Raw genomic sequence first — 49412 nt, forward strand, 5'->3', positions numbered from 1 at the left:
ACGCCCATCGGTCACAGGCGACCACCGCCTTCATCGCAGCCCACCCGCAGGATTATGCGGCAGCCTATCTGCCGGCCTATGCGCCGGAGCTCAACCCAGAGGAGCAGTGTAATGCCTGTGTCAAGCGCGCCATGGAGAACGCACTGCCCGGATCAGTCGCCGATCTCCATCGCATGGTCCGCCGCGAATTCAGCCGCCTTCAGCACCGACCTGAGATGATCGTCAGCTTCTTTCGCCACGCAGGGCTCTCCGTTGCAGGAATTCCGTGAAAATCATTAGGGAGCCGCCTTCGCATCTGTTTCCCCAACGCGGAGCCTTCCGTGCTCGACGTCGGACGAACGATCGGATGGCGGAAAGCGACGCCAGAGGATGAGCCATGTACAATTGGCGCCGACCCATTCTAGCTCTCTATGATTCACACCTCACGAAGAATCCGATACCAGGGTACGTTGTCAATCTGGACACATTCCATCGCTAGCCCGCCGAGCGGCGTCGGGAGGTCCAGATCCGGCACCTCACCGAGCTGTTGCGTCACGCAGGGCGTCGCGTTCCCTCCTATCGGGAACTCCTGCACAACGCCAAGGTCATTCGAGACGATGTGGTGGATCTATCGCAGTCTCTCCGGGTTCATCCTTCGCCAGATTATGGCCCTAGAGGAACTCCGCTGACGCAGGACGATCGGTGCCGGATGTGAGGCGTGTGACATGCCCGTGCTGTCCCCAGCAGTTCCAGAAGCGAGCCAGCCCGACCAGGAACCCTAACCCATAGGAGACATGCAGAATTGCGAATGCGGCCATGAGCGAAGGCAGCATGGTAACACCTGCATTCCGTCCTGCCCAGACGGACGCGGTCAGATTAGCGACCGCATAAGAGCCGGCTGTCAGAGCAAGCATCCAAAGGCCGACGCTCGTGAAGGGCGACAGAGCTGTCGCGAACAGCAAGGTCATCACGAAGAGTGGGGGAATGAACTGCCGCGCCCGCATCTGGCTCGGATGCTTTTGCATGACACGCACCTTCCAGTACCCATACTGATAGTACTGGCGCCACAAGGAGCGAGGCGTGCTGCGATTGTAATAGCTCGACTTGACGTACGGGCTGATCAGTACCGATCCACCATGCTCCCGCAGGCGGTAATTGAATTCATCGTCCTGGTTTCGAACCTGCTCCTCATCGAACAGGCCAATCTCCTCGAAGACACGGCGCGGCCAGGCACCCAGATAGACAGTGTCTACCCACTGCTCTTGCGACGCGAGACGCCACCGCCCATGCCCGACGCCGAAGGAAGTGCCGGTGGCCAGCGACACTGCTTCGCCGAAACGGCCCTGGCATATCGGCTCCGTGCCACCTCCGACATTGTCTGCGCCGGATGTCTGCAGGGCGGCGACACACTGCGAAACATAGTCAGGAGCGATGAACGTGTGACCATCGATCCGCAGGATCACATCCCCGGTCGACCGGGCGATTGCGAGGTTGAGGGCCGAAGGAGCAATCCGAAGCGGGTTATCCAGCACCACGATACGGGTTTCCGGGTGGTCCGCAGCCAGCCTGCCGATGATGGCTCGAGTATCGTCCGTCGACTGGCCATCGGCGATAATGATCTCTATCAGCTCGGACGGGTAATCCTGCGCGAGAATAGCGTGGAGACACTGTTCGATATGCTTGGCCTCATTGCGGACAGGCATGATGATGCTGACACTGACCGGTCGAAACGCGCGACCCATGTCAGCTTTGAAGTCGTTCGCCTCTCTCGATAGAGGCACTACGTTACGCATTTCGAACTCCCTGAATTCATCCAGCTCTCGCGCCCCGGAATGGCCTTGATGAGAGAACTGCTATTGTTTCGGGACCTTGCCCTACAGACAACCGTCCGGTGGAAGATCGTTTCAGCAGGACACGTTGAACGTGCGCATCCAGGTTTCGAGAGACATGATGCGAAATAGCCCTAGATATGACTCCTTGTTCCCCGTATCGACCCGCGAGGAGGCGTGCCATTGCCTCAGGGCCGCCGAATTGATGTACTTCTCGCTGCGCATGGTACCTTTGACCAATTCGTTGATCCGAGGTTTGAGATCATCGGAGAGCCAAATTCGATCGGGTGCCGCGAAACCCAATTTGCTCTTTCGCAATCGTACCGACTCCGGCATCAAGCCCTTCATCGCTTTGCGAACAGCGAATTTGCTCCAACCGTTATTCACCTTCAGATGATCCGGAAGCGAGATTCCGTGCTCGACCAGGCGATGATCCAGGAGCGGGACCCGTGCCTCAATCGAAAACGCCATCGACGAGCGATCTTCGAATCGCAGTAGCTGGGGAAGCGTGTCAACGAGGATGTCGTCGAGTTGGATCCGCTGCATCAGCGTGCTGGAACCATTCGTTTCGGCGTTTCTATGACCGAAAGCGTTGCGCCACCATCGTGTAGCGGGTGAACTCTGATCTGAGACGGCGCTGCTCCAATCGGCTCGAATTACATTCTTCATGACCGAGTCGACGTTCAGCAACTGGCGCAGGCCCTTTGGGAGATAGCGATATCCGTTACGCAAGTCGAGCACGTAACGGTCCCCCTGGCGCATCATCGCATAGAGCTCGCTCGACAACCTCGGGAGGCGGCCGGATCGGAGGAGAGAAGCCATATATGCATAACGGAATTTGGCGTAGCCTCCGAACACCTCGTCGCCACCCTGTCCGTCGAGGAGGACTTTGACGCCGGCCTCCTTTGCCGCTCTCATAACCCTCCACTGTGCGTAGAAGCTCAGACTGCCGCACGGCATGTCCTGATGCCATGTCAGTCGTTCGAAATCCGCCCAGAAGTCCGAAGCAGACGGGAACACGAGCTCTGATTTGGCCCCAACCGAGTCGGCGATGCTCCGAGCGAAACTCCGTTCATCAAGTTCCTTGTATTCATAACAGGAAGTGAAGGTGTGAAGCCTGTCGCCGATTGCTCCCGCGGCTTCCGGATTCTCGCGCGAAATTTTGCCGACCAATGCGACGACGGCCGATGAGTCCAAACCTCCGCTGAGACAGCTACCGATCCGAACATCGCTGATCAGATGCTTTCGAACGCTGTCGACAAGGAGTTCCTGCAGACGTCCGATTTGATCCTCATCCGACAAGTCGTACCGCGTGTTCGGAGTCAGCTGATAATAGGAGCGCGGTGTGAACTGATCAACGCTCAGATCGATGTCAATGCAGTGCGACCCTGGAAGGGCCTTGATATCGCGGAACATGGTCCGTTCGCTGTAGTCGCAATTGCCATGGGTGAGGAAGCCGAGGACCGCCTCATCGTCGGCCACTGCCTCGACTCCGGGAAAAGCGAGAAGCGCTTTGATCTCTGACGCGAAGATGAAAAAGCCGTCCTTCAAGGCGTAGTAGAACGGCTTGATACCAAACCGGTCGCGGGCACAGAACAGTCGTCTCTGATTTCCGTCCCAGATCGCGAACGCGTACATTCCCTCTATCCGCGAAAGGCAATCCTGTCCCCAGTGCACGTATGCAGTCAAAAGGACCTCGGTGTCTGTGCGGCTCTTGAACCGGTATCCGCTCTGTTCGAGTTCGGCCCGTAGCTCCAGGTGATTGTAGATTTCGCCATTGAAGACAATCCAGGTGCGGCCATCGCCGGTTGCCATCGGCTGCAATCCGCGGTCCAGAAGATCAAGGATCGCGAGCCTCCGGTGCCCTAATGCAACTTGAACTGCATTATTGTGACCGTGTTGCGCAGTTTGTGGAACGAAAACCTGGCTTGACGTTTCGCCGTCGAACCATCCCAGCAGGAACCCTTCTCCATCGGGCCCTCTGTGGGACTGAAGGTCGTTCATCCGCTGCAAAACGCTAACATCGATGGGCTCTCCGCTGAGGCTAACAACGCCTAAGATGCCGCACATCAGTATTTCCTCCAGGATGGGTCGGGTCGGTCAAAGCAGCGGCGGCACCCGCAGGGGCTTTGGTTTACTTGCTCTCAGTCGAGACGAACGGGCGGTCGCCCAGCTCATAGATCGGGCGATCACGCTTCATGATGCCGCGATAGATCCGCATGAGCTTCTCTGTTATCACCTGTTCATCAAGTTCTCGAATCGCGTCACGACCCTTGACCCTTGCCCCATGGAGAAGAACTTTTTCAAGAGCGGCGGCGATCGTCTCAGGTTCGTGATCCGCAGCGATTTCACATCCGTCGATGCCGGCCAGCCGTTCGACCACATCGCCGACTACCACGGAGGCGATGCCGAGATTGCATGCAAGGGCCTCCTTGACGATCGTGGGAGATCCTTCCTGCAGGGATGTCACGACCATGGCGTCGCAGGCATGCATCAGCTTGATGATGTCGCCATGTGGCATGTTCCACCCGAGCACGAGCCTGGCGGGCAACCTTCTGTTGAGAGCATCGACCGCCTCGCGTGCCCGGTCGTAACGCTTCAATGGGTCCTTGGGATTGCCCACGAAGAGGACGAGCCGCTCATCGAGAGGGAGGTTCAGCTGCCGGCGCGCGTCGTCCTTCGACAATTCGGGCAAGGATGCGAGGTCGACTCCCGTCGGCAACATATGAGGTGTCAGGGAGTCAGGGAGGTTCTGCTTCATCTCGTTCGACACGATGATCACCGCATCCGCAAAACGAGCTGCGATCCTGCCGAGCCATACGAGCAACTTCCCTCGAAAGGTCATCTGTCCCGTCTTCGAAAGGTGGCCCAGCATGTCGACCCCATGAAAGGTGATGACGAGGGGCAATCTCTTCGGCCAAGGGATCAACGCGGCCTGACCGAACTGGGCGTGAACCAGATCATACTGCTTCCACCTCGATCGGTACTCCCACTGCAAGCGGCACCAAGCCTTGAAGTAGTTGAGGGGATTCTTTGCACCGCGAAAGAAGAAAACATCAACGTCAGCGCCTGCGCGCCTCAGAAACTTCACCTGCTGCACGAGAAAAGGAACAGCAAAGGGACTGTTTTCCGTCGGCCACTCGGACGTGATCATCAAGACGCGTATTGGTGCCTCCATGCAAAACTCCTGACCAAATTTGTTTCGAGATGTCCTTGAGCCGACCGGTCCTTCACCCGCGGAGCCGCGATGGTTCCGCTCGAAATTGCACTCTTCGACGCGTGATCGAACGCGATCCCGCAACGCCTTTCCTAACGACCGATCCTTGTCTCGCAGAGTGTCCAAAGCTCGCTCACAATGTGCTCCGGCTGAAACTTCCGTTTGATCGCGTCCCGTGCACGGTTTCCGAACGCTTTTCTTTTAGCGGAGTCAACTGCCAGCTGTTGCACGTACTGCGCCAGCTCACGGGCATCCATTCCGGCTATGAAGCCTGTCGTTCCATGCTCGACCACGTCATCAACGGCGCCAACGTTGGTTGAAACACACGGCACACCGGCGGCCATGGCTTCCAGGACAACGTTCGGCATACCTTCTCTGTCCGATGAAAGCAGGAAGATGTCCGCCGCGCAGATCAACTCGCGGGCTTCCCGGACCAGACCGAGAAATCGTATGGAATCCTGTAGACCAAGATCGTCTGCGTGCGCCTGGACGGCTGCAAGATCTCCCTGATCTCCTCCTGCCACGACGGCTTTGATGGCAACCTGCTGGACCACGTGATGCACGACATCGACGAAACGCGTGAAGTTTTTGGCCGGCTCAACGCGGCCGACACCGAGCACGAGCACGTCGTCGTCGGACAATCCCAATTTCCGGCGCCAGGACTCGCGATTGGATCGGACGTCGTCGTCGGAGAAGACTTGAATGGCATTCGGAACGTAGACAACTTGCTTCGATGATGCGCTCCGTTCCGAGATCTCGATTTTCGTCCGCAGTGAATTGCACACGGCTGTCGATATTCCTGCCAGGCTCGCCCATGCCCAGAGGGACCTCCAGCGTGATGGCAGGTCGGTGAACCCTGTGTTTCGGAAGGATCCGACCCGATGGGCCGCGAGCCCGATCAGAGCCAATCCATAAGCGTTCGTGTAGGAAGACCATGAGAAAAAGTGCTTCGCGCCTTGCGCAATGCAAAGCTTTCTGAACTGCCACATTTTCGCGAGTGGGCTGCCCGTCAGGAGCACGACCGGGATGTTCAGCTTCCGGATCGGCTCCTCCCAGAATCCGAGTTCTCCGGACACATAGACGGCCGGGCTCCAGCGGCTACGGTCACAATGCGACAGGAAGGTATAGAGCTGGCGTTCGCTGCCGCCATGCTTGAATTGCCCGATAATGATGGCGATCGGGCTCGGACGGGCTGCGGCGGAGCGCGCCTTCTCGAAGCCTCCGTTGCGCACACTAGGCATATCTTCCGCAGCCGTCGACAATGTTGTAACCCTCTCCCGTACCATTTTGGCTTGAGCGGTCGTGACGTTCGGCGCATCGTCGGGCAGATGTCGTCAACGTCCGCTCTTGCATTCGACCTTCGGTTTGCGATCTTGATCGCATGGACCGATCACGCTGCTTCGCAGACGGGCATCATTTGTCCGGACGGTGATCACTTCCTCCGCGTTTCGGCGAACATCAACCAAAGCCCCGGCAGGGTACCATCAAACCCGACTGCATGTAGTCTCTCTTCGGGAGTGCACCTAAAGAGCCGGCTCTCACCGCTGATCAAGTTCGGCGGGGCAGGGCGCTTTGCCTTCGGCTTCGGACGCAGAAGATGCCTGTTCGGCCGGGGAGGCTCGACCAGGCTTTGATCGCCGGTCCGGTCGCCCTGGCGCCGCTTGGCGACCACTGGGGGCTTGCTCGAGAGGGTGAGCGCGTCGGACCGAGCCGCGTGGCGGTGACCGCGGGTCACGTCGCTCCGGCGGGGCCCGAGCTGATGACGGGCGGGTTGGGAGAGCATGCGGGAATGCCGTTCATGCCGGGTCGGCCGCGAGGGCAGGTCAGGCGCTCTGCATTGCCATGGAGGAGTTTGAACCGCATAGGGATATTCCGCCGATGTCCCACGGACCATACGTTCACATCGCCAGTGGCGTTGAGTGTCGTGCCCGGTCTGAACGTACGGGATCATGGGGCGCGCCGGAGGCTAGCCGAAGGGCCTCGTGAGGCGGGCTGACATCTTGGCCGGAGGGTGCGAACTCGCGACTGACGAGCAACTGGCCAGCCATCGTTTCTGCGGACGTTATTCTGGGGTAATACCTGAGTTCGTTTCTGTTTTGCGGCCACATTGCTAAGATTTACGTGATTCATTGAGAGGCGCGAAGATCATGGGGAATTGGCGTAGACCTATTTTGGGGTTTTACGACACGCATGTCACACGCAACCCTGTTCCGAACCATGTTTCATTTCTGTCCGATTTTTATACATGGCCGATCACGCAGCGGCGCTCGACCCAAGCTCAACAACTCAAGCAACTTTTGATACATGCTTCTCGCAATGTACCGTATTACGAAGATTTGCTGCGCCAGACCGGGGTTGTCGACGGTGATCACGTTGACCTGACGCGTTTCTCGCGGATTCCGGAATTGACCCGCGATCATCTGCACAACGACTTTGAGCATCTGAGGAGCCGGGACTACCAAGGTCGATCTTGGTATAAGAACGGGTCAGGAGGAAGTTCGGGAATTCCCGTTATCGTCATGCAGGACCGGTATTATGATGAGATCGGCCGGGCGACGATAGAGTTGCAGTATCAATGGGCCGGGAGACAACCTGGTGAATCATTCGTTACGCTCTGGGGCTCTGAACGTGATGTTCTGCTTGGTACGACAGGGTGGCGGAATAAGCTTTCCAATTTCATCCGCAACCAGACCTTCCTCAATTCGTGGTGCATGAGCAAGGAAGACGTTGAATGTTACGCCAAGACGCTGCAACGGGTACGTCCCGTAATGATCGAGGCTTATGCCGAGAGCATTTATGAGATGGCGCGCTACATCAACGACAGAGGAATCAAGATTGCGGGTGTCAAAGGTATTATTACAAGCGCCGGTACGCTCTACCCATTCATTCGAATCGAAGTTGAGAAAGCCTTCGGCTGCCCTGTTCTCAACCGATATGGCTCGCGCGAGGTCGGTACGTTTGCCGGAGAGCGGGTCTCCGGCGACGGAATGGACGTCTTTACCTATACCCATCTGGTCGAGGTGGTGAACGATCGTGGCGAGCCATGCAAGCCGGGCGAAGAAGGTGACGTGCTTGTCACATGCATGACGAATTATACGATGCCGATCATCCGCTATCGCATCGGTGATCGAGCGGTGGTCGGCGCATTGACGGAATTTCCCACGCCGTCGGTGGAGAAACTGCAAACGGTGACCGGGCGCATCATGGATACCTTTGTGCGCGCGGACGGATCGACGGTTCCGGGAAATTTCTTCATGCACTTCCTCGGCAAGGTTCACAACGACGGATGGTTGAAGAAGGCCCAGGTTATCCAGACCGAGTATAACTCCATCCTCATCAAGTTGATCACCGAGATAACTCCACCCGCCTGCGCTCTGGGAGACATCCGCACCTCGTTCCAGCGGGTGATGGGGGACGACTGCAAAGTCGAATTCGAGTTCGTGGACTCGATCCCGCCGCTGGCATCCGGCAAGTACCGCTATGCCGTGTCCCTCGTTCAGCATCCCAGGATGTGCCATAATTATCCGCTGAGTTCTTTCGTGACCGAAGACAAGATGGCCTCCTGACCCGTCCTGCATGCGCTCAAGCCCTGTGGTGCGTGAACGTTGATGACAGTGCGGGATCGTCAAGCGGGTTTCGGAACGGTCGGCCGAGCGGCAGCCCACGGGGTAGATCCCAGCGGCAGGTCCTGCCCGGTCTCATGTCCCGGACACTGGGAAGACGAGGAGGGGAATGGCTGCGACAACCGGTAACCGGCACATCTCTTACGACAGGCAGTATCCGATGAACGCTCTGAACCGCCGCATACTCGCCGCCAGCGCATGGTTCTGCGTGCCGATCCTTGCCTACTTGTCACTTGTCCCAGATGAGTTCCAAACGCGTACCAGCGCGCCGGGTTACGTCGAGCACTTCGTCGCCTATTGTGGCGCCGCGGTCCTGTTCGCGCTCAGTTATCGTCAGAAGCGGATGCAGATCGCCTCTTCGCTGGTAGCCTATGGGGTTGCGCTGGAAGTGCTCCAAAGCCTGTCGCCGGGGCGGGAAAGCAGGGTCTTCGATGCATGCGTCAGCGGCGCGGGGGCCATCTTTGGCGTTGCCGCTGTTGCCCTGGTGGCGGGGCGATATTGGCAGCCCGCATCGAGATAGCCGTAGAACCCGCAGTGCCGGCCCGAGCCCGCAGCAAGGCGCATCCTGCGAGCGGTCGAAGGATGGCGCAGTCGCCCGCCAGTGCCCCGTCCAAAGGCAGGCAACCGATGCCGCGACGCTCGTCGTCCACAGGCGCTTTTGCGAAACATCGTATCACATTGATGAAATCGCCGCATGGCTGCTTGCTACCAGGCGATCAGTCCCTATAAACCTTATCGCTTCGCTTCTGGTTGATGTGATAGGGATGACCAAAGGGCCAGCACGTCAAATCAGGCCCTGTCACGCTGTTACGAACCATCGAAGGCCATAGATGGCACTGGTTAAGACGACCGATCTTCCGGGCAAAGCCACCCTCCGCCAGATTGACGGCGATACTCCGGTTGCAGTGGACCGACCCGGGTCTTCAAAACGGGTGAACGCATCGCGACGGGCCCATGATCGCGTCCGCGCCAGGCAGCAGAAGGCTGCCGAGCGCATCGGCGCGGCCACCGAGGAATTGGCCAGCGGCGTGACGGAATCGTCGTCCGCCGCGGAGGAGTTGCGCCGGGCGATGGAGCAAATCGCCGCCGGGGCCGAGGAGGCGGCGGGGGCATCGCAGCAATCCCTGTCGGCCATCATGAGCCTCGGTGCATCATTCGCGGAGTCCAGGCGCCACGCCGAGGCGACCCAATCCAAGACGGCCGGTCTCCAGATCCTCCTGATCGAAGCGGGGGCTCAGATCGACGCCTCGGTGGCGGCGGTCACGGCGAACGCAGCCCGTCAGCAGGCGATGGTCGATGTGATCGAACTCCTTGAGAAGCAGGCGATCGCAATCGGCGAGATCACCCGGACGGTGGGCGACATTTCCGATCAGACCAACCTTCTGGCGCTGAATGCCGCCATCGAGGCGGCTCGAGCGGGGGACAACGGCCGCGGCTTCGCCGTCGTTGCCGACGAAGTCCGCGCGCTGGCCAGCGCGTCAGAAAAAAGCGCCCAGGACGTCCAGACCCTGGCCGACGGCATCGCCACGGAGGTCCGGTCGGTCGCCGCGAGGATCAGGGGCGCGGCTGAAGCGGCAGCGGGCGAAGCCCGCACGGGCCGCGCCGTCGTCTCGGCTCTCGACCGGATTCGCGCCGACATGGCTCTCTTGGCCGAGGGCAGCCAGTCCATCCTGGCCGCCGCCATCGAGGCCGAGACGGCCATTCGCGAGGCGCAGCGCGGGGCCGAACAGGTGGCAAGCGCCGCCGAGGAGCAGGCCGCGGCGGCCGCGGAGGCTCAGCGTTCCGTGCAGCAGCAGAGCGTCTCTCTCGACCAAAGCCAGCAGACCGCACACGACCTGGCCGCCCTGGCCGATGATCTTCAGGCGAACACCGCAGGATCGGCGACCGCCCAGCAGGTCGCATCGGCGGCCGAGGAGCTCTCGGCCGCGATCCAGCAATTGTCCGGTGCCGCCGGCGAGATCATGACCGCGGTCGATCAGATCAGCCGGGGAGCGCAGATGCAGGCCGCCGCGACCCAGCAGACCAATGCTGCGATGGAACGGATCGAGCGCGCCACGGCTGCGTCTTTGGACGCCGCCGGCACGTCCGTCCAGCGCGTCGAGGCTTTGGCGGCAGCCCTCCAGGAGAACCGTTCGGCGACGCTGCGGATGGCCGACGGGGTCGAACAGGGCTTGCGGGAGACGCAGGCCGTCATCGACATGATCGGCGGCCTCAACGAGACCAGCCGACGCATCGAGAAGATCGTGGACAGCATCGCTCTCGTGGCGGTCCAGACCAACATGCTGGCCGTGAGCGGCTCCATCGAGGCGGCGCGAACCGGGGAAGCGGGGCGCGGTTTCGCGATTGTCTCCGGGGATATCCGCGTTCTGGCCCGGGATGCCTCCGAGAACAGCGATCGTATCAAGGAAGTGGTTCGCCAGATCCGGGATCAGATCATCGTCGTCCGACGCGATCTCGATCAAAGCGCATCGATTGCGGAGGCCGAGGTCGCCAAGAATACCCTGATGGCCGAGAGGTTGGGGGCGGTCGAGGCCGATGTCGGCGCGATCCGGCATGGAAGCGCGGCCATTCTGTCCGGAGCGGAGACGATCCTCGGTGCCGTTCGCGAGGTCAGGCTCGGGACCCAGCAGGTCGCGGCGGTGGCCGAACAGGCCGGAAACGCATCCGTGCAAGCCGCCACCGCGGCCCGGCAGCAGGCGCGCGGCGCAGAGGATTTGGCCGCCGCCATCGAGGAGATCGCCTCCCTGGCGGATGAGCTCCAGATCGCGGAGACATGACAGCATGGCCGAGACGGCCCCTTCGCCGGTCGACCAGGCGCTTCTGACGGTGGAGGTGGATGGCGAGCGTTTCGCCTTTCCCGCCTCCGACGTCGCCGAGGTGATACGCCGGCCGGCCGTGTCCCGCGTGCCGCTCGCACCATCGAGCCTGGTCGGGATCGCGAACCTGCGCGGCGCCGTCCTTCCGGTCGTTTCGCTGCGCAGCCTGATGGGACGTCCGCCAGGCTCCTCCGCCCATACCCGTGTGGTCGTGGTCGATCGCGGCGCGCCGATCGGCTTGGAGATCGACAAGGTGGCCTCTTGGCGGGCGAGCGGTGTCGGGGACGAGGCCGATGAGGCGACGAGCGCGCCCGCGCGCCTGATCGACCTCGACGCCCTGTTGTCCCGGGACTTCGGGCATGACCGCGGACGCGCGCATCACAGGCGTGAAGCCGCGATGTCGGAGCCTCGGGAATCGAGCCCGACGACCCCCGACGAGGTGGCTCTGGTCTGCTTTGCCGTGTCCGGCCAGGACTTTGCGCTGCCGCTGAATTCCGTCCATGAGATCGTGGCCGTTCCCCCCGGCAGTGTCGCGGTGCCCCAGACCGATTCCGTGATGCTGGGCGTCGTGGCCCGGCGCGGGCGCCTGCTGCCGCTCGTGTCGCTTCGTGAACTCCTCGGACTTCCCTCAGGCCGACACGATGATGCCAGATCGCGTGTCGTGGTCGCGCGGGTCGGCGACGCATTGGTCGGCTTGGTGGCCGACGGCATCAAGGAAGTCCTGCGACGTCCTTCAGGAGACCTGGAACCTGTGCCGGCAATCCTGATCCGCGGCGGGGCGGAGGCCAAAATCCAGCGCATCTGCCGCCTCGATGGCGGTCGGCGGCTTGTGTCGGTGCTCTCGACCGACAACCTTTTTCGCGATCAGGCGCTGGCCGAGCTCATCGCGCCTCAGATGGAGACGGATCCGGAGATGAGCAGCCCCGACGCTTCTCCCAATCGCGACGAGCAGGTCATCGTGTTCCAACTCGGAAACGAGGAATACGGGCTGCCGATCGCGTCGGTCGACGAAGTGGTCCGCGTTCCCGAGACCCTGTCTCGTCTGCCCAGGGCGCCGGCCTTCATCGAAGGCGTCATGAACCTGCGGGGCCGTGTCGTGCCCGTGATCGACCAGCGGCGGCGCTTCAAGATCGAAAGGGGCGGCGAACGCCGGCGCGAGCGGATCGTCGTCGTCACGATCGATCAGATGCAGGCCGGTTTCGTCGTCGATTCCGTCTCGGAGGTGCTCACGATTCCCCAGGACCAGCTTCGCCCGACGCCCGAACTCGCAGCCGGCGAAACCCAGACCGTCCACCGCATTGCCAACATCGAGGCGGAGGGGCGCATGATCCTCCTGCTCGATCCGCACGAGCTCCTGGACCGGGCGGAGAAGGACCTGATCGCATCCTTGAGCAGCGCTCATCCCGATCGGCCCGACCCGTGACGCGACTGCTGATCGTCGACGATTCTCCCCTGATGCGGCGCCTTCTGGGCACGGTCTTCGCCGCCGAAGGCGATTTCGAGATCGCCTTCGCGCGTAATGGAGTGGAGGCCCTCGAGCAGCTTGGCGAGTTCAAGCCCGATGTGGTGACGCTCGACATCCACATGCCGGAGATGGACGGTCTGACCTGCCTCGACCGTATCATGCTGGAGCGCCCATGCCCCGTCGTGATGGTATCGTCTTTGACCGAGGCAGGAGCGAGCGTCACCCTCGAGGCCCTGAACCTGGGCGCTGTGGACTTCATCCCGAAGCCGAAGCGGGCGGTTTCGCTGGAGATCGAAACGCTCGCCCCTCTGCTGATCGAAAAGGTCCGTGCGGCATCGCGGGCGCGCCTTCCCGGCAGCCTGAGGCTGGCTGAGCGGGTGCGATTGAAAAGCGGCCTGACCAGGAAGCCCGCCGGTGTCACCCGGAGGTCGTTCCGTCCGTATCGAGAGGTTCCGGCGGCCAGGAGTGCAACTCCGTCCGCGCGTGGACTCATGCTCGTCGGCGCCTCGACCGGCGGTCCACCTGCCCTGGATGCGGTGCTGTCGGGCCTCCCGTCCGACTTTCCGGTGCCGGTGGTGGTGGCCCAGCACATGCCCGGATCCTTCACCGGGCCCCTGGCCCGGCGGCTCGACAAGCTCTGCGCCTTGGACGTGGTCGAGGTCACGCAGCCGATGCCGCTCGAAGCCGGACACGTCTATATCGGGAAGGGCGACGCGGACGTCATCATCGGCATTCGCCCGAGCGGACCGATCGTCATGGCCGCGCCGTCGCTTCCGGAACACCGCTGGCATCCGAGCGTGGACCGCCTGGTCGACAGCGCCATGGAGCATTTCGCGCCGGCTCACTTGATCGGCGTTCTGATGACCGGCATGGGCAGCGATGGAGCGGACGCCATGACGCGGCTGCGGGAACTGGGGGGCCGCACGATCGCGGAAGCCGAGGAGAGCGCGGTCGTGTGGGGGATGCCCGGCGAACTCGTGCGCCGGGGAGGGGCGGAGATCGTGGCGCCCCTGGAGCAGATTCCCCGTTGCATCATCGACATGATCGGGCGCGCATGAGCAAGTCCTCGCCGCCGAACAGGTCTGCCGCATCCGGGAAGGCGTCGGAGGTCCGGCTGAGCCCGGACGAGATCCGTCGCCTCTGCGAGTTCCTCTATCGCAGGACCGGGATGACCTTCGGCGAGAGCAAGCGGTACTACATCGAAAGGCGCATCGCCGACCGGATGTCCGCCACCGACATGCGCACGTTCCCGGCCTATTTCTCGTATCTTCAGACCAGCGAGGTCGAGGTCGAGCAGCTGATCAACATCTTCACGGTCAACGAGACTTATTTCTACCGGGAGGAGCATCAGCTGCACTGCCTGGGCCGATCGCTCCTGCCCGACATCGTGCGAAACAGACAGCCGGGCGATCTCGTGCGGATCTGGTCGGTGCCGTGCTCGACCGGCGAGGAGCCGTACTCCCTCGCCATCTGGCTTCTCGAGAACTGGCGAATGGTGGATGCCTACCATATCGAGATCGTCGGCTCCGATATCGACACGGAGGCACTCCTGAAGGCCCAGGACGGCGTCTACGGGGAGCGCGCCCTGTCGCGTCTGCCGGCTCACGTCATCGACCGGTATTTCGAACCGCCTCGCGATGGTCAGCGCAGGTTGATCCGGGACCTGCGGGAATCGGTCAAGTTCACATCGGTCAATCTGGTGGACAAATCCTCGGTCGCGGCCCAGGGCCGGTTTGACGTCGTGTTCTGTCGCAATGTCCTGATCTATTTCGACGATGCCTCGCGGGAACTCACCGCCGACAGTCTCTACGACGCGCTGAATCCGGGCGGCTATCTCTGCCTTGGTCATACGGAGTCGATGAGCCGCATCTCGAAGCGCTTCAGGCTCCGCCGCTTCGAGGATGCGATCGTCTATCAACGACCGGAGGGCCGTGATGGATGATCTTCTGCAGCACTTCGTGGTCGAGGCGCGCGAACTGGTTCAACAGGCGAGCGACGATCTCCTGAACATGGAGCGCGAACCATCGGTCGCCGCGCACCTGGACGGCGCCTTCCGCGCGGTCCACACCCTCAAAGGCTCTGTCGGGCTGTTCGATTTCGCTCCCATGGGTCTCGCGCTCCACGCTGCCGAGGATCTGCTGGGCGCCCTCAAAGGCGCCCCGGCGAGGATCGACGCCGACGTGATCGACCTTCTCCTCGACTGTGTCGGGCAGACGGAGCGCTGGGTTTCGGCCATCGAGCAGACCGGGGTTTTGCCATCGGATGCCGCCGATGAAGGATACCGTCTTGCGCGAGCGCTCCGCTCCCAGCTCGAAGGGGAGGCTGCGCCGGATGGTCCGGCGATTGCGGACGCGGATGGCGGCTGGATCGAGGACCTTCTGGCAGCCGGTTCCCGCCGGGCCGAACGGACGCCCAACAGCCTCACCCTGACCGCCATCCGGTACACGCCACGAGCCGATTGCTTTTTCGCGGGCGATGATCCGCTGGCGCTGCTGCGATCGGTCCCTGATCTCGTCCATGTTCGGGCGAGCCATCAGGCGCCCTGGCCTCCGGCCGCCGAGATCGACCCCTTCGCCTGCAATCTCCGTCTCGAGGCTCTGTCTTCGGCCGGGTACGAGGCGGTGAAGGCCGTGTTCCGCTTCGTTCCCGATCAGGTGGTCATCTACGATGTGACGGGGTACGAGGCGGCCGCCGGGGTTGAGGCCGGACGTGACGGATCTGCAACGCGCGAGAGACGCTCCGCCACGGCGGGCACTTCGCGGACGTTGCGTGTCGATGCTGCAAGAATCGACCGGCTCGCGGATCTCGTCGGCGAGATGGTCGTCGCCAAGAACGGGCTGGCGCACATCGCGGCCATGGGCGATGGATCAGCCGCGAGAGAGGATCTCGTGCGCAGCGTCGCCGCATGCCAGGCGACCATCGACCGGCTCGTCGCCGATATGCACAGAGCCGTCATGGATGTGCGCATGATGCCCATGCGCGAGATCTTTCGGCGCTTCCCGCGCGCCGTCCGCGAGAGCGCCGGCCAGCTTGGGACGCTCGTGGAGTTTTCCATGGAAGGCGAGGACGTGGAGGCGGACAAGTCCGTCACGGAGGGACTGGCCGAGCCTCTGCTCCATGTCCTGCGCAACGCCGTCGCCCATGGGGCCGAACCGGAGGAGGTCCGCCTCGCGGCAGGAAAGCCCTCCAAAGTCAGGATTATCCTCCGGGCCCGCCGGGAGGGCGATCGACTCGTGGTCGAAGTGAGCGACGATGGGCGCGGCATCGACCCCGAACGGGTCCGTCGCGCCGCGCGCGAGCGAGGCCTCGCGCCGGCAGACCGGATCACCCTCATGAGCGATGCCGAAGTCACGGACCTGATCTTCGCGCCGGGGTTCTCCACCGCCTCCGATGTCACCGATCTGTCCGGCCGCGGGGTCGGCATGGATGCCGTTCGCTCGGCGATTGAGAGACTTGGCGGGCAGGTCGCCGTGCAGAGCAGGCCCGGGCACGGGACGACGATCCGCTTCTCCTTGCCCCTGACCGTGGTCATGACCAAGGTGATGACCGTGCGAGTTGGATCCGAGACCTACGGCATCCCCATCGAGGGCGTTCTGGAAACAGCCTATCTGCCCACCTCCCACATCATTCCCATCCAGGGGGCGGAGGCTTTCGTCCTGCGCGACCGGACCGTGCCCCTGGTCAGGCTGGCCGATCTGCTGCGGATCCCTCGCGCGCGGGATCGGGAAGGCGGAACGAAGGTTCTGGTCATGTGGGTGGGCGACGAAAGGGTCGGCATTGCGGTTGACGGGTTTGCCGGGCGCATCGACATTCTGATGCGCCCCATGGCTGGTCTTCTGGCGAGCCTCCCGGGCGTCATCGGCACGACCCTGATGGGAGACGGGAGCGTCCTGATGATCCTCGACATCCCGGAGCTGATCGGATGAGCGTGCGTCTGGCGGGCGATGCCATCGTGCTGGAAGGGCCCTGCCGTGTCGAGGACGCGGAGCCGCTGCTCCGGTGGCTCCAGGAGAAACCCGGCCGCGTCGTGGATCTGACGGATGCCGAACACCTCCATACCGCGGTGTTTCAGGTTCTCCTGGCCCTGAGGCCAACCATCCGGGGAGAAGGAAAGGATACCTTCGTCCGAGACTGGATGGTCCCGCTCCTGTCGGCGGCCCAAGCGCCCGGGGCCGCGAGGACGGAGGGCTGACCTGTTGTCATTCGTTTCGGATACTCTAAAAGAGCAAATAACCCTTTTCTCTCAAACAAGAGCTGGTCTGTCCGGACAATCCGAACCCGCTGGTGGAGCATGTGAGTGGCTACAACTGTTCTGATCGTCGACGACAGCAAGCTGGCGCGCATCGTCGCCGGCAAGGCATTGGCTGCGCTGCAGCCGGACTGGGACCGCATCGAGGCCGGCAATGCGCAGGACGCCCTCGACATCATCCGCCAGCGGAAGATCGATCTTGCCATGATCGACTACAACATGCCGGAGAAGGACGGCCTTGAACTCGCGGCTGAACTACGCGCCATTCATCCGACCATGCCGATTGCCGTCATCACGGCCAACATCCAGGACGAGGTGATCGCGCGGGCAAGGGAGGTCAATGCCACCTTCGTCAGCAAGCCTCTGACGGAGGACGGGCTGCGAGGATTCATTTCCGGAGCGGCGCTGCGGATGCGATCGGGCGGCACGCCGTCATGATGAACGACCAGATCTCTCTGACGGAACTCGAACACGATGCTTTGACGGAACTCGTCAATATCGGGGTCAGCCGCGCGGCCTCGAGCCTGCGCAAGATGATCGGCGAGGAGGTTCTCCTCTCGGTACCGTCCATCGAGATCATGGCACCTCATCACGCCGCCCGGCTGATCGGCGAGCGGGAGACGGACGATCTCGTGGCTATTCAGCAGCGCTTCGAGGGTGCGTTCTCGGGCCGTGCCCTGCTGATCTTTCCCGAGGCCACCGGCCTCGATCTCACCAAGGCGATCATCGGGAACGACGTGCCGCCGGACGAAGTCGCCGCCATGGAGCAGGAGGCTCTTGCCGAAACGGGCAACATCATCCTGAACGGCTGCCTCGCCACCATGGCCAATATGCTGAAGCGATCCCTCAGCATTTCTCTGCCCGAAGTGATCCGCGGCGATGGTACCCGGCTCTTCACCCTCGAACACAATCAGCCGGACGATGGGCTCGTTCTCTTCCTCTACATCAACTTCTCAATTCGGAATCGTGATATCCGGGGCTATATCGCCATGCTGATGGATCTGCCGTCGCTTGCCGCATTGAAGGAGCTCATCGCGAGCTTCATCGATCGGGTGATCGGAGACGAGGCTTAGGCTATGGCATTCACGATCTCATCCGCGAGACTCTGCCAAGAATGACCGCCCCGATCCTGTCCCAGCGCGAGGCCAAACAGGCGATCGACCGGGCCGCCGATGAGCTGCGGCGCGTGGCCGGGCCGGTCTTCGCCGCCTTCGAGAAGTCCGGGCTGCCCATGGTTGCCACGGATCCGCGGGTCTTCGACAATCCCATCGTCTACGTCAACGATGCCTTCTCCAGAGTGACGGGCTACGCTCCCGAGGAGGCGGTCGGCAGAAACTGCCGGTTCCTCCAGGCTCCCGACACGGACCAGAAGGCGATCGCGCAGATACGGGAAGCGATCACCGGCGGCCGGGCGGTCTCAGCGGAACTGCTTAACCGGCGCAAGGATGGTTCTCAGTTCTGGAATCATCTCTTCGTCACGCCCGTGTGCGATTCCACCGGCGAGCCCCAGTTCTTCCTCGCGACACAGGTCGATGTCACCGAGGCGCATCAGTCGCGGACGATGCAGGCTGCCTTCGAGGCGAGCCAGCGAGAGCTGGATCAGACGAACGAGCGGCTGCGCCAGACCCTGACGGTGGCCGGAAGCGGCGGCTCCTGGGACTGGGACATTCCCCAGGGACGCTTCACGGCGGACGCGCGATTCGCGGTTCTTCACGATCTCGACCCCGCCGCGGCGGAGAAGGGCCTTCCGGTCGAGGATTTCTTCAAGTCGATCCATCCGGACGACCGTCGACGGGTCCGCCTCGCCGTCGGGGGCATTCTCAATGGAGCGGAGATCTTCTCGAAGGAGTACCGTCTCCTCGGGTCGGACGGTTCGGTGAAATGGGCCCTTGCGAGAGGGCGCTGCCATTTCGACCACACCGACCGGCCGGTGCGGTTCACCGGGGTAGTCATCGACATTACCGAGCAGAAGCACGTCGAACAGCGTCTCCGGATCGCCCAGAGCGCGGGTGGCGTCGGAACGTTCGAGTACGTGGAGGGCTACGCGACCGTCAACGTCTCGGAGGAGTTCTGCCGATTGCTCGGGCTTCATCCGAGCAGTGCTCTTCCCATCCGGACCGTGAATGCTCTGGTCGAGCCGGGAGATCGTCCGATCGTCGAGCCGAGCTCCGGCGAAACCGCCTCCTATGTGGAGTTTCGAATCAAGCGCGCCGATGACCGGGAGCCTCGATGGCTGGCTCGGCGCGGCGAGTATGTGCGCGATGCGGATACGGCAGGCCTGCGATTCATCGGTGTCGTCTACGACATCACGGTTGCCAAGCAGTCGGAGGCGAGGCTTCGCGAACTCAACGAACGTCTCGAGAGCCGCGTGGAAGAGCGGACCCGGGAGCGTGACCGGCTCTGGAGCCTCTCGAGCGATCTGTTCAGCGTGTGCGACGCCGACGGATTGCTCAACGCCGTCAACCCTGCCTGGACGGAACTTCTCGGCTACCGGGAAGACGAGATCGTCGGAACCCGGATCGACACCTGGATCTATGATGAGGATAAGCCGGTCGGGAACAGCCTGCTCCAGGCATTGCAGAGCGGGCGGGCCGTCAAGGACATCGACATTCGGGTCCATGCGAAGGACGGATCGTACCGCTGGATCAACTGGACCTTCGCTCCGGCCGGGGATGTGTTCTACAGCGTCGGGCGCGACGTCACTCAGCGCAAGCAGCTCGAGGAGCAGCTTCGACAGAGTCAGAAAATGGAGGCCGTCGGGCAGTTGACCGGCGGCATCGCGCACGACTTCAACAACCTGCTGACGGGCATCGTCGGCTCGCTCGATCTCCTCCAGTCCCGCATGGCGCAGGGACGCCTCGAAAAACTCGATCGGTACATCGGTGCCGCGACGACGTCAGCCAATCGCGCGGCGGCGCTCACGCACCGCCTTCTCGCCTTTGCCCGGCGCCAGCCGCTCGATCCGAAGCCTGTCGATGCCAACCGGCTCGTCCTGTCCATGGAGGACCTGCTTCGGAGAACGATGTCGGAATCGATCCGGCTCAATATCGCCACGTCCGAGAACCTGCCGCTCACGATCTGCGATCCAAACCAGCTCGAGAGCGCGATTCTCAATCTGGCGATCAACGCCCGCGATGCGATGCCCGAGGGAGGATCACTCACGATCGAGACCTCCGTCTCCAACCTGGACCGCGTCTATCCGCTCTCCCAGCAGGATGTGGCTCCGGGGCTGTATGTGACGATCAGCGTGTCCGACACCGGTACGGGCATGCCCGCCGACGTCCTGGCTCAAGCCTTCGATCCGTTCTTCACGACCAAGCCGATCGGCGAGGGGACAGGGCTCGGTCTCTCCATGGTCTATGGCTTCGCCAAGCAATCCGAGGGACATGTCAGGATCTACAGCGAGGTCGGCAAGGGAACGTCCGTCAAGATCTATCTGCCCCATCACACGGGCGAGCTGGAAGGGGAAGCGCCCGCCTCCGTGCTGAGCGACGCCCATCGGGCGGAAGAGGGTGAGACCGTTCTCGTGGTCGAGGACGAGCCCGTCGTCCGATCGCTCATCCTCGAGGTGCTGGCCGATCTCGGGTATCATGCCCTGGAGGCGGTTGACGGTCCGTCCGGACTCAAAGTGCTCGAGTCGAAACAGAGGGTTGACCTGCTCGTCAGCGACGTGGGGCTGCCGGGCCTGAATGGCCGCCAGCTCGCCGATCACGCGCGCCTGATGCGTCCCAACCTGAAGGTGCTCTTCATCACCGGCTATGCCGAGCAGGCCGCCATCGCGTCCGGCTTCCTGGCGCCCGGCATGGAGATGATCACGAAGCCGTTCGCGATCGAAGACCTGGCGGTTCGGATCCGTCACATCATCGAGAAGGGCTCGGACAAGCGCTAGAGCCTCGTTCGCACGATGCGCTCGCCGGTGTTCCGATCGCGTTCACCGGGACAAGCCTGGCGATGACGTGGCGTGTGTGACCCGGTGCGAACACCCTCCGCACGTCATGGCCGGGCTTGTCCCGGCCATCCCGATACGGAGAGGCGCCGTGCCCCAAACAATCGGGATCACCGGGACGAGCCCAGTGATGACGTGGAGGATGAACTGCCCGGCTCGCACCACCCTCGTCGTCATGGCCGGCCATCCCGAATGTCCGAGGCTCACATCGTTGAAGCGGCGCATCGTTCGCTTCACGAGCGTGGCCCGCTTTCGTCCTCACACTGCGCGACGCGCTCCGCTTTGTTCGGCAAGCCGCCAGGATGAGGTCGCCCGGCGAGTGACATCCGTCAGGCCTTGCGCGGGTCTCCGTCACGGCGAGCTGCGGCGGACCCGCGCCTGTTTCTCGCCGGGATCTGCCTCGGCCAGACGCGTCTCGATCGAGGACGCTTCCTTTCTGAGCAGCGGGGCGATTTCGAGTTGCCGCTCCCGGCTCAGGCGACTTTCGGTTGCCGCGATGGAAAGGGCTCCGACCGGTCTGCCGTCGGGCCCGTGAATGGGAACCCCGATCGCCCAGGAGTCCGGAAGAAGCATTCCGGGGTTGAGGGCATAGCCTCTCTCACGGGTATCTCGAACGAGACTGCGAAGCACCGGGGGCGAGAAGGGCGGGTACTTCTCCGCAAGAACGTCCGCGTTGGCGGCCAGCACGTCCTCGACCTCCTCGTCGGGCAGGGCGGCCAGTAGGGCGAGGCCACCTGCGCCGACCCCGAGCGGATGCCGGTCTCCCGCATGAAGGGCGTGGACCCTGATCGGGAACGGACCTTCCTCTCTGTGGACACAGATGGAATAGACGTCGCGAGGCACCGAGAGAAAGGCGGTGTCGCCGGTCCGTTGGCTCAACCGGACGAGGGACCGCACGGAGATCGAATGGATGCCGAACCGGGCGCTCGCCAGCGTACCGAGAACGTGGATCTCCGGGCCCAGATAATACCGCCTGGTCTCGAGGTCCTGATCGAGCAGACCCGCGCGCGTCAGGGCGAGAAGCATGCGTCGCACGGTCGGCTTCGACAGGCTGCATTGCTCGACCATTTCGGACAGCCGGGCGCCGGAGGGCCCGGCGCGGCCCACGAGCAGCAGCAAAGTCGCGGCCCGGTCGATCGCCTGTGCCCCGTGGGACGACGGGTTGCTGATGCCCTGAACGGCGATCCTGGCCGAAATGCTCTTCTCGTATTCCAATATATGGACCTTCGATGGCGGCCTTCCCGGGATTCAGCCCAGGTGGCACTTTTTCATTGACAAGGGATCCTATCAGAGTGCCTGCTAGGGGGCCAATGAAAACGCCCGGCAAGCGGCGTGCCTGAATAATCGCAGGTCCGATATATGGACCTTGGTCTTGAGGAAACACACGGGTCCCGGGGACCCGACCAGGAGGGTTACATGATCTTGTCTCGCCGTCGGCTGCTCACTGTCGGTTCGACCGCTGTCGCGGGTGCAGTCGTTGGAGCGCCGTTCATCGCGCGGGCTCAGCAGGCTGAGTTCTCCTACAAATACGCGAACAACCTGCCGGATTCCCACCCGATGAACGCGCGGGCGCGCGAGATGGCCGCCGCGATCAAGGCGGAGACGAACGGGCGGTTCGATCTGCAGATCTTTCCGAGCAGCCAGCTGGGGTCGGACACGGACACGCTCAGCCAGGTGCGCTCGGGCGGCGTGGAATTCTTCACCCTGTCGGGCCTGATCCTGTCGACCCTCGTCCCGGCCGCGTCCATCAACGGGATCGGCTTCGCGTTTCCGGACTATGCGACCGTCTGGAAGGCGATGGACGGCGACCTCGGCGCCTATGTGCGCCAGCAGATCACCAAGGCGAACCTGGTGGTCATGGACAAGATCTGGGACAACGGCTTTCGGCAGACGACATCGTCCACGAAGCCGATCAGCACCCCGGACGACCTGAAGGGCTTCAAGATCCGGGTCCCGGTCTCGCCGCTCTGGACCTCCATGTACAAGGCGTTCGACTCGGCCCCGACGTCGATCAACTTCAACGAGGTCTATACGGCGCTACAGACCAAGGTGGTCGACGGCCAGGAGAACCCGCTGGCCATCGTGTCCACGGCGAAGCTCAATGAAGTGCAGAAATACTGCTCGCTGACGAACCACATGTGGGACGGCTTCTGGTTCCTGGCGAACCGGCGCGCCTGGGAGCGGCTGCCGGAGGATGTGCGCGCGATCGTCGCCAAGCATATCAACGCCGCGGGCGTGAAGGAGCGTGAGGACGTGTCCAAGCTGAACGGCAACCTGCAGCAGGAGCTCGCCGCGAAAGGCATGGTCTTCAATCAACCCGATCCCGGCCCGTTCCGGGAGAAGCTGCGCAAGGCGGGCTTCTACTCGGAATGGAAGGGCAAGTACGGCGACGAGGCCTGGGCGCTCCTCGAGCGTGCCGTCGGGTCCCTGGCCTAGCCCACTTGGGACCGGGATCCCTGCGCCTGCCGGCGCAGGGATCAGGCAATCGTGCGGCCGGAAGGCGCCTCGGCTTCCCGCATGCCGGAGAATCGTAGGGAACGTTCGGACATGACATCCTCCGCCCAGGCACTTCCCGCCACAGAACCGCTCATCGTCGCCGAGAGCGACGAGGTTCGGGCCGGATCGCGCTTCCTGAAGCCGGTCGAGATCGTCGCGTCCGGCCTGCTGGTCGCGATCGTCGTGCTTCTGCTGGCCGGCGTAGCCTCGCGCTACGTGTTCTCGCTCTCGGTCGTCTGGATCGACGAGGTCGCGTCCCTCTGTTTCCTATGGCTCGCGATGCTCGGCTCGGCGATCGCGCTCGACCGCAACGAGCATCTCAGGCTGACCCTGTTCCTGCACAAGATGCCGGAGCGTGCCCAGGCCTTCCTGGGGGCCTTCGCGCCCCTGGTGATCGCCACCTTCCTTCTCGTCCTGATGGTGCCGGCCTTCGACTACGCGCTGGAGGAATGGTACATCACGTCTCCCGCGCTGAATATCCCAAGCACCTTCCGCGTCGCGGCCATTCCGTTCGGAATGGTGGCCATGCTCGGGATCGTTCTGGCATACGCGCTGAAGAACGCGTCGTGGCGCGATCTCGTCGTGGCGGCTCTCCTAATCGCCGCGGTCGCTGCCGCGCTCTGGTTCTTCTCGCCGTCCCTCGTCCGAATGGGAAGCGGCAAGATCATCCTGTTCCTCGTCGTCTTCGTGGCCCTGTGCCTTGCCGCCGGGGTGCCGATCGCGTTCTGCTTCGGCATCGGCACGCTGAGCTATCTGGCCTTCGCCACCCAGGTTCCGATCTTCGTGATGATCGGACGGATGGACGAGGGCATGTCGGGCATCATCCTTCTGTCGGTTCCGATCTTCGTCCTCCTAGGCTGCATCCTCGATGCGACCGGGATGGGCAAGGCGATCGTCGATTTCCTGGCGTCGCTTCTCGGGCATGTGCGGGCCGGAATGTCCTACGTGCTGCTCGGCTCTCTCTTCGTCGTGTCGGGCATCTCGGGATCCAAGGTGTCCGACATGGCCACCGTGGCGCCGGCCCTGTTCCCGGAGATGAAGCGGCGCGGTCACAGCCCGCGGGAGATGATCGCGCTGCTCGCCACGGGCGCCGCCATGGCCGACACCGTTCCGCCCAGCATCGTCCTCATCGTCCTGGGATCCGTCGCGGGCGTGTCGATCGCGGGCCTGTTCACCAGCGGCTTCGTGGTCGCCATGGTGCTGCTCGCGGCCCTGGCAGTCCTGGCGCGCTGGAAGTCCCGCCACGAGAGCATGGAGGGCGTCCGCCGGGCGTCCGCATCCCTGATCGGCCGCACGCTGCTGGTGGCGGCGCCCGCGCTCGTCCTGCCGTTCCTCATCCGCAGCACGGTCGCCGGCGGCGTCGCCACCGCCACCGAGGTGTCGACCATCGCGGTCGTCTATGCCCTGTTCGTGGGAGTGGTTCTCTACGGCGGCATCGGCTGGCGCAAGCTCTACGGGATGCTGGTCGAGACCGCGGCGCTCACCGGGTCGATCCTGCTCATCCTCGGCACCGCTCTCGCCATGGCATGGGCGATCACGCAGGCGGGCGTCGCGCAGAGTCTCGCCTCCATCATGACGGGCCTGCCCGGCGGCTGGATCGCCTTCATGGCGCTCACCATCGTGGTCTTCATGATCCTGGGCTGCGTGCTCGAGGGACTGCCCGCCATCGTCCTGATGGCCCCGCTCATGTTCCCCATCGCCAAGAGCCTCGGGATCAACGACATCCACTACGCGATGGTCATCGTCACGGCGATGAATATCGGCCTGATGACGCCGCCGATCGGCATCGGCTTCTATCTCGCCTGCAAGATCGGCAACGTGTCGCCCGACGAAGCGATCGGGGCGATCTGGCCCTATCTCGTGGCGCTCATCGCGGGCCTTGTGATCATCGCCACCGTCCCGTGGATCTCGACGGCGTTCCTCTGACGCATCCCGCAACCTGCAAGGATGATGGACAGAGCCGTTCGACAAAGGAAAAACTCACCGATGGCACGCCATGGCTTGATCGGTCTTCGGAAATGCCGCCCATGACCGCCTCTCTTCCGAACCCTGCGGGAGGCGTCGTGCCCGTGTCGAAGCGGGTCATGAACCTCGCCAACTTCCTGCACCAGGCGGCCCGGCGCCACGGACCCGATATCGGCTTCGTCTGGGGCGAGGAGAGCTGGACCTGGACCGAGCTCGCCCGCCGCGTCGACGCCATGGCGGCCGCCCTTGCGGCGAACGGGATCGGCAAGGGCGACCGCGTCCTGGTGCAGTCGAAGAACTGCAACCAGATGTTCGAATCCATGTTCGCCTGCTTCCAGGTCGGAGCCGTCTGGGTGCCGGCGAACTTCCGCCAGACGCCCGACGAGGTGGCCTATCTCGCCCAGTCGAGCGGCGCCTCGGCGCTGATCTGCCATCGCGATTTTCCGGACCATGCGGCGGTCGTCCGCGAGGCCGCGCCCGGCATCCGGTTCGCGATCTCCATCGGAGCCTCGGGCTTCGGCGACGATTACGATGCGCTCGTGGAACGGCACGCCGGCGAGAGCGTGCCGCTGGCATCGGTGGAGCACGACGATCCGTGCTGGTTCTTCTTCACGTCCGGCACGACGGGACGGCCGAAGGCGGCGGTTCTGACCCACGGCCAGATGGCGTTCGTGGTCACGAACCACCTCTGCGACCTGATGCCCGGCACGACGCACCGCGACTCGTCCCTGGTGGTCGCGCCCCTGTCCCATGGCGCGGGCGTCCACCAGCTCACGCAGGTGGCGCGCGCGGCCAAGACCGTGCTGCTGTCGAGCGAGCGCTTCGATGTCGACGAGGCCTGGCGGCTCGTCGAGCAGTGGCGGATCACCAATCTCTTCACCGTGCCCACCATCGTGAAGCTGCTGACCGAGCATCCTTCCGTGGAAACGCACGACCATTCCTCGCTCCGTTACGTGATCTATGCCGGCGCCCCCATGTACCGGGAGGATCAGAAGCATGCGCTCAAGACGCTCGGCAAGGTGCTGGTCCAGTATTTCGGGCTGGGCGAGGTGACCGGGAACATCACCGTGCTTCCGCCGGCCCTCCACGAGCCGGACGATGGTCCCGACGTGAAGGTCGGGACCTGCGGCTACGAGCGCACCGGCATGCAGGTCTCGATCCAGGACGAGCAGGGGCGGGAGGTGGCGGCCGGACAGACGGGCGAGATCTGCGTCTGCGGGCCGGCCGTCTTCGCGGGCTACTACAACAACCCGGAGGCCAACGCGAAGGCGTTCCGGGACGGCTGGTTCCGGACCGGTGATCTGGGGCATGTGGATGAGCAAGGCTACCTCTACATCACCGGTCGCGCGTCGGACATGTACATCTCCGGCGGCTCGAACGTGTATCCGCGCGAGATCGAGGAGAGGATCCTCACACATCCGGCCATCGCCGAGGTGGCGGTTCTGGGCGTGCCCGATCGAACCTGGGGCGAGGTGGGCGTCGCGGTTTGCGTGACGCGGCCGCAGGCGAACGTGAGCGAGGGCGAGCTTCTCGCCTGGATGGACGGCAAGGTGTCCCGGTACAAGCTTCCGAAACGGATCTTCTTCTGGGAAGCTCTGCCGCGATCGGCCTACGGCAAGATCACGAAGAAGGATATCCGGGCGGAACTCGAGAAGCGCGGGTCCCTGCCGCCGGCCGAGCCGGCGCCGGGTACGACCTGACAGAAACCGCACCATCGTCGTCAGACCCGAGAGGAGAGAACCATGGCGCAGCCGCAGACAGTGCTCGTGACCGGGGGGGCGTCGGGGATCGGGCTTGCGGTGGTCGAAGCCATTCTCGCCGAGGGGTGGCGCGCCATCGTGGCGGATCTCGAACAGAAGAGCCTGGATCGCTGCAGGGAGGCACTCTCGCCGGCCAACAACTGGGTGCGGTTCGAGCGGATGGACGTGGCCGACGAGGAGGGAGTCGTCCGCACGATCGCGGCCTGCGAGGCGGAGTTCGGACCGATCACGGGTGTTGTCAACTCGGCCGGGATCGGTCGCGATGTGCCCGCCCTCGACACGAGCGTCGATCTCTTCCGCAGGATGCTCGAGGTCAACCTGATCGGCAGCTTCGTCGTGTCCCGCGAAGCGGCCAAACGGATGCGGGATCGCGGGAGCGGTTCCATCGTCAACATCGCGTCCGTGTCCGGCCTCGTAGGCAACAAGGGGCGCGTCGCCTATGGAGCCTCGAAGGGTGGCGTCATCACCATGACGAAGGTCATGGCGGTCGAACTCGCTTCCCTCGGGATCCGCGTGAATGCCATCGCGCCCGGGCCGATCGAGACACCGCTCGTCCAGGAGGTCCATACGCCCGACGTGCGCGCGGCCTGGATGACGACCGTCCCCCAGCGCCGCTATGGCTCGCCGGACGAGATCGCCGGCGCCGCCGCGTTCCTCCTCGATCCGCGAAAATCGAGCTACATCACCGGGCAGACCATCTGCGTGGACGGCGGGTTCTCCATCGCGGGCATTCTGGCTCCCAAATCGGATGCAGCCGCCCGCACCGGACAGGAGTGAGCGCACGATGGGCACGCGTCTGAAGGACAGGATCGCCATCGTGTTCGGCGCGGGATCCTCGGGACCCGGTTGGGGCAACGGAAAGGCGGCCGCCGTTGCCTATGCACGCGAGGGCGCGAAGGTGGCCTGTGTCGATCTCGTCCAGGACGCCGCCGAGGAAACGGCCAGCATCATCGGCCAGGAGGGCGGCGTCGCCCTGGCTGCTGCCGCGGACGTCACCGACCTGAGCTCCATCGGCAAGGCGGTGGAACGCGCGGTTGCCGAGTTCGGGAGGATCGACATCCTGCACAACAATGTCGGCGTGACGCACATGGGCGGGCCGGTCGAGTTGAGCGAGGAGCAGTTCGCGGCGGCCTTGAACCTCAATATCGGCCCGGTCTACCGGACCTCCAAGGCCGTCATCCCGCATATGCTTCGGAACGGCGGCGGCGCGATCGTCAACATCTCGTCGCTCGCGGCGATCCGCTGGACCGGCTATCCGTATTTCGCCTATTCCGCCACCAAGGCGGCCGTCAATCAGGCGACCGTCGCCCTGGCCATGCAATATGCCCGCCAGGGCATCCGGGCGAACTGCATCATGCCCGGGCTCATCGACACGCCGCTGATCTACAAGCAGATCTCCGGGCAATATGCCTCCGTCGACGAGATGGTGGCCGCGCGCAACGCGGCCGTGCCGCTCGGGACGATGGGTACGGCCTGGGACATCGCGAATGCGGCCGTCTTCCTGGCCTCCGACGAGGCCCGGTTCATCACGGGCGTCTGCCTGCCGGTCGACGGCGGCCAGAGCTGCGCCGTATCCGAATTGCGCTGACGCTTGATCCTGAGGTTGAGGATGGCCCCCAGACTCATTCATCACCCTGGCCCGGTCGCGCCGGCGCGCGTGTCCGCCGTCCTTGGTTCCGCGGTTCCGCTGCGTTTCACCCTCGAGCCGGGCCAGGCCGTGGATGCAGCCATCGCGAAGGGGTTCGCCGAGGCAGGGTGCGGCGGCGGCTTCGTCGAGCTCAGGGGCGGCCGGTGCGAGCCGTTCCAGTTCGTCATGCCGGCCGCCTCTCCGGATGACCTCCATGCGGCGTGGTACAGCCAGACCTTCGCCCCGGAGGGCGTGGTCGAGATCGAGCGCGCCGGCGTGATCGTCGGGTGGCGTGACGGAAAGCCGTTCATCCATTGCCATGGGATCTGGAATTCACGAGACGGCCGGCAGATGGGCCACATGCTCGGCCCGGCATCGATCGTCGCGGAGCCGATCGCCGTGACCGGGATCGGATCGCGGTCGGCGACCTTCGAGGCTCTGCCCGACCAGGAGACCAACTTCACCCTGTTCGAGCCGGCGACCTTCGATGGAGGAGATGCGGCCGGGGATCATCGTGCGCTGCTGGCGAAGGTCAGGCCCAACGAGGATATCAGCTTGGCGATCGAGGCGATCTGCGCGCAGAACGCGATCAGGACGGCGAAGGTCCATGGCATCGGCAGTCTGAACGAGGTTCGGTTTTCGGACGGAGCCCGGGTCGACTCCCACGCCACGGAGGTTCTCATCCGCCGGGGCAGGGTGGCCGACCTGGACGGCGCGCCGCGGGCCCATCTCGACATCGACGTCGTCGACATCCAGGGCAGGGTCTTCGAAGGTGAGATCGTTCGCGGCGACAACCCGGTCTGCGTCACCTTCGAGCTGGTCATCGAGCCGCTGGCGGATTGATTCCGTCGGGGGTCGGTCTCCAGCCTACTCGGCCGGCACCGGCTCCCGGCCTGTCCGCTCCGCATAGGCCCGTGCGAGCACCGCGCAGACCAGCAGCTGGATCTGATGGAACAGCATCAGGGGCAGGATGATCGCGCCGACCATGCTGGCCGGGAAGAGGATGCTGGCGATGGGGACGCCGCTGCCGAGGCTCTTCTTCGAGCCGCAGAACACGATGGCGACCTCATCCCGGATCGAGAACCCGAACAGCCGGCTCGCCATCGTGGTCGCCACGAGGACGAGGCCAAGCAGGACGCAGCTGATGAGGACGAGGACGATCATGTCCCCCGCTGCCAGCTGGTGCCACAGGCCTTCCACGGCCGCCTCGCCGAAGGCGTAGTAGACGACGAGCAGGATCGCCCCGCGGTCGACGAGGCTCGTGAGCCTCCGGCGCTTCTCCACCCATGATCCGAACCAGGGACGCAGCAGATGCCCGAGCAGGAACGGGACGAGGATCTGCAGCACGATCTCGCCGATGGCCCCGAACGACACCCCTGCCTGCGTCTGCATGAACAATCCCATCAGCAGCGGAGTGAGAAGGACGCCCAGAACGTTCGAAGCCGAGGCGCTGCACACGGCCGCCGCGACGTTCCCGCCGGCGATGGACGTGAAGGTAATCGATGACTGGATCGTGGAGGGGAGAAGGCACAGGTAGAGGATGCCGAGCGCGATGCCGGGCGCTAGATACGACTGGAGGTACGTCTTCGTGAGCAGTCCGAGGATCGGGAACAGGATGAAGGTCGCGGCGAACACCATCAGGTGCAGACGCCAGTGGACGGCGCCCTGCACGATGGCCTGACGCGACAGGCGCGCGCCCTGGAGAAAGAACAGAAGCGCGATCGACCCGACGATGACCATCTTGAGAATGGGCGCCGCCGCACCGGTCGCCGGAAGGATCGTCGCGGCGACGGCCGTCGCCACGAGCGCGATGGTGAAGCGGTCGGGCCGCAGGAGGGACAGGAAGGCCATCGGGCGTGCGCTCCGGGTTGGTCTCTAAAGCATCGGACCCAAAAGTGGACTTGCACTTTTGGGATCCATCCGATGCTTCCTTCTTGAATGAGAGCATCGGTCAGAACGGAAAACCGGATCCACTTTTCACTGGCGTGGCCCTTCGGGTCGCTGACGCGGCCCTCCGGGTCCGTCCGATGCTCTAAGACCGCGGTCCGAAGAAGCGCGCATCCTGCTCCCGGCGAAGCCTCATCAGGGGCGATGCCTCGGGCCATTCGAGATCGCTCATGCGGATTTCCTGACCCTTCGAGACCGGGTTCGCCAGCCGGCAATCGGCGGCGAGGTAGAACGGGGCAGGAGCGCTCGCGGCCAAAGGCCCGGCGGGCCGGAACTCGGCGGTGACGCCGGAGATCGTGTGGTGGTGCCCGCCCATCGCCAGCTCCGTGCCGGCCGGCAGGTCCTCGGCGGCGACGGCGATCAGGTCGTACCGCGGCTGGTAGTCGGACCCGTAGCCCGACATCCCGTGGATCGCCGCATCGAGAATGCTGCTGGCGGCCTCGAGGCCGAGCAGGTGCCGCGGCAGGAACACCATGGCGTTCGCCCCCGTCCGGCTGACAACGTGGCCCTTCTGGGCCAGCATGTCCCAACTCTTCGCGTCATCGCAGCGGACGACCACGAAAACGCCGCCCGCGAAGCTGATCTCGTAGGGCTTGCGCAGGCAGTGGAACACGTCGAGGCGCCCGTCGCCCGCGAGAATGCCGCCATCGTCCCGGCGCGAGAAGATGGTTGGAACCTCGCCGATGCGCGCGAGCGGCGCGTGGAGATCGAAACGGTCGGGCTGGAGGCCGGTGGCGTTCGCGACGACCATGAGTTCGCACAGATCCGGCACGGCGCGCTGCGGGAAGCCCGCGATGGCCTGGTGCCGGGCCGCGAGAATCTCCTCGATGTCCCGTCCGCCGAGGGTCCAATGGGCGTTCAGGTCCACGTTCTCGGCGGAGCGCTCGTTGCTGGCGAGATGACCGGAGGACGGATCGAAGACGAAGTCGTATTCGCTGGACTTGCCGGCGGCCACGATATGGAAGCCCATGATCTCGGCCCAGGTGGCGAGGCCGATGAGCAGGCTCGGCTGATCGCCGTCGACCGTCGTGACGACGCGGCCGCGCTCGGCCGCCAGAGCCTTGAGGCCGGGTCCGACCACGCTGTCGAGTTCCTTCGTGACGAGCGCGAGGTGCTTCTCGCTCTCGACCGAGAGCAGGGCATGACGGGCGGCCGCCCGAGGCTGTCCGGTCGCCTCGACGACCACGTCGAAGGGGAGATCGGAGACGAGCGCGAGGTCCTTCGTGGCGATGTAGTCGCCGCGCTCCCAGGCGGCCCGTGCGTCATGAGCCGACGCGCAGATGTGGATCCGGCGCGGATCGATGCCGGCGGCCTTCAAGCCCGAGGCCGCACTCTCCGCCGTGAGATCGACTGCGATGCGGGCGTTTATCAGGGGAACACGCTGGGCCTGCCCGAGGAAGCTCTGGCCGAAGCCGCCCGTTCCGACCACGCAGGTCTCCACGGGGCGGCCGGCCTTCGCATAGAAATCATGGTAGTTCATCGCGCATCTCTCCCGTTCCGGTAAGCGGTCGCCACCGGTCTCATGTGCCGCCGAATGGGTCGTTCTCGTGGGTCTTCGCCCTACCGAAGCATGGTCCAGGCCTTCAGGAAGAAGTCCGGGGCGCCGAAATTGCCGGATTTGAGGGCGAGGGCGAGGTCGATCCCGGCGAGGGACCGGGTCCAGGGCACGCCAGGGTCGATCTCGGGACCGATCGCCAGGGCATCGACCCCGAGGGCGTTCACGACGGCCCCGGACGTTTCGCCCCCGGCCACGATGAGGCGGGTGAAGCCGAGGCCGGGCAGCGCCTGCGCGATTTCCGCGAGGGTCTTCTCGACGATCTCTCCGGCGTTCATGCGCCCGAGCCTGTTCTGGACGGCCTGGACCTCCTCGGGCGTCGCCGTGGAGTAGATCAGGGCGGGTCCCGTCGTCGCCTGCACGTTCAGCCAATCCAGAGCCGTGCGGGCCGTCGTGGCGCCGGAGGCGAGATCGAGCGCGTCGAGGCGGAGCGCCGGGATCCCGGCCTCGATCGCGGCCTTGACCTGTCCCCGGGTCGCGCTGGAGCACGAGCCGGCCAGGATGATGCTGCGGCCGTCCGGGGCATCGAAGCCCGTCGACGCGGGTGCGGCGTCGCGCTCGCCGCGCCGGTAGGCTGCGGGCAATCCCATGGCGACGCCCGATCCGCCGGTCATGAGGGGAAGGTCCGCGGCCGCAAGACCGATGGCCCTCAGATGCGCGTCGCTCAGCGCGTCGACGATCACGATCTGGTGGCCGGCGGCCTTCTCGCGTGCGAAGGCGGCCCGGATGGCATCCGCTCCGGCTTCCACGTCTTCATAGGCGACGAGCCCGACCGTCCGCCTGGTCTGACGCTGCAGGACCCGCACGAGATTGGAATCCCGCATGGGGGTGAGCGGATGGTCCTTCATGCTGCTCTCTTGCAGCGGCACCCCGTTCACGAAGAGATGGCCCTTGTAGACCGTGCGGCCATTGGCCGGAAAGGCCGGGCAGGCGAGGGTGAAGTCGCTTCCTGTGAAGGCCAGGAGGGCGTCGGTAACCGGCCCGATATTGCCCTCGTCGGTGGAGTCGAAGGTGGAGCAGTATTTGAAGAACAGGTGCTCGGCGCCGGCCTTCCGCAGGATCTCCGCGGCAGCAAGAGACTGATCGATGGCCTCCTTGGCCGGGATGGTCCTGGATTTCAACGCCGCCACGACGGCATCCGCGCCCGACAGGTCGAGCTCCGCGCGCGGCGCCCCGATGGTCTGGATGGTGCGCAATCCCTCCCGGGCGAGCATCAGGGCAAGGTCGGTGGCTCCGGTCAGATCGTCGGCGATGCATCCGAGCTTCATGCCACGGCTCCCTGAGTGCTGGAGGAGGATGGATCCCGGCTCCAGGCGGACAGCCAGCCGAGGCCGTCTTCCGTGCGGCCGCGGGGCTTGTACTCGGCGCCGACCCAGCCGCCGTATCCCAAATCATCCAGGGTCCGGCAGATGGTGCGGTAGTCGACCTCGCCCTCGTCCGGTTCGGCACGGCTCGGCACCGCGGCGATCTGGACATGGCCGATCACGTCGAGGAAGTCCTTGAGCCGGCGTGTGAGATCGCCCTGCATGATCTGGGTATGGTAGCAGTCGAACATGATCTTCACGTTGCGCCGTCCGACCTGATCGATGATCGACGCGGCCTGCTCGACGGTGTGCAGGAAGTATTCCGGCTTGTCGCGATGGTTGATCGGTTCGATGAGCACGGTCATGCCGGCCTGGGCGGCCCTGTCGGCAGCGAGCTTCAGGTTCGCCACGAAGGTGCTCTCGGCTGCTGAGGCGGCATCCGGGGCGACCAGCCCGGACATGCAGTGGACGGCGGTCGCGCCGATCGCATGCCCGTAGGAAACGGACTGTTCCACGGCCTGCTGGAACTCGCTCTCGCGGCCCGGCAGGGCTCCGAGCCCGAAATCGCCCGCCGCGGCGTTCCCCACCGGGGTGTTCAGACCGAGCATGGTCACATGATTGCTGGTCAGGGCACGTCGCATCTCCTCCGCAGGCACGTGGTATGGCCAGTGCATCTCGACGGCCTTGAAGCCCGCCGCGGCTGCGGCCGCGACCCGGTCGATTTCGGGAAGCTCGGTGAAAAGGAAACCTAGATTGGCCGAGAAGCGGGGCATCGGTTCATCCGCACGGGTGGGAGGGGTGGTGAGGCGCAGAACAGCAATCCTGAGAAGCGTCCGAAGGATCGTCCGCGATCGCCTCGTCCAGCTTGAAATGAGACACCAGGTCCCGAACCTGGGCGCGGGTCAGAAGGCGCGGGTTGAGTCCGTGGAGAAGGAGGCGCAGCTTCGCGGTCTCTTCCAGTTCCTCGGTCGCATAGACGGCGGCTTCCAGATCCTTGCCCGCCACGACCGGGCCGTGATTGGCCAGAAGAACGGCGCTGTAGCGTCCGGCAAGGCCTCGGATCGCGTCGGCGACGGCCGCATCGCCCGGCCGGTAGTACGGGACGAGGGCTGTCCGCCCGACCCGCATGACGTAATAGGCCGTCATGGGCGGCAGGGCATTGGCGGGGTCCACGTCCGGCAGCATCGAAACGGCGACGGAATGCGTGGAGTGCAGGTGAACGATCGCCCCCGAATCCGGGCGGGTCGCGTAGAGCGCCGAGTGGAGAGGCAGTTCCTTGGTCGGCGCATCGCCGTCCACGAGGCGGCCGTCCCCATCGAGCTTGCTCAAGCGCGCCGGGTCGAGAAAGCCCAGGGAGCTGTTGGTCGGCGTCGTCAGCCAGCCCCCGTCGCTCAAACGGACCGAGATGTTGCCCGAGGATCCGGCGGTCAGGCCGCGTTCGAACAACGACCGCCCGAACCGGCAGATCAACTCGCGAAGCTGGCTCTCATGGCTCATGTCCGGTTCCTCGCAGTGGATGGTGACTGAACGACGCCACCGATCAGATCGCGTGCCTGACGCGCTCCCAGGTTTTCAGCATGTGGGCGTTCAGGATCGTCGACAGCCGCTCGGCATCGCGCGCCTCGAGCGCCTCGACCATTTCGACATGGTCGGCCACCGCGCCGGCCCATTTCTCAGGCCCTTCGTTGCCGATGTAGCGGATGCGCTTCAGCCGGGCCTGCAGAACGTTGTGAACCGACACCAGAGCCTCGTTCTTGGAGAGCCGGAGGATGGCGGAGTGGATGTTCTGGTTGAGCTTGAAGTAGGGGAGGCGGTCGCGCTTCTCGTACATGTCCATCATGCGGTCATGCAGCTGCCGGACCTCCCGGATTTCGGACTCGGTGGCGTGCTCGCAGGCCAGCCGCCCGGCAAGGCCCTCGAGATTGCCCAGCACGATCAGGCTGTCGTGCACGTCCTTCGCGGTGAACTGGCGCACGACCGCGCCGCGACCGGGTGAGAGTTCCAGCAAACCCTCGCTGACCAGGAACTTGAGTGCTTCCCGCAACGGTGTCCGCGAGACCCCCAGCATCTTGCCGAGGTTGCCCTCGTGGAGGCGGGTCCCCGGAGCGAGCTCGCCTTCGATGATCATGTCGCGCACCCGCGCCACGATGGCGTCGTGAAGGGTAGGGCGGACGATGGGACCGCGCGAATCGATCTCGTCGATCAGCAAGGGGGCGGCCTCAGATGCCATGGCTCGTTCCATACTTTGCCGTGTTTCCACAGATCCTGACGGGGATAGACCCCTCTATACAACTTTTTCCTGAACCGCCGCAAACAAAATTCTGTATGCAGCATACTTGCGTACGAAATTTGCGGCTGTTAACGTTCAGTCGTCATCCCGAGAAGAGGTTGCCGTGAGCGCTCAATCCTTGCCGACCCCGTCCGAAAAGCCGACTGTCGCCTTCGCCATGGGCGATCCGGCCGGAATCAGCCCCGAGTTGGCGGCCAAGCTCATCGCCTCCGAGGAGTTCCGCTCCGGCGCCGATCTCGTGATCTTCGGGGATCTTCGCATCCTCGAACGTGGAGCCCAGGTGGCGGGCGTCGCCGTGGATGTGGATGTCGTCGCGTCCGAGCAGGCGCTTCCGGATCGCGCCGCCCGTCCCGTCTTCGTCGATCTCAAGAATCTCAGTCCGGATCAGGTCGTGCCCGCCACGGCCACGCTCGAGGGCGGCGTCTTCGCGACCGAGAACTTCCGGCGTGCCCTGTTGCTCGCCCAATCCGGCCGCGCCGATGCGGTGTTCTTCACGCCGTTCAACAAGAAGGCCATGCGTCTGGCCTATGACGGTTACGACGACGAGATCCGCTTCGTGCGCGACGTTCTCAAGACGTCGGTGGCCGCGAGCGAGTTCAACGTTCTGGGGCAGACCTGGAACGCCCGCGTGACATCGCACATCCCGCTGTCGCAGGTCGCGGCCGCGATCTCCGAGAAGGCGATCCTGCGGTCTCTGACGCTGGCCGATCAATGCATGCGGGCCGCAGGCTTCAATCCGCCGCGCATCGCCGTCGCCGGCCTCAATCCCCATGCGGGGGACGGCGGCAACTTCGGCACCGAGGAAATCGACATCATCGAGCCGGCGGTCCGGCAGGCGCAGGGGAAGGGCTTCACGGTCGAAGGACCCTTCCCGTCGGACACCGTCTTCCTGCGCGCCAAGAACGGCGATTTCGACGCCGTTCTCACCATGTACCACGACCAGGGCCAGATCGCGATGAAGCTGATGGGCTTCGATCGCGGCGTGACGCTGATCGGCGGCTTCGAGTTCCCGATCTGCACGCCGGCTCACGGCACCGCCTACGAGATCGCCGGCCGCGGCATCGCGAATCTCGGCGCGAGCCGCGAGGCGCTCTCTCTCGCCATCCGCATGGGCGCCGAGGTGCGCGCCCGCCGGTCGGAGGCGGAGCAGCCCAGATTGTCAGCGGTCAATTCCTAAAACAGCCGGTTCCAAGAGCCGACGCCATCGGTTGGAAACATCACAGGGAGGAAGAACGATGCTCAAGAAGACTTCATGGTTGGTGGCCACCGCCGTCGCGGTGACATTCAGCGGCCTCGCGCAGGCGGACTGGAAGCCTACGAAGCCAGTCGAATTCGTCGTGACATCGGCACCCGGCGGCGGCACCGACAACTTCGCCCGCGTCGTGCAGTCGATCATCGCCAAGCACAAGCTGATGGAGCAGTCCATCGTCGTCACCAACAAGGGCGGCGGCAGCGGCGCGGAAGGCTTCATCTACACGAAGGTCGCGACGGGCGACAGCCACAAGCTGACCTTCGGCACGAATAACGCCTATCTCCTGCCGTACGTGGCGAAGCTCGCCTACAAGCCCGACGAGCTGACCCCGGTTGCGGCCATGGCCCTCGACGAGTTCCTGCTCTGGGTCAAGGCCGATGCGCCCTACAAGGACGCCAAGAGCTATATCGAGGCCGTGAAGGCGAAGCCCGACACGTTCAAGATGGGCGGCAGCCAGTCCAAGGACACGGACCAGACGCTCACCAGCCTGATCCAGGATGCGACGGGCGCCAAGTTCATCTACGTCCCGTTCCAGGGCGGCGGTGCGGCCGGCGTGCAGCTTGCCGGCGGACATATCGACTCCAACACCAACAACCCGAACGAGAATGCCGGCCAGTGGAAGGCCGGGGCAGTCACCCCGCTGTGCGTCTTCAGCCCGACCCGCCTCCAGGGCAGCGCCAAGGTCACGGCCACGATGGGCTGGTCGGACATTCCGACCTGCAAGGAAGCGGGCATTCCGATCGACCAGTTCCAGATGCCGCGCACCGTATGGCTGCCGGGCGGCGTTCCCGCCGAGGCGGTTTCGTTCTACGCCGACGTCCTCAAGAAGGTGAGCGAGACGCCGGAGTGGAAGGAATACATCGAGCGCACCTCCCAGACCGACAAGTTCCTGGCCGGCCAGGACCTGAAGACCTTCATCGCCGCCGACGACGCGAAGAACCGCAAGGTTTTCGAGGAAGAAGGCTGGGTCGTCCGCTGACGCCGGCGACCGCACGGCCGGCGGAGGAAGGCTCCGCCGGCTCCTCTTTCATGTGGCATGGATCGAACCGGGACGGACGCGATGATTTCTCGTTTCAACGCTGAGATCGGAACCGCGACGCTGACCGCAGGCCTCGGGCTCGCGGCGGTCGTCGGCGCTCTGGAATTCGGGATCGGCTGGGGAGATGCCGGGCCTGAGCCCGGAGCCTTCCCGTTCTATATCGGCCTGCTGGTCGTGGCCGCCAGCATCGGCAATCTCGTCCAGGCGACGGCCGGACGCCGCGGGCTGCAATCGGTCTTCCTGCACAAGGAGGAGGCCAAGCGCGTGGCGTCGTTCTTCGTGCCCATGCTCGCCTTCGTGGTGGTGGCCCGTCTGCTCGGTCTTTACGTCGCGACGGCGCTGTACCTCGCCTTCGTCATGCGGGTGCAGGGACAGTACCGGCTCGCGATCTCCATCGCGTCGGGCATCGCCGCCGCCGTGATCTTCTACTTCGTGCTCGAGGTGGCCTTCCAGGTACCTCTCATGAAGGGCCCGCTCGAGGCCGCCCTGGGCCTCTACTAGCCCCCATCCGGACGGAGACAGGTCGTGGAAAATTTCGCATCACTCCTTCATGGATTCGGCGTCGCCCTGACGACTTACCATGTCATGCTCATGATGGTCGGCGTTCTGCTGGGCATCCTGGTCGGCGTCCTGCCGGGTCTCGGTGCGCCCAACGGCGTGTCGCTGCTGCTCCCGCTGACCTTCACCATGGACCCGGTTGCGGCGATCATCCTGCTCACCAGCATGTACTGGGGAGCGCTGTTCGGCGGATCGACGACGTCGATCCTCTTCAACATTCCCGGCGAGCCTTCATCCGTCGCAACCACATTCGACGGTTATCCCATGGCCCGACAGGGGCAGGCGACGCAGGCGCTGACGCTCGCCTTCCTGTCCGCGGGCTTCGGTGCTCTCGTCGGCGTGATCCTCATCACCGTGCTGTCGACCTGGGTGGCCAAGTTCGCGCTTCGCTTCAGCTCGCCCGAGTACTTCGCCGTCTACTTCCTGGCCTTCGCCAGCTTCATCGGGCTGGGCGCCGCATCTCCGTTCAAGACCATCGTGTCCATGGGCCTCGGGTTCGCTTTCGCCTCGGTCGGCATGGACACGGTGTCGGGCGGCCTGCGCCTCACTTACGGGTTCAACGAGCTACTCTCCGGGATCAGCTTCCTCATCGCGGTGATCGGATTGTTCGGCATCGGAGAACTCATGCTCACCATGGAGGAGGGGCTGCGCTTCGACGGCATCCGCGCCCGCGTCAGGATCGGCGACGTGTTCAGGACCATCGCGACCCTGCCCCGCTACTGGGTGACGCTCCTGCGCAGCAGCATCATCGGGTGCTGGATGGGCATCACTCCGGGCGGACCGACCGCCGCCTCCTTCATGAGCTATGGTCTGGCCAAGCGCCTGTCGCGCCGCAAGGAAGGTTTCGGCCAGGGCGAGCCCGAGGGCGTCGTGGCGCCCGAGACGGCGGACCACGCCGCCGGCAGCAGCGCCATCCTGCCGATGCTGGCTCTCGGCGTTCCCGGTTCTGCAACGGCGGCCGTCATGATGGGCGGCCTCATGATCTGGGGCCTGAATCCCGGACCGATGCTGTTCGTCGAGCGGCCGGATTTCGTCTGGGGCCTGATCGCCAGCATGTATCTCGGCAACATCGTGGCCGTGCTCATGGTGCTCGCCACGATCCCGCTCTTCGCCTCGATCCTGCGCATTCCCTTCGCCATCATCGGTCCCGTGATCGTCGTCGTGTGCTTCATCGGCGCCTACACGGTCGCGGGGCGGCCCTTCGATCTGTGGCTGGCGCTCGCCTTCGGCGTGGTGGGATACCTGTTCAAGAAGCTGGATTATCCGATCGCCCCGCTCGTCCTGGCCATGGTGCTCGGCGACAAGGCGGAGGACGCTTTCCGGCAATCCATGATCATGTCGCGGGGTTCGCTCTCGATCTTCTGGTCGAATGGCCTCGTCGCCACGCTGATGCTGATCGGACTGGCGCTTGCGTTCGGGCCCTTGCTGAGCACCGCTCTCGGGCGCCTGGTGAAGCCCAAGGCCTCGTCGGCAGTCGCTTGAGACCGATCTCGAGAGGTCCGCTCAGACCTGCGCGGACCGCCCTGAAGGAGTTTCCGATGACGCCATCACCCTCCGCCGACGTGGCGTTCCTTGGCATCGGTCTCATGGGATCGCGCCAGGCGAGACGTCTGCTCGACGCAGGCTATACGTTGACGGTCTGGAACCGCTCGCGCGACAAGGCGGAGGCGCTTGCCGCCTTCGGTGCACGCGTGGCCGAGACGGCGTCCGATGCGGTGAGCAACGCCGACATCGTCATCCTCATGCTCGAGAACGGCAGGATCGTCACGGACGTGCTCTTTTCTCAAGGCGTTGCGGAAGCCCTGCAGCCCGGAGCCATCCTGGTCGACATGAGCTCCATCAAGCCGGCAGAGGCTCAGGAGCACGCACGGCGCCTTCAGGAGCGCGGCGTCCATCACGTCGATGCCCCTGTCTCCGGTGGGACCACCGGAGCGGAGCAGGGCACCCTGGCCATCATGGCCGGCGGCGAGGCCGAGATCTTCGGCAAGGTCGAGCCGATCCTCGGGATCATGGGGCGCCCCGTTCATGTGGGACCGCACGGGGCAGGGCAGCTCGCGAAGCTCGCCAACCAGATCATCGTCGGAGTGACGATCGGGGCGGTCGCGGAGGCCCTTCTGCTGGCCGAGCGCGGAGGCGCCGATCCGGCCAAGGTCCGCGAGGCTCTTCGCGGGGGCTTCGCGGAAAGCCGCATCCTTGAACTGCACGGCCAGCGCATGGTCGAGCGCGATTTCGTCACCAGGGGCCGTTCGGTCACCCATCTCAAGGATCTCGACAACGCTCTCGACGCGGCGGACAGGATCGACCTCGACGCCCTGCCGTATACCGCCCTGACTGCGGACCTGTTCCGCGGACTGCTCGAGCATGCGGGCGATCTCGACCACAGCGGGCTCCTCGTCGAACTCGAGCGCCGAAACCCGACCGGAGCCTCGGCCGGTTCTCAGGGTGAGGCGCGACTTCGCTCCAAAAGCTGATCGAGGGTCGGAGAGCCGAGACGCCCTCCGAAATGCTCGCATTTCATGGCGGCGGCCATGTTGGCCATCCGTACCCTCGGCTCCAGATTCCAATCGTTGACCAGCCCATAGACATAGGTGCCGTGCCAGACATCGCCCGCGTTCAAGGTGTCCACGGCGCGGACGGGGATCGACGGGACCGTGGCGATGTCGCCGCCCGAGCCGCCCCGCTGCCATATCAGGGCACCGGCGGCGCCGAGCGTCACGCCGACCACATTCGCTTCGATCCCGGCCGCAACATCCCGCAGCGCCTCGCCGGGTGTGCCACGGTCGGACAGGGAGAGCAGGGCGGGTTCGGAGAACAGCACGTGGTCTGCCAGCGTCATCATCTCGCGCAGCGCCTCGGGAGGCGAGACATCGGCGTCGAGCACGGTCGGGACCCCGCAACGGCGCGCTTCGGCGAGGAGCGCCCGTGCGCCTTCGGGCCAGCGCATGTCGACCAGGACGGCCGCGGCATCGGCGACTGCCTGGAGCGGCAGCCAGCTCGGATCCGGATCGAGCGACGGGTCGGTGTAGGGCACCACCAGTCGTTCGCCCTCACGGTCGACGAGAATCGTGGAAAAGGCCGTCCGGGCACCCTCAACCCTGCGGATTCGATCGATGCGCACGGCTTCATGCGTCAGGTCGCGCAGGAAGCTCTCGCCCGTGGGATCGTCCCCGACGCGCGCCCAGAGCTCGACATGGCCGCCGAGGCGGGCGATGGTGACCGCGGCGGCCGTCGCCATTCCGGACGCGACCTGCACGGCTTTCTCGGGCAGAACCTTGGCTCCGTGCCCGGGAATGCGCTCGATCTTGAAGATGGTGTCCCAGAACGCGCATCCGAGACAGATCACCGGTTTCCGCTTCATCGCCTATTCGAGCCTGAGCGCCCGCGCGCGCGCGTTCATGACGTGAGCGATGGCGGCCTCCACGGCCGCGGCGGTGTCGCGCCGCTTCATGGCCGCGATGATGGCGAGGTGCTCCCGCATCACCGGGATCACGAGATCCTCGTCGAGGCTCGTCTCGCTCTGACGGATGAGCCGAACCTTGATCCAGTTCACCCGGTAGGCTCTTGAAATGATCTCGTTGTTCAGGTCGTCGATCACCGTCTCGTGAAACTCCCGGTCGACCTGCTGGGCTGTGGCGATCAGATGGTGGGTCAGGCCGTCCCGGGCGGCGTCGACGATCGACTGGTGGGCGGCTTCGATCCGTGCGATCGCGGCATCGCTGGCGGTCTGGGTGAAAACGGCGATCGCCTCCCGTTCCAGGATCAGCCGGAACTGGAAGGCGTTGCGGATCAGCGTGATGTCGAGCGGCAGAACCTGCAGCCCGCGTTGCGGGACGGTGACGATCAAGCCTTCCGCTTCCAGCCGGGGGATCAGCTCGCGGATAGCGCCCAGAGGCTGTCCGGTAAGGGCGACCAGCTCCCTCTGGGTCACGAACTGACCGGGCTTGATCTGGCTCCGCAGAAGCTGTTCGGTAAAGACGTCATAGGCCCGCTCGCGCAGCTTGATCTCCGTGCGGGGGACCGGGCGGGCGATGCTCATGCAACGGCCTTGATCACGGGCCCGAACGGCTCGAGCAGAGAGACCGCTCGCGCGGTCGTCCGTTCGTCCAGCGTCGGAAGCGGGGGCCTGACGACCGCCCAGACCGGGTCTTTGCGCACGTGGGCCGTGAGCGCCTTCACCATCGGAACGATGGGATGGCGGCAGATCTCCTGAACCAGCGCGACGATGCGTGGGTCGTCCCGTCCGTTCTCCGCCAGCTCGATGACAGCCTCCGGCAGAACGTTGGCCACGCCGCAGATGGATCCCGCCGCGCCCGCCGCGCAGGCGCGCCCGAGATAGGTTTCGTCGCCGACCAGGATGTCGAGCTCGGGAAAGGCCTCGATGAGGGCGAATGTGGCCTCGGGGCTGCCGGCGCTGTCTTTGACGCCCCGGATGGCCCCGGGATAGCGATCCCGCAGGTGTGCGATGACCGTGTGTGACAGGGGAACGCCGGTCATGCCGGGAATGTGGTAGAGAATGATGTCCCGAAGATCGCCGCCGACGGCGTCGAACACGGCCGAATACCAATCGAGCACGGCATCGTCCGGGGCAGGGCGGAAGTAGAAGGGCGGTGCCAGCAGCACCGCATGGGCTCCGCGACGCAGCGCCTGGCTGGTGCTGGACGCGGCCTCCTCCGGCGAGCAGGCGATCACGCCCTCCACGAGCTTCTCGGCCGGGATCCCATGTCCCACCATTCCGTGGGCGACGCGCTCGCGCTCCGTCGCGCCGACGGAGGGACCCTCACCGGTCGTCCCGAACAGGGTCGCCGTCCGGCAGCCCCGGGCAAGGCAATCCTTGGCATGGGAAGCCAGGCGATGAACGTCCACCTTTCCGTCCAGAAAGGGGGTAACGAGGGCAGGACTGATGCCGAAGCTGAGCGACACGGGCGCCTCCAGGAACAGCTTCGATGCGAAGCCGGGCAACTGCTGTGTTGACACTAACATGTTACATGGTGCTTAATCGGTTGCAAGCACGGAAATGAGTCCGAACGGACCGTTACGCTCAAATACGGAGGAAGTGATCATGGCTGCCACGGGCGGATCGTTTACACGTCGTACATTTCTCGCAAGCACGGCGGCCGCGACCGCCGCATACGGCCTGGGCGGCGTCGCGCCTGCCTTTGCGGACGTGAACTGGAAGAAATACGCCGGCACGAAGATCGGCGTGAACCTGATCAAGAGCCCGCGCGGCGAGGTTCTGCAGAAGTTCGAGAAGGAATTCACCGACCTGACCGGGATCGAGGTCTCGTCGGAGCAGACGCCCGAACAGCAGCAGCGGCAGAAGGCCGTGATCGAGTTGAACTCGGGCAGCCCGAGCTTCGATGTGGTGCATATCAGCTACCATGTGCAGAAGCGCCAGTTCGAGAAGGCCAAGTGGCTCGCCGACATCAGCGGCTTCATGAAGAATCCTGAACTGACGGATCCGAGCCTCACCGAGAGCGACTTCTCCCAGGCCGGCCTGCTCTATGCCAAGAACCCGCAGGGCCAGATGCTGTCGCTGCCGTTCTCGGTCGATTACTGGATGGTGTACTGGAACAAGGACCTGTTCGCCAAGAAGGGGCTCGCCTATCCGCAGACCTTCGAGGAGATGGTGAAGGCTGCGGAAGCCCTGACGGATTCGAAGGAGGGGACCTACGGCTTCGTTGCCCGTGGCCTCAAGAACGCCAATGTCCCCGTCTGGACGAGCTTCCTCCTGGGCCACGGTGTCGATCCCGTCGATGCCAACGGCAACCTGATGACGGATTCGCCCGAGGGCATCGAAGCCGCCAAACTCTATCAGCGCCTTCTCACCAAATCCGCCCCGCAGGGCGTGGCCGGCTTCAACTGGTCGGAATGTCAGTCGGCCTTCCTGCAGGGCAAGATCGGCATGTGGCTCGACGGCGTCGGCTTCGCGCCGCCGCTGGAGGATCCGGAAAAGTCACGGGTCGTCGGCAAGGTCGGCTACGGGGTCATGCCGCGGGGCCCCAAGGCGCAGGCTTCGGCGACATTCGGCGACGGCATCGGGGTCACGGCCGCCAGCAAGAACAAGGAGGCGGCGTATCTCTACTGCCAGTGGGCGGTCTCGAAGCTGATGGGCGCTCGCCTGCTGCAGGCGGGCGGCGGCGTACCGTTCCGCCAGTCGATCCTCAACGATCCCGAGACCCGCAAGGGCGTGAAGATGCCCCCGGCCTGGATCGACGCGGTGGTGGAATCGGGCAAGATCAGCAAGCTGGGCCTTCCCGTCATCCAGCCGGTCACCGAGTTCCGAGACATCGTCGGCATCGGCCTGACCAATCTTCTGGGAGGCGGCGATCCGGCCGCCGAGATGAAGAAGGCGACGGAACAGTTCAAGCCGATCCTCGAGCGCAGCGAGAAGGCCTGATGCGCGCCCGACGGGAGATGATCACGATGGCGGAGCATATCCATGGCCACCATCGCTGAACGCCAGGTCACGCCGGCGACGGAGCCGGCACCCGCCCCGGACGCGAGCCCGAAGAGCCTCTACTGGCCCTTCGTCGTGCCCGCCGTGGCCGTGGTGGGGTCGGTGATCGTCTTCCCGTGGGTCTTCACGGTCTGGATGAGCCTGCATGAGTGGACGGTCGGCGGAGCGAGGCGCTTCGCCGGCCTGTCCAACTATCTGCGTCTCGCCTCGGACGAGCGCTTTCTCACGTCGGTCGGCCACACCCTTGTCTACACGATCCTGGCCGTCGTGCTGCCGCTGATCTTCGGGACGCTGGCTGCACTCATCTTCAACTCCCGTCTGCCCTTCCGTGGAGTTCTGCGCGGCGTGTTCGTCATGCCCATGATGGCGACGCCCGTAGCCGTCGCGCTCGTCTGGACGATGATGTTCCATCCGCAGCTGGGGGTGCTGAACTATCTTCTGTCCCTCGTGGGCATCGGGCCCCAGGCCTGGGTGTTCAACCCGTCGACGGTGATCCCGTCGCTGGTTCTCGTCGAGACCTGGCAATGGACGCCCCTCGTCATGCTGATCGTCCTGGGCGGTCTCGCGGCCATCCCGACGGAACCCTACGAGAGCGCCTCCATCGACGGAGCGACGATCCTTCAGCAGTTCCGCTACATCACGCTGCCGATGATCGCCCCGTTCCTCATGGTGGCGGTGATCATCCGGACCATCGACGCCCTGAAGAGCTTCGACATCATCTACGCGATCACCCAGGGCGGACCCGGCACGGCCTCGGAAACCATCAACCTCTATCTCTACAGCGTGGCATTCGCCTATTACGATGTCGGCTACGGATCGGCGATCGCGGTCGTCTTCTTCGCCATCGTGATCGCATTGTCTCTCCTCATGCTCCATCTTCGACAGCGCACGAAATGGATGGACGTTCAGGCATGAGCATGAACCTTCGCAAAGTCGCCCGTTCGCTCGGCCTGCTGTTCGTCGGGATCGTGCTGGTATCGCCTGCAATCCTGTTCTTCCTTTGGATGATTTCGCTCTCGCTCAAGTTCGAGGTCGACAACGCCGCCTATCCGCCGATCCTGATCCCGGAGCGCTTCGCCTGGAAGAACTATACGGGCGTGTTCGAATCGAACCGCTTCGGGCTCTTCTTCCTCAACAGCGTGATCGTGACCGGCGCCGCCACCGGGCTCGCCCTGCTGATCGGCGTGCCGGCCGGCTATGGCATCGCCAGAATGAAGGCGACCAAGGCTGCCGTGGTCGTGCTCATCGCCCGCATGACCCCGGGGCTTTCGTACCTCATCCCCCTGTTCCTGCTCTTCCAGTGGCTGGGGCTGATGGGCACGCTTCTCCCACAGATCATCGCCCACCTCGTGATCACGGTGCCCATCGTCATCTGGATCATGATCGGCTATTTCGAAACGACGCCGCTCGAGCTTGAAGAGGCCGCCGTCATCGACGGCGCCAACCGGTGGGACGTGTTCCGCCATATCGCCCTTCCCATTGCCAAGCCGGGGATCACGGTGGCGTTCATCCTGGCGGTGATCTTCTCCTGGAACAACTTCGTGTTCGGCGTCGTCCTGGCGGGCCGGGAGACCAGGACCCTGCCGGTCGCCGTCTACAACATGCTGTCTTTCGAGCAGCTGAGCTGGGGACCGCTGGCGGCCGCGGCCCTGATCGTGACCCTGCCGGTCCTGGTCCTCACCATCGTGGCCCAGCGCCAGATCGTAGCCGGCCTCACGGCCGGAGCCGTGAAGGGCGGGTGAAGCGGGGCGGAGAGGCGACGGGCACCCTGTCGGGAGTCCAGCCCCTGCCGGACGCAGCGGCGGTCAAGGGTTTCGGGCCGCAACACATCGCCGGAATGGGTATGCTCCCTGGTCGAAAATTCTCGTTTTTTGTCCCGAACGATCAAGCGGCCTTGCGGGAGGGATGTACCATCGTCGCCCTGATGGTTCCTGCCTCATGCCTCGAGCATACGAGCCGACACACGGGAGGATGGCGATGAACAGGATTCTCTTGGCGATCGGGGCGCTCGCGGCGAGCGCACTTCTCGTTCCAGCCGATGCCTATGCCCAGCGCTTCGGCGGAGGCGGGTTCCGGGGAGGCGGCTTCGGCGGCGGCGGATTTGGGGGAGGCGGCGCTTTCCGGGGCGGCGGATTTGGAGGAGGGGGCGCTTTCCGGGGCGGCGGCTTCGGCGGCGGCTTCGGCGGTTCGAGAATGTTCATCCCGCGGGGAGGGATGGGCGGCTTCAGAGGCGGAGCGATTGCCGGCCCCGGCCTCGGCCGCGGGGACTTCCGGGTGGGTGCCATCGGCCGGCCGGGCTATGGCTTCCGTGCTCCCTTTTATGGCGGTGTGGCCGGCGCGTACCGGCCCTATTACCGGGGTTATTACGGGCGCTATTACGGCGGCTATCCGTATTACCGCAACTATTATCGCGGCTACCCGTATTACGGAGGGGTCTTGGCCGCAGGGCTGGCGCTCGGGGCGCTGAGCTATCCGTATTACGGCTATGGGTATGGGTACGATTATCCGTACTACGGATATTACCCGGCCGCCGTCGCCGATGGGGAAGATTGCTACTGGGTCCGCCGCCGCATCGTCGGGCCTTATGGACGGGTCGTCATCCGCCGTCAGCAGGTCTGCAACTACTGAGCCAGGCCGCGGCGGGCGGGTTGCTTTCCCGTCCGCAACTGCCGCCAAGGGTCATCCCGGACCGGGCGCGGCGCTTCGGCGCTCCATTCCTCGAAAGCGCATCGGGCGGAAGACCGGTGCGCTTTCTCGCGATGCTCAAGCGCACCGTGCGAGAAAGTGGACCCGGTTTTTCGCAGTCGACGGTGCGCCGCTCAAGGGATTGAGCATCAGAATCGATCCCAAAAGTGGGTCCACTTTTGGGTCCGATGCTCTAGAGATTGATGATGTAGCGGTAGTTCATGTCCGCGGCACTGCCGGCTCCCGTCAGGATGACGCCTGTCTCGAACCGGTTGTCGTTGTTGAGATCGGACAGCAGGTAGCCCGTATCCGTCTGGGCATTGTAGAGGAACACATGAGCGATGCTGGCGCTCGTGAAGGTCGCCTCCGCCTGGGATGCCGCCTCTTCGATGGACGCCGCGCCCGTGGCGGCCTCGCGGTAATTGGCAGAGGTTCCGGCGATCCTCATGGCGATCCAGTCGGTTGCCGCAGCCCAGTCGGTGATCGTGTCCGCGGTTGTGCTGGTGATGCCTGACGAGTTACGCGTGAACTGGAAGGCGTCGTCGCCGGTTCCACCGGTCAGCCTGTCCTGCCCCGAGCCGCCGTCGAGAAGATCGTCGCTCGATCCGCCCGAGAGGGAATCCCGGCCCGAACCGCCGTAAAGGTTGTCGTAATCCGCCCCGCCGGACAGGCGGTCGTTGCCGCTGTCCCCGAACAGGAAGTCGAACCCGTAGCCTCCGGTGAGACTGTCGTTGCCCGACCCGCCGTGGAGGTCGTCGGGACCATCTCCCCCGTTCAGGTAGTCGTTGCCGTTGCCACCCACCAGAACGTCGTAGCCCCAGCTGCCGTAGATGTCGTCGTTCCCGCCGAAGCCGTAGAGATCATCGTCGCTGCCGAAGCCGTAGATCACGTCGCGTCGGGACGTGCCGTCGAGAAGATTGGGCCAGTCGTCGCCAAAGATGGTCGTCATGACTTCCTCCGAAGGTGCCCCTCGGGATTCTGCAAACGATCCGGGCCGTTTGTCGGAGATCGATTTCTCAGGCGGCCATTATACGCCTTCCCCCGTCGGCGTGCCCGAAAATGCCGAGGCGGCCGCTGGATATTTTGCACTATGACGCGAACGGGCGCCGCGTCCGGGAGCGGGACGGGTTCAAGAGGGCAGGTGGGTCGATGAGCGGAGAGCCACACCGGCTCGACCCGCTGCAGCTTTTCAGTGGGATTCGGGTTGGTCTGCTTTGCGCTGAACGGCAAAAGCCCTCGGAGCGGTTTGCTCGCGAGGGCTTATGTGATTTGGTTGCGGGGACAGGATTTGAACCTGTGACCTTCAGGTTATGAGCCTGACGAGCTACCGGGCTGCTCCACCCCGCGGCAATG

42 protein-coding genes and 1 tRNA gene are annotated in these 49412 nt (G+C 64.4%); 27 read left to right on the plus strand and 16 right to left on the minus strand.

Annotation, left to right across the window (positions count from 1 at the left end):
- On the plus strand, positions 1-269 hold a 269-nt coding region (locus NF876_RS24945; RefSeq protein ID WP_262271151.1), incomplete at its 5' end, for a transposase.
- Between the two features lie 381 nt (positions 270-650).
- On the opposite strand, the gene NF876_RS24950 is transcribed toward NF876_RS24945, so the two are convergent.
- From NF876_RS24950 to NF876_RS24965, 4 genes are all read right to left on the minus strand, one after another.
- Positions 651-1772: a glycosyltransferase family 2 protein gene (locus tag NF876_RS24950; protein WP_262271152.1), complete on the minus strand. Its 1122-nt coding sequence runs from the start codon at positions 1770-1772 to the stop codon at positions 651-653.
- Positions 1773-1883: 111 nt separating this feature from the next.
- On the minus strand, positions 1884-3878 hold the full coding sequence (gene asnB, locus NF876_RS24955; RefSeq protein ID WP_262271153.1) for an asparagine synthase (glutamine-hydrolyzing): 1995 nt from the start codon (positions 3876-3878) through the stop codon (positions 1884-1886).
- Positions 3879-3942: 64 nt separating this feature from the next.
- Positions 3943-4962 carry a glycosyltransferase family 4 protein gene (locus NF876_RS24960; RefSeq protein WP_262271188.1) on the minus strand — a complete coding sequence of 340 codons (1020 nt, stop codon included), beginning with the start codon at positions 4960-4962 and terminating at the stop codon, positions 3943-3945.
- 155 nt (positions 4963-5117) lie between these two features.
- The gene (locus NF876_RS24965) at positions 5118-6287 is read right to left on the minus strand and encodes a glycosyltransferase (protein WP_262271154.1); all 1170 of its coding nucleotides are present in this window, start codon (positions 6285-6287) and stop codon (positions 5118-5120) included.
- Positions 6288-7172: 885 nt separating this feature from the next.
- Between NF876_RS24965 and NF876_RS24970 the strand changes: the two genes are divergently transcribed.
- The 11 genes from NF876_RS24970 to NF876_RS25020 all read left to right on the plus strand — a co-directional run bounded on the left by NF876_RS24970 (position 7173) and on the right by NF876_RS25020 (position 21067).
- Positions 7173-8591: a phenylacetate--CoA ligase family protein gene (locus NF876_RS24970; protein WP_262271155.1), complete on the plus strand. Its 1419-nt coding sequence runs from the start codon at positions 7173-7175 to the stop codon at positions 8589-8591.
- Positions 8592-8757: 166 nt separating this feature from the next.
- Positions 8758-9168 (plus strand): VanZ family protein, encoded by a 411-nt coding sequence (locus tag NF876_RS24975; protein WP_262271156.1) that lies wholly within the window; start codon positions 8758-8760, stop codon positions 9166-9168.
- Positions 9169-9478: 310 nt separating this feature from the next.
- A complete protein-coding gene (locus NF876_RS24980; protein WP_262271157.1) occupies positions 9479-11425 on the plus strand; it encodes a methyl-accepting chemotaxis protein in 1947 nt (648 codons plus the stop codon).
- 4 nt (positions 11426-11429) lie between these two features.
- The gene (locus NF876_RS24985) at positions 11430-12887 is read left to right on the plus strand and encodes a chemotaxis protein CheW (protein ID WP_262271158.1); all 1458 of its coding nucleotides are present in this window, start codon (positions 11430-11432) and stop codon (positions 12885-12887) included.
- A complete protein-coding gene (cheB, locus tag NF876_RS24990; RefSeq protein WP_262271159.1) occupies positions 12884-13987 on the plus strand; it encodes a chemotaxis-specific protein-glutamate methyltransferase CheB in 1104 nt (367 codons plus the stop codon). Before NF876_RS24985 ends, cheB begins: the two co-directional genes overlap by 4 nt.
- The gene (locus NF876_RS24995; protein ID WP_262271160.1) at positions 13984-14871 is read left to right on the plus strand and encodes a CheR family methyltransferase; all 888 of its coding nucleotides are present in this window, start codon (positions 13984-13986) and stop codon (positions 14869-14871) included. Before cheB ends, NF876_RS24995 begins: the two co-directional genes overlap by 4 nt.
- Positions 14864-16855, plus strand: a complete 1992-nt coding sequence (locus NF876_RS25000) for a chemotaxis protein CheA (RefSeq protein ID WP_262271161.1) — start codon at positions 14864-14866, stop codon at positions 16853-16855. Before NF876_RS24995 ends, NF876_RS25000 begins: the two co-directional genes overlap by 8 nt.
- Positions 16852-17121 (plus strand): hypothetical protein, encoded by a 270-nt coding sequence (locus NF876_RS25005; RefSeq protein WP_262271162.1) that lies wholly within the window; start codon positions 16852-16854, stop codon positions 17119-17121. The genes NF876_RS25000 and NF876_RS25005 overlap by 4 nt, the downstream gene beginning before the upstream one ends.
- A gap of 105 nt (positions 17122-17226) precedes the next feature.
- Entirely contained in the window at positions 17227-17616 is a 390-nt protein-coding gene (locus NF876_RS25010; protein WP_262271163.1) for a response regulator transcription factor, read from the plus strand.
- Positions 17613-18251: a chemotaxis protein CheX gene (locus tag NF876_RS25015; RefSeq protein ID WP_373371500.1), complete on the plus strand. Its 639-nt coding sequence runs from the start codon at positions 17613-17615 to the stop codon at positions 18249-18251. The genes NF876_RS25010 and NF876_RS25015 overlap by 4 nt, the downstream gene beginning before the upstream one ends.
- A 41-nt stretch (positions 18252-18292) precedes the next feature.
- Positions 18293-21067 (plus strand): PAS domain S-box protein, encoded by a 2775-nt coding sequence (locus NF876_RS25020; RefSeq protein WP_262271164.1) that lies wholly within the window; start codon positions 18293-18295, stop codon positions 21065-21067.
- Positions 21068-21475: 408 nt separating this feature from the next.
- Here NF876_RS25020 and NF876_RS25025 read toward each other — a convergent pair whose 3' ends face one another.
- Complete coding sequence (locus tag NF876_RS25025; RefSeq protein WP_373371502.1) at positions 21476-22342, minus strand: IclR family transcriptional regulator; 867 nt, start codon at positions 22340-22342, stop codon at positions 21476-21478.
- Positions 22343-22540: 198 nt separating this feature from the next.
- Here NF876_RS25025 and NF876_RS25030 point away from each other — a divergent pair, with 198 nt between their 5' ends.
- The 6 genes from NF876_RS25030 (at position 22541) to NF876_RS25055 (ending at position 29815) form a co-directional block, all read left to right on the plus strand.
- Positions 22541-23560: a TRAP transporter substrate-binding protein gene (locus NF876_RS25030; RefSeq protein WP_262271166.1), complete on the plus strand. Its 1020-nt coding sequence runs from the start codon at positions 22541-22543 to the stop codon at positions 23558-23560.
- 111 nt (positions 23561-23671) lie between these two features.
- Positions 23672-25546 (plus strand): TRAP transporter large permease, encoded by a 1875-nt coding sequence (locus NF876_RS25035; RefSeq protein WP_262271167.1) that lies wholly within the window; start codon positions 23672-23674, stop codon positions 25544-25546.
- 101 nt (positions 25547-25647) lie between these two features.
- Positions 25648-27285, plus strand: a complete 1638-nt coding sequence (locus NF876_RS25040) for an acyl-CoA synthetase (RefSeq protein WP_262271168.1) — start codon at positions 25648-25650, stop codon at positions 27283-27285.
- 42 nt (positions 27286-27327) lie between these two features.
- Positions 27328-28122 (plus strand): SDR family NAD(P)-dependent oxidoreductase, encoded by a 795-nt coding sequence (locus NF876_RS25045; protein WP_262271169.1) that lies wholly within the window; start codon positions 27328-27330, stop codon positions 28120-28122.
- Positions 28123-28129: 7 nt separating this feature from the next.
- A complete protein-coding gene (locus tag NF876_RS25050; protein ID WP_262271170.1) occupies positions 28130-28933 on the plus strand; it encodes an SDR family NAD(P)-dependent oxidoreductase in 804 nt (267 codons plus the stop codon).
- 21 nt (positions 28934-28954) lie between these two features.
- On the plus strand, positions 28955-29815 hold the full coding sequence (locus NF876_RS25055) for a PCC domain-containing protein (RefSeq protein ID WP_262271171.1): 861 nt from the start codon (positions 28955-28957) through the stop codon (positions 29813-29815).
- 24 nt (positions 29816-29839) lie between these two features.
- Here NF876_RS25055 and NF876_RS25060 read toward each other — a convergent pair whose 3' ends face one another.
- The 6 genes from NF876_RS25060 to NF876_RS25085 form a co-directional block, all read right to left on the minus strand.
- A complete protein-coding gene (locus tag NF876_RS25060; protein WP_262271172.1) occupies positions 29840-30823 on the minus strand; it encodes a bile acid:sodium symporter family protein in 984 nt (327 codons plus the stop codon).
- Positions 30824-31004: 181 nt separating this feature from the next.
- Entirely contained in the window at positions 31005-32399 is a 1395-nt protein-coding gene (locus tag NF876_RS25065; protein WP_262271173.1) for an NAD(P)H-dependent oxidoreductase, read from the minus strand.
- Positions 32400-32479: 80 nt separating this feature from the next.
- Positions 32480-33742: a 3-oxo-tetronate kinase gene (gene otnK, locus NF876_RS25070; protein ID WP_262271174.1), complete on the minus strand. Its 1263-nt coding sequence runs from the start codon at positions 33740-33742 to the stop codon at positions 32480-32482.
- On the minus strand, positions 33739-34551 hold the full coding sequence (locus NF876_RS25075; RefSeq protein WP_262271175.1) for a hydroxypyruvate isomerase family protein: 813 nt from the start codon (positions 34549-34551) through the stop codon (positions 33739-33741). Before NF876_RS25075 ends, otnK begins: the two co-directional genes overlap by 4 nt.
- Positions 34552-34555: 4 nt before the next feature.
- The gene (gene otnC, locus NF876_RS25080; protein WP_262271176.1) at positions 34556-35275 is read right to left on the minus strand and encodes a 3-oxo-tetronate 4-phosphate decarboxylase; all 720 of its coding nucleotides are present in this window, start codon (positions 35273-35275) and stop codon (positions 34556-34558) included.
- Between the two features lie 43 nt (positions 35276-35318).
- On the minus strand, positions 35319-36008 hold the full coding sequence (locus NF876_RS25085; RefSeq protein ID WP_262271177.1) for a GntR family transcriptional regulator: 690 nt from the start codon (positions 36006-36008) through the stop codon (positions 35319-35321).
- Positions 36009-36225: 217 nt separating this feature from the next.
- Here NF876_RS25085 and NF876_RS25090 point away from each other — a divergent pair, with 217 nt between their 5' ends.
- From NF876_RS25090 to NF876_RS25110, 5 genes are all read left to right on the plus strand, one after another.
- Positions 36226-37245 (plus strand): 4-hydroxythreonine-4-phosphate dehydrogenase PdxA, encoded by a 1020-nt coding sequence (locus tag NF876_RS25090; RefSeq protein WP_262271190.1) that lies wholly within the window; start codon positions 36226-36228, stop codon positions 37243-37245.
- 58 nt (positions 37246-37303) lie between these two features.
- Complete coding sequence (locus NF876_RS25095) at positions 37304-38299, plus strand: Bug family tripartite tricarboxylate transporter substrate binding protein (RefSeq protein WP_262271178.1); 996 nt, start codon at positions 37304-37306, stop codon at positions 38297-38299.
- Between the two features lie 81 nt (positions 38300-38380).
- The gene (locus NF876_RS25100; protein ID WP_262271179.1) at positions 38381-38860 is read left to right on the plus strand and encodes a tripartite tricarboxylate transporter TctB family protein; all 480 of its coding nucleotides are present in this window, start codon (positions 38381-38383) and stop codon (positions 38858-38860) included.
- Between the two features lie 24 nt (positions 38861-38884).
- Positions 38885-40399: a tripartite tricarboxylate transporter permease gene (locus NF876_RS25105; protein WP_262271180.1), complete on the plus strand. Its 1515-nt coding sequence runs from the start codon at positions 38885-38887 to the stop codon at positions 40397-40399.
- A 56-nt stretch (positions 40400-40455) separates the two neighbouring features.
- Positions 40456-41388 (plus strand): NAD(P)-dependent oxidoreductase, encoded by a 933-nt coding sequence (locus NF876_RS25110; protein WP_262271181.1) that lies wholly within the window; start codon positions 40456-40458, stop codon positions 41386-41388.
- Here NF876_RS25110 and NF876_RS25115 read toward each other — a convergent pair.
- From NF876_RS25115 to NF876_RS25125, 3 genes are read right to left on the minus strand one after another with little or no spacing between them, the layout of a single operon-like run.
- Positions 41355-42275: a PfkB family carbohydrate kinase gene (locus NF876_RS25115; protein ID WP_262271182.1), complete on the minus strand. Its 921-nt coding sequence runs from the start codon at positions 42273-42275 to the stop codon at positions 41355-41357. The two genes, NF876_RS25110 and NF876_RS25115, sit on opposite strands and share 34 nt — an antisense overlap.
- A 3-nt stretch (positions 42276-42278) precedes the next feature.
- Complete coding sequence (locus tag NF876_RS25120; protein ID WP_262271183.1) at positions 42279-42953, minus strand: GntR family transcriptional regulator; 675 nt, start codon at positions 42951-42953, stop codon at positions 42279-42281.
- Positions 42950-43897 carry a dihydrodipicolinate synthase family protein gene (locus NF876_RS25125; protein ID WP_262271184.1) on the minus strand — a complete coding sequence of 316 codons (948 nt, stop codon included), beginning with the start codon at positions 43895-43897 and terminating at the stop codon, positions 42950-42952. The genes NF876_RS25120 and NF876_RS25125 overlap by 4 nt, the downstream gene beginning before the upstream one ends.
- 79 nt (positions 43898-43976) lie before the next feature.
- On the opposite strand from NF876_RS25125, the gene NF876_RS25130 reads away from it, so the two are divergent.
- The 4 genes from NF876_RS25130 (at position 43977) to NF876_RS25145 (ending at position 48002) form a co-directional block, all read left to right on the plus strand.
- A complete protein-coding gene (locus NF876_RS25130) occupies positions 43977-45314 on the plus strand; it encodes an ABC transporter substrate-binding protein (RefSeq protein WP_262271185.1) in 1338 nt (445 codons plus the stop codon).
- A gap of 42 nt (positions 45315-45356) precedes the next feature.
- Complete coding sequence (locus NF876_RS25135) at positions 45357-46289, plus strand: carbohydrate ABC transporter permease (protein ID WP_262271186.1); 933 nt, start codon at positions 45357-45359, stop codon at positions 46287-46289.
- A gap of 2 nt (positions 46290-46291) precedes the next feature.
- Positions 46292-47116 (plus strand): carbohydrate ABC transporter permease, encoded by an 825-nt coding sequence (locus tag NF876_RS25140; RefSeq protein ID WP_262271191.1) that lies wholly within the window; start codon positions 46292-46294, stop codon positions 47114-47116.
- Between the two features lie 235 nt (positions 47117-47351).
- The gene (locus tag NF876_RS25145) at positions 47352-48002 is read left to right on the plus strand and encodes a hypothetical protein (RefSeq protein WP_262271192.1); all 651 of its coding nucleotides are present in this window, start codon (positions 47352-47354) and stop codon (positions 48000-48002) included.
- A 250-nt stretch (positions 48003-48252) separates the two neighbouring features.
- On the opposite strand, the gene NF876_RS25150 is transcribed toward NF876_RS25145, so the two are convergent.
- Together NF876_RS25150 and NF876_RS25155 are read right to left on the minus strand one after the other, a co-directional pair.
- The gene (locus NF876_RS25150; protein WP_262271187.1) at positions 48253-49008 is read right to left on the minus strand and encodes a calcium-binding protein; all 756 of its coding nucleotides are present in this window, start codon (positions 49006-49008) and stop codon (positions 48253-48255) included.
- A 321-nt stretch (positions 49009-49329) separates the two neighbouring features.
- Positions 49330-49406: transfer RNA gene (locus NF876_RS25155), tRNA-Met, on the minus strand.
- Positions 49407-49412 lie beyond the last annotated feature (6 nt).

The organism is Microvirga yunnanensis (assembly GCF_025460875.1).

Excerpts from the sequence above, each read along its gene's own strand:
- NF876_RS24950 (WP_262271152.1), bottom strand. The coding sequence starts at position 1,772 with ATGCGTAACGTAGTGCCTCTATCGAGAGAGGCGAACGACTTCAAAGCT.
- asnB (WP_262271153.1), bottom strand. The coding sequence starts at position 3,878 with ATGTGCGGCATCTTAGGCGTTGTTAGCCTCAGCGGAGAGCCCATCGAT.
- NF876_RS24960 (WP_262271188.1), bottom strand. The coding sequence starts at position 4,962 with ATGATCACGTCCGAGTGGCCGACGGAAAACAGTCCCTTTGCTGTTCCT.
- NF876_RS24970 (WP_262271155.1), top strand. The coding sequence starts at position 7,173 with ATGGGGAATTGGCGTAGACCTATTTTGGGGTTTTACGACACGCATGTC.
- NF876_RS24975 (WP_262271156.1), top strand. The coding sequence starts at position 8,758 with ATGGCTGCGACAACCGGTAACCGGCACATCTCTTACGACAGGCAGTAT.
- NF876_RS24980 (WP_262271157.1), top strand. The coding sequence starts at position 9,479 with ATGGCACTGGTTAAGACGACCGATCTTCCGGGCAAAGCCACCCTCCGC.
- NF876_RS24985 (WP_262271158.1), top strand. The coding sequence starts at position 11,430 with ATGGCCGAGACGGCCCCTTCGCCGGTCGACCAGGCGCTTCTGACGGTG.
- NF876_RS24995 (WP_262271160.1), top strand. The coding sequence starts at position 13,984 with ATGAGCAAGTCCTCGCCGCCGAACAGGTCTGCCGCATCCGGGAAGGCG.
- NF876_RS25000 (WP_262271161.1), top strand. The coding sequence starts at position 14,864 with ATGGATGATCTTCTGCAGCACTTCGTGGTCGAGGCGCGCGAACTGGTT.
- NF876_RS25005 (WP_262271162.1), top strand. The coding sequence starts at position 16,852 with ATGAGCGTGCGTCTGGCGGGCGATGCCATCGTGCTGGAAGGGCCCTGC.
- NF876_RS25015 (WP_373371500.1), top strand. The coding sequence starts at position 17,613 with ATGATGAACGACCAGATCTCTCTGACGGAACTCGAACACGATGCTTTG.
- NF876_RS25020 (WP_262271164.1), top strand. The coding sequence starts at position 18,293 with ATGACCGCCCCGATCCTGTCCCAGCGCGAGGCCAAACAGGCGATCGAC.
- NF876_RS25030 (WP_262271166.1), top strand. The coding sequence starts at position 22,541 with ATGATCTTGTCTCGCCGTCGGCTGCTCACTGTCGGTTCGACCGCTGTC.
- NF876_RS25035 (WP_262271167.1), top strand. The coding sequence starts at position 23,672 with ATGACATCCTCCGCCCAGGCACTTCCCGCCACAGAACCGCTCATCGTC.
- NF876_RS25040 (WP_262271168.1), top strand. The coding sequence starts at position 25,648 with ATGACCGCCTCTCTTCCGAACCCTGCGGGAGGCGTCGTGCCCGTGTCG.
- NF876_RS25045 (WP_262271169.1), top strand. The coding sequence starts at position 27,328 with ATGGCGCAGCCGCAGACAGTGCTCGTGACCGGGGGGGCGTCGGGGATC.
- NF876_RS25050 (WP_262271170.1), top strand. The coding sequence starts at position 28,130 with ATGGGCACGCGTCTGAAGGACAGGATCGCCATCGTGTTCGGCGCGGGA.
- NF876_RS25055 (WP_262271171.1), top strand. The coding sequence starts at position 28,955 with ATGGCCCCCAGACTCATTCATCACCCTGGCCCGGTCGCGCCGGCGCGC.
- NF876_RS25060 (WP_262271172.1), bottom strand. The coding sequence starts at position 30,823 with ATGGCCTTCCTGTCCCTCCTGCGGCCCGACCGCTTCACCATCGCGCTC.
- NF876_RS25065 (WP_262271173.1), bottom strand. The coding sequence starts at position 32,399 with ATGAACTACCATGATTTCTATGCGAAGGCCGGCCGCCCCGTGGAGACC.
- otnK (WP_262271174.1), bottom strand. The coding sequence starts at position 33,742 with ATGAAGCTCGGATGCATCGCCGACGATCTGACCGGAGCCACCGACCTT.
- NF876_RS25075 (WP_262271175.1), bottom strand. The coding sequence starts at position 34,551 with ATGCCCCGCTTCTCGGCCAATCTAGGTTTCCTTTTCACCGAGCTTCCC.
- otnC (WP_262271176.1), bottom strand. The coding sequence starts at position 35,275 with ATGAGCCATGAGAGCCAGCTTCGCGAGTTGATCTGCCGGTTCGGGCGG.
- NF876_RS25085 (WP_262271177.1), bottom strand. The coding sequence starts at position 36,008 with ATGGCATCTGAGGCCGCCCCCTTGCTGATCGACGAGATCGATTCGCGC.
- NF876_RS25090 (WP_262271190.1), top strand. The coding sequence starts at position 36,226 with ATGGGCGATCCGGCCGGAATCAGCCCCGAGTTGGCGGCCAAGCTCATC.
- NF876_RS25095 (WP_262271178.1), top strand. The coding sequence starts at position 37,304 with ATGCTCAAGAAGACTTCATGGTTGGTGGCCACCGCCGTCGCGGTGACA.
- NF876_RS25100 (WP_262271179.1), top strand. The coding sequence starts at position 38,381 with ATGATTTCTCGTTTCAACGCTGAGATCGGAACCGCGACGCTGACCGCA.
- NF876_RS25110 (WP_262271181.1), top strand. The coding sequence starts at position 40,456 with ATGACGCCATCACCCTCCGCCGACGTGGCGTTCCTTGGCATCGGTCTC.
- NF876_RS25115 (WP_262271182.1), bottom strand. The coding sequence starts at position 42,275 with ATGAAGCGGAAACCGGTGATCTGTCTCGGATGCGCGTTCTGGGACACC.
- NF876_RS25120 (WP_262271183.1), bottom strand. The coding sequence starts at position 42,953 with ATGAGCATCGCCCGCCCGGTCCCCCGCACGGAGATCAAGCTGCGCGAG.
- NF876_RS25125 (WP_262271184.1), bottom strand. The coding sequence starts at position 43,897 with ATGTTAGTGTCAACACAGCAGTTGCCCGGCTTCGCATCGAAGCTGTTC.
- NF876_RS25130 (WP_262271185.1), top strand. The coding sequence starts at position 43,977 with ATGGCTGCCACGGGCGGATCGTTTACACGTCGTACATTTCTCGCAAGC.
- NF876_RS25135 (WP_262271186.1), top strand. The coding sequence starts at position 45,357 with ATGGCCACCATCGCTGAACGCCAGGTCACGCCGGCGACGGAGCCGGCA.
- NF876_RS25140 (WP_262271191.1), top strand. The coding sequence starts at position 46,292 with ATGAACCTTCGCAAAGTCGCCCGTTCGCTCGGCCTGCTGTTCGTCGGG.
- NF876_RS25145 (WP_262271192.1), top strand. The coding sequence starts at position 47,352 with ATGAACAGGATTCTCTTGGCGATCGGGGCGCTCGCGGCGAGCGCACTT.
- NF876_RS25150 (WP_262271187.1), bottom strand. The coding sequence starts at position 49,008 with ATGACGACCATCTTTGGCGACGACTGGCCCAATCTTCTCGACGGCACG.